The 57,671-nt window shown below is 64.8% G+C and carries 48 protein-coding genes and 2 pseudogenes (2 of these 50 cut by a window edge); 35 read left to right on the top strand and 15 right to left on the bottom strand.

The window, feature by feature from the left end; translation table 11 throughout:
• The 7 genes from RX327_RS37540 to RX327_RS37510 all read left to right on the top strand — a co-directional run.
• Nucleotides 1-74, top strand: partial view of a dienelactone hydrolase family protein gene (locus RX327_RS37540; RefSeq protein WP_244481664.1) — the 3' portion only. It extends 730 nt beyond the left edge of the window; only the last 74 of its 804 coding nucleotides appear in the window; its start codon lies off the left edge, out of view; the stop codon is at nucleotides 72-74.
• A gap of 66 nt (nucleotides 75-140) precedes the next feature.
• Nucleotides 141-1,061: a hypothetical protein gene (locus RX327_RS37535; RefSeq protein ID WP_317248899.1), complete on the top strand. Its 921-nt coding sequence runs from the start codon at nucleotides 141-143 to the stop codon at nucleotides 1,059-1,061.
• A gap of 209 nt (nucleotides 1,062-1,270) precedes the next feature.
• Nucleotides 1,271-2,935, top strand: coding sequence for a thiamine pyrophosphate-binding protein (locus tag RX327_RS37530; protein ID WP_317248898.1), 1,665 nt, complete (start codon nucleotides 1,271-1,273; stop codon nucleotides 2,933-2,935).
• Nucleotides 2,936-3,056: 121 nt separating this feature from the next.
• Nucleotides 3,057-3,827, top strand: coding sequence for an SDR family NAD(P)-dependent oxidoreductase (locus RX327_RS37525; protein WP_050382473.1), 771 nt, complete (start codon nucleotides 3,057-3,059; stop codon nucleotides 3,825-3,827).
• Nucleotides 3,828-4,305: 478 nt separating this feature from the next.
• Nucleotides 4,306-4,572, top strand: a complete 267-nt coding sequence (locus tag RX327_RS37520; RefSeq protein WP_152977378.1) for a hypothetical protein — start codon at nucleotides 4,306-4,308, stop codon at nucleotides 4,570-4,572.
• 198 nt (nucleotides 4,573-4,770) lie between these two features.
• Entirely contained in the window at nucleotides 4,771-5,688 is a 918-nt protein-coding gene (locus RX327_RS37515) for a DMT family transporter (protein ID WP_317248897.1), read from the top strand.
• Between the two features lie 106 nt (nucleotides 5,689-5,794).
• Nucleotides 5,795-7,366, top strand: coding sequence for a serine hydrolase domain-containing protein (locus RX327_RS37510; RefSeq protein ID WP_050382481.1), 1,572 nt, complete (start codon nucleotides 5,795-5,797; stop codon nucleotides 7,364-7,366).
• Nucleotides 7,367-8,267: 901 nt separating this feature from the next.
• Here the strand turns inward: RX327_RS37510 and RX327_RS37505 are convergent.
• A complete protein-coding gene (locus tag RX327_RS37505; RefSeq protein ID WP_167350362.1) occupies nucleotides 8,268-8,444 on the bottom strand; it encodes a hypothetical protein in 177 nt (58 codons plus the stop codon).
• 385 nt (nucleotides 8,445-8,829) lie between these two features.
• Between RX327_RS37505 and RX327_RS37500 the strand changes: the two genes are divergently transcribed.
• Nucleotides 8,830-8,958 (top strand): hypothetical protein, encoded by a 129-nt coding sequence (locus RX327_RS37500; protein WP_016847287.1) that lies wholly within the window; start codon nucleotides 8,830-8,832, stop codon nucleotides 8,956-8,958.
• Here the strand turns inward: RX327_RS37500 and RX327_RS37495 are convergent.
• The 4 genes from RX327_RS37495 to RX327_RS37480 are packed head-to-tail and all read right to left on the bottom strand — an operon-like array spanning nucleotide 8,955 to nucleotide 12,563.
• Entirely contained in the window at nucleotides 8,955-9,710 is a 756-nt protein-coding gene (locus tag RX327_RS37495) for a GntR family transcriptional regulator (protein WP_050382482.1), read from the bottom strand. The genes RX327_RS37500 and RX327_RS37495 overlap by 4 nt on opposite strands.
• A 6-nt stretch (nucleotides 9,711-9,716) precedes the next feature.
• Entirely contained in the window at nucleotides 9,717-10,697 is a 981-nt protein-coding gene (locus RX327_RS37490; RefSeq protein ID WP_050382483.1) for a Gfo/Idh/MocA family protein, read from the bottom strand.
• Nucleotides 10,694-11,581: an NAD(P)-dependent oxidoreductase gene (locus RX327_RS37485; protein WP_063779873.1), complete on the bottom strand. Its 888-nt coding sequence runs from the start codon at nucleotides 11,579-11,581 to the stop codon at nucleotides 10,694-10,696. The genes RX327_RS37490 and RX327_RS37485 overlap by 4 nt, the downstream gene beginning before the upstream one ends.
• Nucleotides 11,582-11,600: 19 nt before the next feature.
• Nucleotides 11,601-12,563 (bottom strand): Bug family tripartite tricarboxylate transporter substrate binding protein, encoded by a 963-nt coding sequence (locus tag RX327_RS37480; RefSeq protein WP_050382489.1) that lies wholly within the window; start codon nucleotides 12,561-12,563, stop codon nucleotides 11,601-11,603.
• Nucleotides 12,564-12,700: 137 nt separating this feature from the next.
• On the opposite strand from RX327_RS37480, the gene RX327_RS37475 reads away from it, so the two are divergent.
• The 3 genes from RX327_RS37475 (at nucleotide 12,701) to RX327_RS37465 (ending at nucleotide 15,883) form a co-directional block, all read left to right on the top strand.
• A complete protein-coding gene (locus tag RX327_RS37475; protein ID WP_050382491.1) occupies nucleotides 12,701-13,090 on the top strand; it encodes a carboxymuconolactone decarboxylase family protein in 390 nt (129 codons plus the stop codon).
• Between the two features lie 60 nt (nucleotides 13,091-13,150).
• Complete coding sequence (locus RX327_RS37470; protein WP_317248896.1) at nucleotides 13,151-14,512, top strand: adenylosuccinate lyase family protein; 1,362 nt, start codon at nucleotides 13,151-13,153, stop codon at nucleotides 14,510-14,512.
• Between the two features lie 114 nt (nucleotides 14,513-14,626).
• A complete protein-coding gene (locus tag RX327_RS37465; RefSeq protein WP_317248895.1) occupies nucleotides 14,627-15,883 on the top strand; it encodes an aminopeptidase in 1,257 nt (418 codons plus the stop codon).
• 209 nt (nucleotides 15,884-16,092) lie between these two features.
• Here RX327_RS37465 and RX327_RS37460 read toward each other — a convergent pair whose 3' ends face one another.
• From RX327_RS37460 to RX327_RS37450, 3 genes are all read right to left on the bottom strand, one after another.
• Nucleotides 16,093-17,022 (bottom strand): GNAT family N-acetyltransferase, encoded by a 930-nt coding sequence (locus RX327_RS37460; protein ID WP_317248894.1) that lies wholly within the window; start codon nucleotides 17,020-17,022, stop codon nucleotides 16,093-16,095.
• 11 nt (nucleotides 17,023-17,033) lie between these two features.
• Complete coding sequence (locus RX327_RS37455) at nucleotides 17,034-18,080, bottom strand: amidohydrolase family protein (protein ID WP_317248893.1); 1,047 nt, start codon at nucleotides 18,078-18,080, stop codon at nucleotides 17,034-17,036.
• A gap of 145 nt (nucleotides 18,081-18,225) precedes the next feature.
• On the bottom strand, nucleotides 18,226-19,170 hold the full coding sequence (locus RX327_RS37450; protein ID WP_050382501.1) for an EamA family transporter: 945 nt from the start codon (nucleotides 19,168-19,170) through the stop codon (nucleotides 18,226-18,228).
• Between the two features lie 90 nt (nucleotides 19,171-19,260).
• Here RX327_RS37450 and RX327_RS37445 point away from each other — a divergent pair, with 90 nt between their 5' ends.
• Nucleotides 19,261-19,884 carry a CGNR zinc finger domain-containing protein gene (locus RX327_RS37445; protein WP_050382503.1) on the top strand — a complete coding sequence of 208 codons (624 nt, stop codon included), beginning with the start codon at nucleotides 19,261-19,263 and terminating at the stop codon, nucleotides 19,882-19,884.
• Between the two features lie 12 nt (nucleotides 19,885-19,896).
• Here RX327_RS37445 and RX327_RS37440 read toward each other — a convergent pair whose 3' ends face one another.
• Entirely contained in the window at nucleotides 19,897-20,736 is an 840-nt protein-coding gene (locus tag RX327_RS37440) for an MBL fold metallo-hydrolase (protein ID WP_317248892.1), read from the bottom strand.
• 174 nt (nucleotides 20,737-20,910) lie between these two features.
• On the opposite strand from RX327_RS37440, the gene RX327_RS37435 reads away from it, so the two are divergent.
• On the top strand, nucleotides 20,911-21,858 hold the full coding sequence (locus RX327_RS37435) for an alpha/beta fold hydrolase (protein ID WP_050382505.1): 948 nt from the start codon (nucleotides 20,911-20,913) through the stop codon (nucleotides 21,856-21,858).
• Nucleotides 21,859-21,945: 87 nt separating this feature from the next.
• On the opposite strand, the gene RX327_RS37430 is transcribed toward RX327_RS37435, so the two are convergent.
• Nucleotides 21,946-23,463 (bottom strand): permease, encoded by a 1,518-nt coding sequence (locus RX327_RS37430; protein WP_317248891.1) that lies wholly within the window; start codon nucleotides 23,461-23,463, stop codon nucleotides 21,946-21,948.
• The gene (locus RX327_RS37425; RefSeq protein ID WP_317248890.1) at nucleotides 23,460-24,212 is read right to left on the bottom strand and encodes an ABC transporter ATP-binding protein; all 753 of its coding nucleotides are present in this window, start codon (nucleotides 24,210-24,212) and stop codon (nucleotides 23,460-23,462) included. The genes RX327_RS37430 and RX327_RS37425 overlap by 4 nt, the downstream gene beginning before the upstream one ends.
• Before the next feature lie 295 nt (nucleotides 24,213-24,507).
• Here RX327_RS37425 and RX327_RS37420 point away from each other — a divergent pair, with 295 nt between their 5' ends.
• The 6 genes and pseudogenes from RX327_RS37420 to RX327_RS37395 all read left to right on the top strand — a co-directional run bounded on the left by RX327_RS37420 (nucleotide 24,508) and on the right by RX327_RS37395 (nucleotide 31,343).
• A complete protein-coding gene (locus tag RX327_RS37420; protein WP_028179067.1) occupies nucleotides 24,508-25,383 on the top strand; it encodes a branched-chain amino acid ABC transporter permease in 876 nt (291 codons plus the stop codon).
• Nucleotides 25,384-25,388: 5 nt separating this feature from the next.
• Nucleotides 25,389-26,540, top strand: coding sequence for a branched-chain amino acid ABC transporter permease (locus RX327_RS37415; protein WP_317248889.1), 1,152 nt, complete (start codon nucleotides 25,389-25,391; stop codon nucleotides 26,538-26,540).
• On the top strand, nucleotides 26,537-27,295 hold the full coding sequence (locus RX327_RS37410; RefSeq protein ID WP_317248888.1) for an ABC transporter ATP-binding protein: 759 nt from the start codon (nucleotides 26,537-26,539) through the stop codon (nucleotides 27,293-27,295). Before RX327_RS37415 ends, RX327_RS37410 begins: the two co-directional genes overlap by 4 nt.
• A 10-nt stretch (nucleotides 27,296-27,305) precedes the next feature.
• On the top strand, nucleotides 27,306-28,085 hold the full coding sequence (locus RX327_RS37405; protein ID WP_317248887.1) for an ABC transporter ATP-binding protein: 780 nt from the start codon (nucleotides 27,306-27,308) through the stop codon (nucleotides 28,083-28,085).
• A gap of 139 nt (nucleotides 28,086-28,224) precedes the next feature.
• Nucleotides 28,225-30,064: pseudogene (locus tag RX327_RS37400) on the top strand (AMP-dependent synthetase/ligase).
• A 79-nt stretch (nucleotides 30,065-30,143) separates the two neighbouring features.
• Nucleotides 30,144-31,343 carry an ABC transporter substrate-binding protein gene (locus RX327_RS37395; RefSeq protein WP_317248886.1) on the top strand — a complete coding sequence of 400 codons (1,200 nt, stop codon included), beginning with the start codon at nucleotides 30,144-30,146 and terminating at the stop codon, nucleotides 31,341-31,343.
• A 146-nt stretch (nucleotides 31,344-31,489) separates the two neighbouring features.
• Here the strand turns inward: RX327_RS37395 and RX327_RS37390 are convergent, their stop codons facing one another.
• Nucleotides 31,490-32,242, bottom strand: coding sequence for a transglutaminase-like cysteine peptidase (locus tag RX327_RS37390; protein ID WP_050382513.1), 753 nt, complete (start codon nucleotides 32,240-32,242; stop codon nucleotides 31,490-31,492).
• Nucleotides 32,243-32,837: 595 nt separating this feature from the next.
• Here RX327_RS37390 and RX327_RS37385 point away from each other — a divergent pair.
• Nucleotides 32,838-37,001 (top strand): VCBS domain-containing protein, encoded by a 4,164-nt coding sequence (locus RX327_RS37385; RefSeq protein WP_317248885.1) that lies wholly within the window; start codon nucleotides 32,838-32,840, stop codon nucleotides 36,999-37,001.
• A 96-nt stretch (nucleotides 37,002-37,097) separates the two neighbouring features.
• Nucleotides 37,098-39,326 (top strand): adenylate/guanylate cyclase domain-containing protein, encoded by a 2,229-nt coding sequence (locus RX327_RS37380; protein ID WP_317248884.1) that lies wholly within the window; start codon nucleotides 37,098-37,100, stop codon nucleotides 39,324-39,326.
• A 164-nt stretch (nucleotides 39,327-39,490) separates the two neighbouring features.
• On the opposite strand, the gene RX327_RS37375 is transcribed toward RX327_RS37380, so the two are convergent.
• Nucleotides 39,491-41,098, bottom strand: a complete 1,608-nt coding sequence (locus RX327_RS37375) for an ABC transporter substrate-binding protein (RefSeq protein ID WP_317248883.1) — start codon at nucleotides 41,096-41,098, stop codon at nucleotides 39,491-39,493.
• A gap of 209 nt (nucleotides 41,099-41,307) precedes the next feature.
• Here RX327_RS37375 and RX327_RS37370 point away from each other — a divergent pair, with 209 nt between their 5' ends.
• The 7 genes from RX327_RS37370 to RX327_RS37340 all read left to right on the top strand — a co-directional run bounded on the left by RX327_RS37370 (nucleotide 41,308) and on the right by RX327_RS37340 (nucleotide 48,761).
• Nucleotides 41,308-42,960 carry an ABC transporter substrate-binding protein gene (locus tag RX327_RS37370; protein ID WP_410712126.1) on the top strand — a complete coding sequence of 551 codons (1,653 nt, stop codon included), beginning with the start codon at nucleotides 41,308-41,310 and terminating at the stop codon, nucleotides 42,958-42,960.
• A gap of 201 nt (nucleotides 42,961-43,161) precedes the next feature.
• Complete coding sequence (locus RX327_RS37365; protein WP_317248882.1) at nucleotides 43,162-44,115, top strand: ABC transporter permease; 954 nt, start codon at nucleotides 43,162-43,164, stop codon at nucleotides 44,113-44,115.
• A gap of 92 nt (nucleotides 44,116-44,207) precedes the next feature.
• Nucleotides 44,208-45,095, top strand: a complete 888-nt coding sequence (locus RX327_RS37360; protein ID WP_317248881.1) for an ABC transporter permease — start codon at nucleotides 44,208-44,210, stop codon at nucleotides 45,093-45,095.
• A gap of 3 nt (nucleotides 45,096-45,098) precedes the next feature.
• Nucleotides 45,099-46,172: an oligopeptide/dipeptide ABC transporter ATP-binding protein gene (locus tag RX327_RS37355; RefSeq protein ID WP_317248880.1), complete on the top strand. Its 1,074-nt coding sequence runs from the start codon at nucleotides 45,099-45,101 to the stop codon at nucleotides 46,170-46,172.
• A complete protein-coding gene (locus RX327_RS37350) occupies nucleotides 46,169-46,378 on the top strand; it encodes a hypothetical protein (RefSeq protein ID WP_028336598.1) in 210 nt (69 codons plus the stop codon). The genes RX327_RS37355 and RX327_RS37350 overlap by 4 nt, the downstream gene beginning before the upstream one ends.
• Nucleotides 46,375-47,787 (top strand): amidase, encoded by a 1,413-nt coding sequence (locus RX327_RS37345; RefSeq protein WP_317248879.1) that lies wholly within the window; start codon nucleotides 46,375-46,377, stop codon nucleotides 47,785-47,787. The genes RX327_RS37350 and RX327_RS37345 overlap by 4 nt, the downstream gene beginning before the upstream one ends.
• Entirely contained in the window at nucleotides 47,784-48,761 is a 978-nt protein-coding gene (locus RX327_RS37340) for an ABC transporter ATP-binding protein (RefSeq protein WP_317248878.1), read from the top strand. The genes RX327_RS37345 and RX327_RS37340 overlap by 4 nt, the downstream gene beginning before the upstream one ends.
• A gap of 97 nt (nucleotides 48,762-48,858) precedes the next feature.
• Here RX327_RS37340 and RX327_RS37335 read toward each other — a convergent pair whose 3' ends face one another.
• A complete protein-coding gene (locus RX327_RS37335; RefSeq protein WP_050382530.1) occupies nucleotides 48,859-49,767 on the bottom strand; it encodes a LysR substrate-binding domain-containing protein in 909 nt (302 codons plus the stop codon).
• A 110-nt stretch (nucleotides 49,768-49,877) separates the two neighbouring features.
• On the opposite strand from RX327_RS37335, the gene RX327_RS37330 reads away from it, so the two are divergent.
• The 3 genes from RX327_RS37330 (at nucleotide 49,878) to RX327_RS37320 (ending at nucleotide 53,878) form a co-directional block, all read left to right on the top strand.
• Nucleotides 49,878-50,672, top strand: a complete 795-nt coding sequence (locus RX327_RS37330; RefSeq protein WP_050382531.1) for an acyl-CoA thioesterase domain-containing protein — start codon at nucleotides 49,878-49,880, stop codon at nucleotides 50,670-50,672.
• A 150-nt stretch (nucleotides 50,673-50,822) separates the two neighbouring features.
• A complete protein-coding gene (locus tag RX327_RS37325; protein WP_317248877.1) occupies nucleotides 50,823-52,574 on the top strand; it encodes a type I secretion system permease/ATPase in 1,752 nt (583 codons plus the stop codon).
• A complete protein-coding gene (locus RX327_RS37320) occupies nucleotides 52,571-53,878 on the top strand; it encodes an HlyD family type I secretion periplasmic adaptor subunit (RefSeq protein ID WP_317248876.1) in 1,308 nt (435 codons plus the stop codon). The genes RX327_RS37325 and RX327_RS37320 overlap by 4 nt, the downstream gene beginning before the upstream one ends.
• 164 nt (nucleotides 53,879-54,042) lie before the next feature.
• Here RX327_RS37320 and RX327_RS37315 read toward each other — a convergent pair.
• A pseudogene (locus tag RX327_RS37315) lies at nucleotides 54,043-54,523 on the bottom strand (CinA family protein).
• A gap of 173 nt (nucleotides 54,524-54,696) precedes the next feature.
• Between RX327_RS37315 and RX327_RS37310 the strand changes: the two are divergent.
• From RX327_RS37310 to RX327_RS37295, 4 genes are all read left to right on the top strand, one after another.
• Nucleotides 54,697-55,773 (top strand): amidohydrolase family protein, encoded by a 1,077-nt coding sequence (locus tag RX327_RS37310; protein ID WP_317248875.1) that lies wholly within the window; start codon nucleotides 54,697-54,699, stop codon nucleotides 55,771-55,773.
• Nucleotides 55,770-56,879 (top strand): amidohydrolase family protein, encoded by a 1,110-nt coding sequence (locus tag RX327_RS37305; RefSeq protein ID WP_317248874.1) that lies wholly within the window; start codon nucleotides 55,770-55,772, stop codon nucleotides 56,877-56,879. The genes RX327_RS37310 and RX327_RS37305 overlap by 4 nt, the downstream gene beginning before the upstream one ends.
• 1 nt (nucleotide 56,880) lies before the next feature.
• Nucleotides 56,881-57,294 carry a Rieske (2Fe-2S) protein gene (locus tag RX327_RS37300; RefSeq protein ID WP_317248873.1) on the top strand — a complete coding sequence of 138 codons (414 nt, stop codon included), beginning with the start codon at nucleotides 56,881-56,883 and terminating at the stop codon, nucleotides 57,292-57,294.
• 114 nt (nucleotides 57,295-57,408) lie between these two features.
• Nucleotides 57,409-57,671, top strand: the 5' portion of a protein-coding gene (locus tag RX327_RS37295) for a class I SAM-dependent methyltransferase (RefSeq protein ID WP_050382540.1). The gene runs 250 nt beyond the window's last position; only the first 263 of its 513 coding nucleotides appear in the window; the start codon lies at nucleotides 57,409-57,411; its stop codon lies beyond the right edge, outside the window.

Here is a 57,671-nt window from a genome sequence, read left to right as displayed (position 1 = left end):
GATACGACGCCAAGGCCGATCAGGAATCCAAGGCCGAAGCCGCAAAGCTGTTTGCCGCCAACCTCAAGAAATAAGCAAAAGGGCCACCTAAACGGTGGCCCTTTTCTTTGGCTGGTTCGGCCGCGGGACAGGCAAGGCCGGTGTCGCTGCGGCACCTTGCGGAAGCTGCAATCAATCCTCCATTAACGATGGCCGCCGGGAAACTCGACGCAATCGGTTACCGGATCGGCAAGCACTTCCGGCTAGGGTCGGGCATCCGCAGACAGGGTGCCAAGCCGGTGGGCCTCATCTACACGATCGTTGTTCTGAGCCAGCTTCCGTTTTATGGCTTTATCATCGGCTTCGCCTGGGCCGCGAGCGTCGCAGCGCGCAACGGTCGGCGCGGGCGTGCGCTGGTGCTGGCCGTGGTCGCCGCGCTTCCGCTCGTGAGCTACCTTTACGCCTATGTCGAAGCGAGAGTGATGGCGCCGCCGGCACGTCAGGCTGAGGTGGCATCCTGGCCGCGCATAAGCATCACGCGCGAAAATCGGCCCCGGGTTTTCCTCACCACGTGGGGGATCGACGGGTATGTCCCGAAAACGATGGTTGCGCTCGGCCTGTTCGAGAAGGCGTATGGCGTGATCGGTGACGACTGGTACAGCGTCGAGCGCGTGAACAGTGCGGCATGCGTCGACGCCGGCAAGGATGAGCGTGCCATCCGCAACCGAAATCCGAACGAACCCAACCCATGCATGAGGCTCACGAAAATCGAGCGGCGCGACACTCTTCGGCTGAACGCACCGCAAATTGCGGAACCGCATCTGCGCTTGCTTGCCGACCGGGATGCGCCGTCCCACCGCGAAATCGACAGAACGGCTTTCGCGAGCAGCACGCTCGAACTCCGGCTCGTTTCACAACAAGGCAGCGAACTGGTCTCGTTCTGGGAGGCGCCGTATTTCCGGGTTCCGTCTATTCCGCCGCTTTTGGGAAGAGCAGGCTGGTCGCGGGGCTGGTTTGTGGGAGAGCACACTCCTCGACCTGATATCGCGCAATTCGTTCGCGATGCGCTCCACGGCAACTAGGATCAAGGTCGGCGCGTCCCGCGGCTATCGCGATCCACGACAGCGCTTGCCCCAGTGGTTCGACGCCGTGATGCGGCGCGCGGCCGCGCCTTGAAGCCATGCGGAAGACGCAGCCGGCCGCGCGGATGCTGGCCGTCTCGCACGGTTGCCACGGGGCGCTCCCCGGCCGATGATGCGCAAAACGGATCAGAACAATCGAGAGGGAGCGAATGCGCGGGCGTCGTGTGCTGATGGAATCGTTCGTGTCGCACGGCGTGCGTCATATCTTCGGCAATCCCGGCACGACCGAAACGCCGCTGCTCGATAGCCTGCCGGCATTTCCGCAACTCGAATACATCATGGCGCTGCACGAAGGTGTCGCGGTCAGCGCCGCCAGCTTCTACGCGCAGGCGTCGGGGCGTGTCACCGTCGCGAACCTGCACGTCGCTCCCGGCCTCGGCAACGGCATCGGTTCGCTGTACGGCGCGCTGAAGGCGGGTTCGCCCGTGGTCGTGACGGCCGGTCAGCAGGATACCCGAATGCGGCTGAAGAATCCGCTGCTCGGCCATGACCTCGTCGCGATGGCGGCGCCGGTGACCAAGTGGAGCGTGCAGATCGAGCGCGCCGACGAGATCGCGCCGATCATGCGCCGCGCGTTCAAGGTGGCGACCGATGCGCCGCAGGGGCCGGTGTTCGTGTCGCTGCCGATCGACGTCATGGAACAGGAGACCGCGGTCGATGCTCTGGCGCCGGACAATTTGTGGCGCTCGACGCGCCCCGATCCGGCCGGCATCGAAGCGCTTGTCGCGCTGCTTCTGAAGTCGAAGAAGCCGGCCATCATCGCCGGCGACGACGTGGCACGATCGGGCGGCGAGCAGGCGCTGGTGGCGCTCACGGAAGTGATCGGCGCCACCGTGCGGTTCGAGGGGCTCCGCCATCACGCGCCGTTCCCGACCAGCCATCCGAACTATCGTCAGTCGCTTCCGGGCGACGCCCGGCAGGTGCGCAAGGCGCTCGGCGATACCGATCTCGTGCTGCTGATCGGCGGTCCGTTCTTTGAGGACATCTGGTTTGCGCCCGATGGCCACATTCCCGACGGCGCCTCCGTGCTGCAGATCGAAGCTTCGGCCGAGCGCCTCGCGCTCAACAACCGGCTCGATGCCGGCATCGTCGGCGACATCGCCGTCAGCGTCAGTGCATTGTCGGAAGCGGTGCATGCGAAGGCCAGCGCGGACTTCAGGCAGGCCGCGCAGAACCGCAATGCCGCGCTGGCCGAATTGCAGGCGAAGGAGAAGGAGGCCTATCGCGCGCGCGTCGAGAAAAGCTGGGACCGGCAGCCGACCGCGATGCCGCGTGTCACCGCGGAGCTTCGTCGCGGCCTGCCCGATGATGTCGTCATCGTCGATGAAAGCATCACCGCGAGCCTTGATCTCGCGCGCGCCTTCGACTATCGCGGGTTCGGCGATTATTTCGGCGGCCGTGGCGGCGGCATCGGCCAGGGCCTCGCCGGCGCGATCGGCGTCAAGGTCGCGATGCCGGATCGTCCGGTGGTTGCGATCTCCGGCAACGGCTCGGCGATGTACGCGATCCAGGCGCTGTGGACCGCCGCGCACCACAAGCTTGCGATCGTGTTCGTGGTGCTGGCCAACCGCGAGTACCGCATCCTCAAGCACAATGTGGATGTCTGGCGGCAGAACTTCGAAGCCGGCACCCAGCATCCCTACCAGAACATGGATATCACTGGCCCCGCGCTCGACTTCGTGCATCTCGCGGCCGGCATGGGCGTCGAGGCGGTCAGGGTCGAGAAGGCCGACGACATTGCCGGTGCAGTCGCAAAGGCTGTCGCAGCGCAGCGGCCGTACCTCGTCGAGATCGCAATCGAAGGCAAGCGCTAAAGCATGATCCGGATAAGTGCGCAGCGGCTTTCCGACAAGAACATGCTTAAACAAAGAGCTTATGCGCATTAATGATTCAGCCCAATTTCATCGCACTCTCACCGCGCTCGAGGAGTTTCTCATGGCAGGCATTCTGGACGGCAAGGCCGCATTGGTGACGGGCGGCGGCTCCGGCATCGGCCGGGCGACGGCAATTGCCATGGCGCGCGAAGGCGCGTGCGTGGCGGTGTCGGACCTCTCGAAGGACGGCATCGAGGAGACCGTCGCGCTGATCAATGCCGCCGGCGGCCAGTCGATCGCGATCCAGGGCGACGTCACCGACGAGGCTGAGGTCGCGAACATGGTGGCCCGCACGGTTTCGGCGTTCGGGCGCATCGATTGTGCGTTCAACAATGCCGGCGTTGCCGGGCGCTCCGTCGGCCCGCCCGGCCAGCGCATTCATGAACTCACGCAAGCCTCGGTGGCCAAGATGTTCTCGGTGAACCTGATGGGCGTGTTCCTGTGCCTGAAATACGAGATCGCGCAAATGCTCAAACAGGGCGGCGGCGGCGCCATCGTCAACACCGCCTCGATCGCAGGCCTGGTCGGCCTCGCGACGTCCGGCCACTATGTCGCGACCAAGCACGGTGTCGTCGGACTGACCAAGTCCGCCGCGATCGAATATGCCCAGGACGGCATCCGCGTGAACTGCGTCAATCCCGGATACATCAAGACACCGATGACCAAGGAGACGATGGACGAGCGTTACGACGAGATCATCGCCAAGGTGCCCGTCCGTCGCCTGGGCGTGCCCGAGGAAATCGCCGAAGCCGTGGTCTGGATGTGCTCGGACAAGGCGTCGTTCATGACCGGCGCATCGCACGTGGTCGACGGCGGCTATAGCGCCGCCTGATCTTCCGAAGGGCCTTTGTTTACGTTAGTGGCCCAGTTGCACAAACATTCGATCATCGCGGCATGATGGGCCGCGTTGATCTTCGTGGCCTCGGTGCTCTTGCTGCGAGTGATGCATCTCAGGCAATATGGCGCTTGGCAACGAAGAACTTCGAGGTTTGGTGTTCAAACTCAATCGCATTGTCGGTTTCATCATTCTAGCAGTGCTCGTCTACGGCGTGCTTCAGGCTTATGGGTTACTTCCTGAGGGCGCACCTCGGCTGTTTCCTCAACGCAGCGGCTCGCCTGCGGCTTTAGATTGATGCTCCACATCCGAACGGCCGCTGCTGGCCCGAAGCGGACGTCGCGGCGGCAAGGCATGATGTTGCCTTTTGACCCATAGCGGGCATCGTTTGCCGCCAGTTTTGGTCGTTCTCCTATGGCAAACGGAACTGAAGCCGGCCCCGCCTGTTTGCTACGATTAGCCAAGGGAGGTCGGAATGCGGATCATTCTGATGACGGCGATTGGCTGGGCGTTGTCGTGTGGATTTGCGATAGCCCAGGCCGATCCCAACAAGGACGTGAACACGGCAACCGGGCGCTCGGCACCGGAAGAAAAAGGTCAACCACAGCCACAAGGTTGGACCGGGCCGCTTGAAACAAAATCAGGTGGTGCGCCGCCGGAAAGCCCGCAAGGTCAAAGCCCGCCGGGAATGCAGGCAGCGCCGGACGGATCGACAAAGACGGTGGTCGAGCCGCGGAAGTAAGTCCCCACTTCTTGTCTGTGAAGGTCAGCTTCGCTTAGGGTGAAACGGCCCGCAAGGTCGCCTTTTAGGCAAAGCGGGCATGGCGGCGGCGCGGAATGAAGTCACAGCTTGGCCCAAGCGGCTCTTGAAGGGCTTGCGCCAACCAGCCGTGCATACCAGTGGGTTGATCCGCCTCGGTAGCTAACGTAGTCGTTCGCGATGAACGAACGTCCGGCCATCGCCAAGGCTGCAGCTCTTCCGGATACGAAAGCCATCCTGCTCGGGGTCGCATGCGGCCTCGGTGCGGCACTGTGCTGGGCGCTCGGCTTCGTGGCGACCCGACACGGCCTGAAGGTCGGGTTCACGCCCGTCGACCTGCTGATGCATCGCTTCCTGTGGTCGGGCATCGTCTTCCTGCCGCTCGTTGTGCGCGCCGGCCTCCGCGATCTCTGCGGCATCGGCTGGAGCAGGGGCCTCGTGCTGATGGTGCTCGGCGGCCCCGTGATGTCGCTGATCTCCTACACCGGCTTCCTGTTCGTACCGCTCGGCCACGGCAGCGTGATCCAGCCCTCTTGCGCGACGCTGGGCGGCTTGTTTCTCGCGGTCGTCTTGCTGAAGGAATCAGTCTCGCTCTCGCGGGCAGCCGGCGCTGTCGTCATCGTCGTCGGCCTCGCCGTGATCGGCAGCGAGTCGATCGGCCATATGGGGCCGAGCGCCGTGATGGGCGATTTGATCTTCGTTGCGACCGGATTGATGTTCGCGGGCTTCGCCACGCTGGTGCGCTACTGGCGTGTCTCGGCCTTCTCCGTGGCCAGTGTCATCAGCGTGCTGTCGCTCTCGCTGTTTCCACTGTACGCCGCCTCGGGTGGGCTCGCTCGCGATGCGGTCATCGGCCTGCATGAAAACACGCTGCAGGCCATCGCCCAGGGCATCCTGGCCGGGCCCGCGGCGATGTATCTGTTCGCGGTGTCGATCCAGCGCCTGGGCGTTGCCCGCGCAGCCGTATTTCCTGCGACCGTGCCGGTGCTGACCTTGCTGTTGGGATGGCTGCTGATCGGCGAGCCACCAACCACGCTGCAGGCAGCCGGATTGGCCGCCGTGTTGGCCGGATTCTATCTCGCGCAGCGGCAGCGCTAGACGGCTTTGCCGACGTCCTGATTGGCGCGCGGTCGCGGCGACGATTGACAAGCACGCGAGGGATCGCGGATGGTGCGGCTCTCCGCCGTGTCGCAATGAGACGCCGATGCAAGTTCAACGTTTGGCGCTGCCGATGCTTGCAGGGCTCGTGCTTGCGGCTTCGGCTTTGTCGGGCGCTGTCCAGGCGCAAGGTGCCGCCGAGCCGGTACGGCAGACCTCACAGTGGCAGACCTGGCAGTGGCAGACCTCGACGCCGGAAGAGCAGGGGATGGATTCCGCCGCGCTGGCGCGGCTCGTCAATGATGGCGCGGCCCACAGTCTCGATAGCCTCCTGATCGCGCGGCACGGCCGGATCGTGCTCGACGCCTACTATGCACCCTACACGCCGGAGATCCCGCATCTGTTCAATTCCGTCACCAAGGCGGTGACCGGCACGCTGGTCGCGATGCTGCTCAGGGATGGCGTGCTCGACAGCCTCGACCATCGCATGGTGGATTTCTTCGGCGATCGCACCATCGCCAATCTCGACGACCGCAAGCGGGCGATCACGGTCCGGTCCATGCTGGACATGACCTCGGGAATGGCCTGGACCGAAGGCGTCGAGGGTGGTCGGCCGGACTCGTTGATCGAGTGGGGCCGCAGCCCTGATGCGATCCAGTTCATCCTCGACCGCCCGATGGCGAAGGCGCCGGGCGAGGCGTTCTATTACAACACCGGCAATGCGCAGCTGTTGGCCGCGATCATCAACAAGCTCACTGGCATGAGCGCGCGGGACTATGCGGTGACGAAACTGTTTCGCCCGCTCGGGATAGCCGCGCCGTACTGGCACAGCATCGGCCCCGGATTGACGCAGGGCGGCGGCGGGCTCCAGCTCGCGCCGCGCGACGCGGCCAGGATCGGCCTGCTCTATCTGCATGACGGTGAATGGGACGGGCAGCGCTTGCTGCCGACCGGCTGGGTCGATCGCATCAGGCACGCGGCGGCGGAGATGCACGCCTCGTTCGACCCATCGTTGCGCTACGCCAATTTCTTCTGGGTCATGCCGCAGCGGCAGGTTGTCATGGCGGTCGGCGACCGCTGTCAGCTCGTCATGCTGTTTCCCGCACTCGACATCGTCACGGTCGTGACCGCGCGCGACTACTGCTCGTTCGGCAAAATGGCCGACGAGATTTCAGGCGCGGTCAAATCCGACACGGCGCTGCCGGTGAACTCCGTCGGCGGCAATCAGCTCGCGAGCGCGTTGCGCGATATCGCAACCGAAAAGCTGTCGACGGTTGGTGCCGTGCCCGAGACGGCCGCCGCCATCTCCGGCAAGACCTGGCGCTTCCCGGCCAATGGCTTCAATTTGCGGGCACTAACGCTGCATCTGACGGATCAGCCCGCGCATTACGAACTGGAAACGGCGACGCCGGATCTGGCGAGGCCGGTGACGACACTGGCGGGACCGATCGGGCTCGACGGTGCGTACCGTCTCGGTCAGCCAACGGCGCTCGGCGTGATGGCGCTGAAAGGAACGTGGCAGGACAACCAGACATTTGCGATCGACCTGCGTCTGGTCGGCGGCGATACCGACCGCCGATGGCTGCTGTCGTTCGATGGTGGCAAGGCCAGGCTCAGCGGCAAGGATCGCTTCGGCGGTGTCGTGCAGGCCGATGCTGACGCGCCGGGCGTGCAATAGCTCAAGCGCGGGCTGCATCTCAATCTTTCGAGTGACGAGAGTGATGGCTGTGTGACTACCCGACGGGCTACTCAACAAAACCTGTCAATGCCTCATTGTAAAAATATTTCGGTTTATCGTAATGACAAATCAATGTATGGTTTGGCCGTCTCACCCGATCGAGGGGGCGCTTCGCGGTCGTCACGAACGTGGGTCGAGATGCGGTGGACGCCGATTGCGCATGAGGCGGACGGCGAAATCGTGCAGGCCTGACGCCCTAGCGGCAGGTGTCCTCTCGCAAGAGGCGAAAGCGTCTTTGCGAGGGCGGTGACAACAAAGCCCAGTCTCGCCGGGGAGAGCACGTATAAGCCGTAAGCCATCGCGCGGGGAAAGCCGGGTTGTGTCCGGTTACACCTGTGGTCCTAACCCCGTGCTTTCAACCCTTGCACGGGGCCCATGGGTGCGATCGGCGCCCGGCTTTCCCTGCGCCCGCTGTTCAAGGGAGGGCGGAATGAAGAGCAAAAGCTCGGGCAAATCATGTCGCGAGAACGCGGAAGTTTGACTCACTGACCGTGCAACATTCTCGGTGTCGTCCCGGCGAAGGCCGGGACCCATTACCCCAAATGCCAATGAACGCGCTACGCTGGGGCGACAGCCTTCTTCAACTACTCGACCCTGTGGTTATGGGTCCCGGCCTTCGCCGGGACGACGCCAAGGAAGCTGTCTGCCCGCATTCCTCTCCGGGATCATCATCCGCGCATCCCGGCAGAAGGCGTCGTCTCCGCGCAGCGACCTTGGCGGCATGATCGAAGGAAATCACGACCGGCGTACGGCAACACGCATACCAGCCATGGCAGACGCCCGCGCGAATCGACAGTGTTACGGAAACTATCCGCCCGAGGCTCTCGGCGCGGCGGCGACCTTATTGGTCCACCTTCGGCGTCTTGCCCGCAATATCGAGGCCGAACCGGAGCGCGCGCTCCTGGCGCTCTTCCGTCAGCAGCTTCAATTCCCGTTCCAGCGACCGTGCGACCTCGTGCTGGGTTTCCTTGGAGCGGCGACGGGAGTCGCCTTGCGGTTTGGCCGGTTCGGCAGTCACGGGAGAAACCCTTGTCATCACAGTGTCACAGGCCCTGATCGCACGGCGGGAGTCGGGGCGACAATCAAAAAGAATTCAGTGGGCGCATCTTTGGAAGGTTTGCTGTGTGTCTGACTCAAATTTGGGCAGAAAATTCTCTTAAGTGTTGCCTCGAATGGAGCCGGACCCCTTCGGCCCGCCGTCTCATCAATTCGGATGAGAGAGCCCGGTTCCGACGAAATCATTTCCGGATTCGCACGAAGGCGTCCTGAAACCGACAAGGTCTAACCTTAGTAGCGTTGTGAAGGACGGCTGCCTGGTGAGACGCTGAGGACCGCGGTGTGAGATTCACGACCTGGTCGCAAGGTCAGTCGGTCCTGCTGAGACGTTGGGGATGATCCCGGAAATGAAGAAGTTGAATGCTGTGCCTTATGTCTGGGCGGCCGCGCTGATTGCGGTCGCGATCTGGGGCGTGAGCGGCACCCCGCAGACGGCACATACCTCTGCTAGCACCCATCTGGCCCGGGTGCGCTAGAGCTTCGGCCGCAGCGAGCGCTGCATGTCCATCGTGTAGGTGTAGCGCCCCTCGGGGTGCGTGGTGATGGTGACCTCGAACAGTTCCTCGCGCTGGCCGTAGTAGCGGCGTACCACGGTGAGTGCCGGCGAGCCGGTCTTGACGCCGAGCTCCCTGGCGATCGGCGCCGGCATGCCGCGCACGAAGATTTCCATCTGCGCGCGCTCGGTGACCTGGCCGTACATCCTGGCGATCTGCTCATGCACCGGGGTGCGGCCGTGATCGGGCCGGGTCACGACATCGGCGAACCGGCGCAGCACGTAGATCTCGGCCCAGCCGAGCGGCGCGGCGAACTGGTCGGAGCGGCGCACCGCCTCGATCAGGAACCAGCTCTTGCCGGGCTCGCATTTCAGCAGGCCAGCCAGCTTGCGGTCGGCCACGATGTCGCTGCTGGCCACGACCTCGCGGTAGGTCTCGTTGGAATAGCGCAGCCACTCGCCGAGCGACTTGACGCTGTGGGTGAACAGCACCGGCGGCTCGGATGCGATCACCACCGAGCCGAGGCCGGCGCGGCGCACGATCAGGCCCTGGTCGATCAGGATGCGCAGCGCCTCGCGCACGGTCTGCCGGCTGGCCTGATAGCTCGCCATCAGCTCGGTCTCGGTCGGCAGCAGATTGCCGACCGCGTAGGTGCCGAGCCGGATGTCCTTCTGCAGCCCGGTGGCGATGTCGCGGTAGCGGGACGATCGCGCTCGGTCCGGTTGTTCAGACATGGCGGATCACTGGTATGCCGTATGGCAGACGACCGGATGTCCCGATTGCATCGACTGCAGCGCAGCCTCGAACGCGGCGAGCGTCGCCAGCACGTCCGCTTCAGGCACCGGGAACGGCTGCCTGCCTTCGACGGCGTCGGCAAAGGCCGATAATTCCGCGGTGAGCGTGTCGATCGCCGGATAGCGCATGGTCGCAGGCGCCTCGCCGGATTTCCGCAGCACCATCGTCTGTTCGTCGAGCACCTCGGCGGATCCCTTCGTTCCGAACACATGCACGCGCCAATAGAACGGTGTTGCGCGAATTGTCGCAAGGGTTGCGCTCACGCCATTCACAAATTCAATCGCCAAGGTTGCAGTGTCGAGCGGCGGCGGTCCCGCCTCGCGCGCACTCAACCGGGCATAGACCTGTCGGGCAGGACCAAAGAGGCTGACGAAGCCGTCGAGCACATGCAGCCCCGCGCCGGTCAGCCCGCCGCCCGGCGATTCCTCGGGCGACAGCCGCCAGTCCTGCGTGATGCTCTGCGAGTTCTCGTTGCTGTTGTGACCCTCGACATGCAGGATGGTGCCGAGCTCGCCGCTGGCTGTGATCGCGCGTAGCGCCTGCATCGACGGCCAGAACCGGCGGTTATGCCCGACCGCGAGCACCACGCCGGCGCTGCGGCACGCCGCGAACATCTCTGCGGCATCGGCGCGCCGAAGCGCTAGCGGCTTCTCGCAAAACACCTGCTTACCGGCGCCGGCTGCCGCGATCACCTGGCTCTTGTGCAGCGAATGCGGCGTCGCCAGCAGCACGGCATCGATGCGAGGGTCGACGAGGACATCGTCCAGGCTCGCCGCGACGGAGAGGCCGTGCGCCTCGCAAAAGCCGGCGGCGCCGTTGGCGTCGGGTTCCACCGCGCGGACGATCCTGAGCCGCGGCTCGTTGCGCGCGGCCCCGACCAGTGCGCGGCCCCATCGACCGAGGCCCGCGATCGCGCAGTTGATCATGACTGTCCCTCCCTGTGGCCGCGGCCGGCCCGGATCGCCTCGATGACCGCGGCGCTGTCGCTGTCCGGGCCTTCAAGCGCGATCGCCGCGCGCAGCAACCCGGCCTGCACCGAGGTCAGCGGCAAGGGCAGGCCGCGCCGACCGGCCTCCTGCAGGATCAGTTCGGCATCCTTCAAGGTCTGCGCGATATGCGATTGCGGCAAGAAATCCCGCGCCAGCATCTTCGGCCCCTTGCTGTCCATCACCTTGGAATATGCTGCCGATTGCCGCGCGGTCGCAAGGAACGTCGCGCCGTCGAGGCCGAGGCTTTCCGCAAAGGCGATGCCCTCGGCCAGCGCGGCGCGGTTGTTCTGCAGGATCAGGTTGATGGCGAGCTTGGTGCGGCCGGCATTGCCGATCGCGCCGACATTGACCCGCTGCGGGCAGAGGATATCGAGCGTCGCCGCGGCGGCGTCGATGATGTCGGCATCGCCGGCGACCAGCGCGGTGGCCGTGCCCGCCCGGACCTCGGCGCTGGTCCCCGAGATCGGCGCTTCGATGAAGCCGAGGCGCGAGCGGGAGGCGAATTCGGCGATTGCCACGATCTCGCCCGGCGCGCAGGTGGTGGTGCAGATGACGCGCGGCGGCACTGTCGCGTTGGCGAGCTCCGGCAGCAATCCCTTGACCTGGGCTGCGTCATACACCGCGACGACGATGGTCCGGCAGCGCGCCGCGACGTCGGCGGCAAAAGCCGCGAACTCGGCGCCGCTGGCTCTCAGGCCATCCGTCTTCGCCGCGTCGATGTCGAAGCCGATCACCCCGATGCCGGCGTCGATCAGCCGCGCGGAGAGCGCCGATCCCATCAGCCCGAGGCCAATCATGCCGACAGGTGTCTCGTGAGCCATGATGCGACGCCGACTCGCTTTATTGCGGCTGGATGCCGGCCGCCTTGACCTCCGCCGACCAGCGCGCGACCTCGCTCCTGACGAAGGTGCCGAACTCGGCGGGCGCGAGCGGCGCCACCATCACGCCGACATCGGCGAGCTTCTTCCTCGTCTCCGGCATCGCGAGGTATTTCGCGCACTCGGCGTAGAGCTTGCTGACCATGGGTTCCGGCGTGCCGGCCGGCGCGAACAGCCCGTACCAGATCGTGGCCTCGAAGCCCGGCATCGCTTCCGCGAGCGCGGGCAGGCCGGGCGTCAGATCGTTGCGGGTCGCCGACGTCACGGCGATGCCGCGCAAGGTGCCGCCCTGCATCTGCGGGATCGCGACCGAGAAGTCGCCGAAGGTCAGATCGATCACCCCCGCCATCACGTCGGTCATCGCCTGCGGCACGCCGCGATACGACGCCGCGACCAGCGACAGGCCGCCGCGCGATTGCAGCTGGGCGATCGAGATCTGCGATGCGCCGGAGCCGTAGCCCGCGGTCAGGTTGGGATTGGCCTTGGCGTAGCTGAGGAACTGCGGCAGGTCCCTGGCCGCGAGCTTCGGATTGACCAGCAGCACCATCGCCGTGGTGGTGGTGCGGATGACAGGTGCGAAATCCTTCACCGGGTCGTAGGGCAGGCTCTTCAGCGTCGCGACATTGCTGGCATGGGTGGTGTTGGTGCCCATCAACAGCGTGTAGCCGTCGGGTGCGCTGCGGGCGACCTCCTGAGCGCCGATGCTGCCGAGCGCGCCGGCGCGGTTCTCGATCAGCACGGTCTGGCCGAACGCGTCCTGCAGATGCTGGCCGACCAGCCGCGCGACGTTGTCGGGACCGGCGCCGGCCGGGAACGGCACGATGATCTTGAGCGGGCGTTGCGGGAAATCGTCGGCCGCGGCGAAAGCCGGCAGGACCGGAAGCGTAGCAAGCAGCACGACGAGCAGCCCCAGCCGTAACTTCATTCCGGTCCCCTCCTGTGTCTGCTTTTTGTGAATTTATACGGACAAATACGTCAGAAAGGCAAGCATCTCGGCTGCGGGATTATTGAGGCGTCTCATATTTGTCCGTATAAATGGTCCATTCAGGGAGCCCGACGACGATGGTGGACATCAGCGATCTCCATGCGCGCGGACTGCGCCGGCGCCAGAAGATGTTCGGCGAGGGCGATGTCGCCAAGCGGATGGCCGCCGCCGGCGATTTCGGCACGCCGCTGCAAAACATCATCAACGCCTATGTCTATGGCGACGTCTGGGAGCGCAGCGGGCTGTCCGACCAGATCCGCAGCCTCGTGATGCTCGGCATCACCGCGGCGAGCAGCAAGCCCGCCGAGTTCCGCGTACATGCCAAGGGTGCGTTGGCCAATGGCTGCACCGCCGCGCAGGTGCAGGACGTGCTGCTGCTGGTCGCGATGTATTGCGGCATTCCGGCGGCGATCGAGACCAGCAAGATCGCGGCCGAGGTGTTCGGCGAGGTGCCCCCGGAGGGGTAGGGCACCGGCCCGCTCCGTGATAGGGACGTTGCCGACCGCGACCGGCAACAGGATCTGCCCATGTCCGCCTTCCCGACCTCGACCACCGTGCTCGATTCCGTATTGTTTCGCGATGCCTTCGGCACGCGCGCGATGCGCGAGGTGTTTTCCGACCTGCGGCTGATCGAGCGCTACGCCGAGGTCGAGGTCGCACTGGCAAAGGCCGAGGCGCGCTGCGGCGTGATTCCTGCTGAAGCCGCCGTGGAGATCGCAAAACGGACCGATGTGACCGCGCTCGATTTCGATCTGCTCAGGCAGGAGACCGATGTCGTCGGCTATCCGATCCTGCCTTTGGTGCATCAGATGGTGAAGCAATGCGGCGAGGCCGGCCGCTACGTGCATTGGGGCGCCACCACGCAGGACATCATGGACACCGCCGTGGTGCTGCAGCTGCGCGACGGCCTGAAGATCATCGGGGACGACATCGCTGCGCTGCGCGGCATCCTCGCCGATCTCTCGAAAAAATACCGCGACACGGCGATGGCGGGTCGAACCCATCTCCAGCAGGCGCTGCCGGTGACCTTCGGCTACAAGACCGCGGTCTGGCTCGCGATGTTCGATCGCCATGCCGAGCGTCTGGCACAGCTGAAGCCGCGCGTTCTGGTCGGCCAGTTCGCCGGCGCTGCCGGCACGCTGGCCTCGCTCGGCGACAAGGGATTCGAGGTGCAGCAGGCGCTGTGCGAGGAACTCGGCCTCGGCGTGCCCGTCTCGACCTGGCATATCGCGCGCGACGGGCTGGCGGAGGCGGTGAACTTCCTCGCTCTCGTCACCGGCTCGCTCGGCAAGATCGCGCTCGACATCATGATCATGGCCTCGACCGAGTTCGCCGAGGTCTACGAGCCCTTCGTCAAGGGGCGCGGCGCCTCCTCGACCATGCCGCAGAAGCGCAACCCGATCTCCTCCGAACTGATGCTTGCGGCGTCCAAGGCGGTGCGCCAGCACGCGGGCCTGATGCTCGACGCCATGGTGCAGGATTTCGAGCGCGCCACCGGGCCCTGGCACGCCGAATGGATGGCGATCCCCGAAAGCTTCGTGCTGACCGCCGGCGCGCTGCACCAGGCGAAGTTCGCGCTCGCAGGCCTTATCGTGGACGAGCAGCGGATGGCCCACAATCTCGACATCAGCCGGGGCTTGATCGTCGCCGAGGCCGTGATGATGGGACTCGCGCCTTCGATCGGCCGGCAGGAGGCGCATGACGTGGTCTATGACGCCTGCCGCCTCGCCAACGACAAGGGCCTGACGCTGGCCGAGGCGCTGGCGGCGGATGATCGCGTCGCCAGCCGGATCGATCGGGCGACGATCGACCGCCTCACCGCGCCGAAAAACTATCTCGGCCTCGCGCCGCAGATGGTCGACCGGGTGCTGGCCTCGGTGAAGCGGTAAGATTCGAGGCAATTGCTCGCCGTCGCGTGATCGCGTGCGGCGGGCAGGAACCTTGCGAATGCGGATCGAATTGGACTACGAATCCCGAGAGTTCCTCAAACGACACGGCGCTTCATGACCGCACATCAACGCAACCTTTCCGCCTCGATCGATCCCGTCAAGCTCGATCGGCTCGCCGAAGTCGCGATCAAGGTCGGCCTGCAGTTGCAGCCGGGGCAGGATCTCCTGCTGACCGCGCCTGCCGCGGCGATGCCGCTGGTGCGGCGGGTGGCGGAGCATGCCTACAAGGCCGGTGCTGGTCTCGTGACCCCGTTCTTCTCGGACGAAGAGATGACGCTGGCGCGCTACCGCCATGGCCACGACGCCAGTTTCGATCGTGCCGCCGGCTGGCTCTACGAGGGCATGGCCAAGGCCTTCTCGGACAACACCGCACGGCTCGCCATCGTCGGCGACAACCCGATGCTGCTGTCGGGCGAGGATCCCTCCAAGGTGGCGCGCGCGAGCAAGGCGAATTCGATGGCCTATCAGCCCGCGCTGGAGAAGATCGTCAATTTCGACACCAACTGGAACATCATCGCCTATCCGAGCCCGTCCTGGGCGAAGCTGGTGTTCCCGGATGATCCCGAGGACGTCGCGGTCGGCAAGCTCGCGGACGCGATCTTCTCCGCCTCCCGGGTCGATCAGGATGGCGCCGTCGCCGCCTGGGCACAGCACAATGCGAAGCTCCGCGAGCGCACCGAATGGTTGAACGGCCAGCGCTTCCACGCGCTGAAATATTCCGGACCCGGCATGGACCTCACGATCGGCCTCGCCGACGGCCACGAATGGGAAGGCGGCGCCTCGCTCTCCAAGAACGGCATCAGCTGCAACGCCAATATCCCGACCGAAGAGGTCTTCACCACGCCGCATTGCCGTCGCGTCTACGGCCATGTCGTGAGTTCGAAGCCGCTGTCCTATCAGGGCACGCTGATCGACAACATCGCCGTGCGCTTCGAGGACGGCAAGATCGTCGACGCAAAAGCCTCGCGCGGCGCGGAGGTGCTGAACAAGGTGCTCGACACCGACGAGGGCGCGCGGCGCCTCGGCGAAGTGGCGCTGGTGCCGCATTCCTCGCCGATCTCGCAGAGCGGCCTGTTGTTCTACAACACCTTGTTCGACGAGAACGCAGCGTCTCACATTGCGCTCGGCCAGTGCTATTCGAAATGCTTCGTCAACGGCGCCCAGCTCACGCCGCAGCAGATCGCGGCGCAAGGCGGCAACCAGAGCCTGATCCATATCGACTGGATGATCGGCTCGGCCGAGACCGACATCGACGGCATTCTGGCCGACGGCAGCAAGGTGCCCGTGTTCCGCAAGGGCGAATGGGCTTAAAGGCCGCCCGCGAATTCTGCTTCACCTCGCCCCGCGTGCGGGGAGAGGTCGGAACACATCGCCAGATGCGTTCCGGGTGAGGGGAGTCTCCGCAAACACAGATATCATCGAATGCGCGAAGGCGGCCCCTCACCGCATCCCTTTAAGAGCAAGCTTCGCTTGTCCCGACCTCGTAAGAAACGGGGCGAGGGAGCGCAGTTCGCGCTCTACTAAAACCTCCGCCCCCGCGCGGCGAGCAGGTCGCCGCGCGGCGCGCTGAAGCGGCAGGTCTCGTACTGCGGCCGGAAGCCGAGCCGGCGATAGATCTTCAGCGCGGGAGCGTTGCGGCTCGAGACGTTGAGCCAGCACGGGTGCTCGACCGAGACGTCGTGTGCGGCCAGCACGCGATAAACCAGCAGCTGGCCGAGCCCACGTCCCTGCCGCACCGGATCGACGGCGACCGACTCGATCCACATCGAGTTCCGTTCCGGCTCGGTCAGGCAGAAGCCCGACATCTGTCCATCCTCCGACGCGATCCAGACCTCGCTCTCGGTCAGGACCTGCGCCATCTCCTCCGGCGAATACAGGCGGAAGGCGGCGTCCGAGGCATAGGCGGCATTGTGGATGCGCGCGACTTCGCCCGCGCAGGCGGTGACGTCGCTGACCTGCTCGATGGTGGCGCGCGCGGCCGCGAGCGTGCGCGCCGGCTGCAGCGGCTCGACGCACTTCATCCCGATCTCGGACTCGACATGAACAAAACCGAAGGCCGCGACGAAGGCCATTCCCGCCGGCCAGTCGCTACTCACCAGCGTCTGAACGGTGAGATCGGCATCGGCGTCGATCGCAAGCACCTCGTCGAACAGCGCGAGGCCAATCCGGCGGCGGCGCATCTCGGGCGCCACGACGATCTTGAGAAATCGGGTGTGATGCGCGCCCTGGTCGCGCAACGAGGACTCGGCGAGGCCGACGAGTACGCCATCGCGCTCGGCAACACGAAAGCCGCGCCCGCCGCGGTTCTGCGGCAGCTTCAGGAACTGGTCCCATTGCGGCAGCGTCACAGGGCCTAGCCGCGGTTCCACCGCGGCTGCCTTTGCGTAAAGTTCGACCACCGCTTCCGCATCAGCCTCTCGAAGCGGCCGGATGGTGATGCCGTCATCCATGAGTCGAGAGTTTACCCGATATCGAGCCGATAGACATCCTTTGCCGTCTTCAAGAACAACGCCGTCTTTTCGGCTTCGCTATATTGTGATGCAAGCCGTTTAAAGGTGTTGAAGATGACCTGGTAGCTGCATTGCCCCTTATCAGGTGGGAAGTTGCTCTCGAACATGCAACGGTCCGGACCGAACGCCTCGATGCAGGTCTCGACATAAGGCCGCCAGGCGGCAGCAAGTTCCTCCGACGAGGGCGGCCTGGGGCGGAGATGGAAGTCGTAGCCGAGCAGGCACATTGCGAGCCCGCCGAGCTTCACCACCACGTTCTGGCATTTGGCGATCTCCTGGATCGACGCCTGCCAGACCGGAAAGGTCTCCGCGCGCTTGCCGGCGAAGCGTCCGGTGCCGACCGGGCCGCCGCAATGATCGAGCACGATCCTGGTATCGGGGAAGGCGCGCACCAGGTCGGTCAGTTCGCCGATCTGCGGATGGAACAGCCAGGCATCGAAGCTGAGGTCGAGCGGTGCCAGGCAGGCGAACCCCCTACGAAAGGTGGAGTCCAGCAGAATGCCCTTCGGCCGGTTCGCGTACATATGCGCGACGTTGGGATCCTCGTCCCAGGCCGAGGAGTGGCGGATGCCGCGGAACCGGCCGTTGCCGGCGGCAATCTGCGCCTCCAGCACCGCCTTGGCCTGATCGCCGATCAGAAGGTTAACGTGGCTGACGATGCCGGCGCAGATCGCCGCCTTGCCGTAGCCGCCGCTCGCCGCCATCGCCGCGACGCCGTTGGCGAACTCGACTTCGCCGACCGGCCGGAATGCCTCGGGTCCGTGCGCGCGATACATCGAGCGGCAATCGACATAGACGGTGGCGATGATGTTGTGGCCGGACGCGATGTCGGCGGCCATCTCCTCGATCAGATAGCGGTGGCCGCGATTCCAGAGATGGTGATGGGGATCGACGATCGGCCGGGCCGGATCGATGATCTCCTCGGTGTATTGGGCGAGCCAGTCTTCGCGCGGATTGGCATAGAGCCCGCTGGCGGAGGCGGGCAGAGTGCTGGCCATGGATAATACTCCCTGTTCTTGCTCTTGTCGGCCGCCGATACGATGTCGGCTTTGGGGAGGATAACGAGCCGCGCAGGAGCGCGTCAAACCCGGGCCTCTGCCTGACCTCTACCTGAGGAGGCATGCGTACGTCTGCGCGTGCCGGTCAACCCGACCGTATTGCCGGTCGCGACCACGTCATCGACTGAGCTTGCCTCGCCGACGCCGGCGATGCCTGCTCGGTGCGCCAGGTGATGATGACCGAGGCGATGACAAGAAGCGCTCCAAACAACATCGTGACGGAAAACGGCTCGCCCAGAATCAGCGTGCCGAGCAGCACGGCGATGATCGGGTTGACGAAGATGTAGGTCGAGACCATGAACGTCGACACATTGTCGAGCAGCCAGCGAAATGCCGTGAAGCCGATGACGCTGCCGGCGATGGCGAGATAGATCACGGCCGCGAGCGAAGGCGCCGAAACGTCGCGCGGCGAGAAGCCTTCCAGTTCACCGGACGCAAGACTGATTGCAAACAGGACCGCGCCGCCGATCGACAGTTGCATGCCTGACGACAATGTTGGCGAACCATGATCCGAAGTCCGACGCGACAGCACCGTGCCCACCGCCCAGGAGAACGCCGCAGCGAGCAGCAGCAGAATGGGAAGGATACTGAAATGGCCCTGTTCGGCCGATTGCCAGCCCACGATTGCAACACCAGCAAGGCCGGGCAGCAATGCGGCCAGCGTCATGGTCGCAGGACGCCGGGTTTGCGGATACAGGAAATCGATGAGCAACACCCAGAACGGGATCGTAGCCAGCATGATCGCGGCGATGCCGGACGGGACCGATTGCTGGGCATAAGCGAGAACACCATGGCAGCCGACGAAGAACAGCACGCCGCAGAGTGCTGCGGTCAGCCAGTTCCACCGCGAAACGCGCGTGACGTCCGCCCCGTTCAGCGCGACAAGGATCAGGCCGCCGCCGAGCGAGCGAAGGCCCATCAGCAGGAACGGCGGGATCGTCTTCAGGCCGAGCGCGATCGCGAAATAGGTGGAACCCCAAAGCAGGTAGATGGCGGCGAACGCGCCGACAATCAAAACGCGCTTGGACATGCGAGGCTCCCGAGCTAGATTCTAACTCCTTAATGGGTTATCAAATCCAACCCATTAAGGGGTTATGCGTTCCAGAGGAGTTGCTGGACCATGCCGCGCGTTCCTTCGCCTGAGGCGTCGTCCCGGGAAGAGCTCAGCATCAAGTTCGTCAATACCGTCGCATGGCGTCTCCGCGACCTGGTTGAGGATCGGATCGCGACCTCGGATTCCATCCTGAAATGGCTGGTCGATGCCGAACTGGCGGATCGCCGGATCGCCGCGCAGCTCAAGGCGCGATGGAAAGCCTCACCGCACGAGGCCGATGCCTTTCTGAATGCGGCGCATGGTCTGCGCGAGGCGCTCTACAGGATCTTTATCGCCCGCATCGGAGGCGGCCGGATCGATCGGACGGCGCTGGCCGATATCAACCGATACCTCGAAGCAGCGTTGGGCGGTGTTGCGCTCGGACCTGTCGGCGACACCCTGCGGTGGCTGCCGACAGCCGGGAAAGTTGCGCCCGAGACGCTGCTCAAGCCGATCGCATGGTCGGCGGTGAGCCTTCTGACCGGGCCCCGTGCGCTGAGGGTGAAGCAGTGCCAGGATGAGCGGGGTTGCGGTTGGTTGTTCGTTGACGAGAGCCGTACCCAGAACCGGCGGTGGTGCTCGATGGGCGATTGCGGCAATCTTGCCAAATCGCGGCGGTACTACCGGCGCAGCCAGGCGGCGGAGGAATGAGTGCGTTGAGCCTCACACCCCATCCAGGATGATCACCGTCGGCGTCGCCGGCAGCGTGTCGCGCGAAATCCGCAAGGTGCGCTCGCCACCGCGCCGGTCGATCTCGAATTGCTGGCCGATCCGGCGCATGAAGTCGTCGAGCGGGGTGGCAAAGCGGTGCATCGGCAGCACCACCGAGGCGCGAAGCCGCTTGGTGATCTCGGAGATGCCGTCCAGCGACATGGTGTAGGTGCCGTCGATCGGCACCATCACGATGTCCAGTCGCCCGATCTGGGCAAAATGGCTGTCGTCGAGCTTGTGGTGAAGGTGGCCGAGATGGCCGATGCAGAGCCCGGCCGCCTCGAAGATGAAGATGGAATTGCCGTCGTTGATCATCTCGCCGCCGGAGTCTTCGCCCCAGTAGCGGCGGATGTCGGTGGTGACATTGCGGATATAGACGTCGCCGATGCGCTCGGCGTAATGCGCGGCCTGCCCGTTCTCGCCCCAGCCATGCAGCACGTGGGGAATCTTGGGGTCGGGAAACAGCGTGTAATGGGTCGCGTGGGCCCGGTTCATGGTCGCGACGTCTGGCAGCCGCCCGGTCCGATAGACGCCGCTATAGTCGGTCGCGATGCGCAAGCCGGCGGGCGTGTCGATGAAATAGGTGGAATGGCCGGCATAGGTGATTGCGACTTCGTCGGACTTGGTCGCGGTCTTGTCCGCGGTCTTGGCCGCGACGCGGCGGTAGCTCACGGGAACGGCGCGCGGCGGCGCATTTGCCATCGCCAGGCATTCGCTGCGCTGGGCGTCCTGCGCGAAGGCATGACCGGTCAATGGTCCCAGCAAGACAAGCGCGGCGAGCAATCTCAGCATGACCTGTTCCGTCTGCGGCGGCATCCGCGGACGGAAGAGTAGCGCGCAATTGGCGTGCCGTCATGATGAGGCCCGTGCATCGCTCCATGGCGCGGGCTGCAACACGAGCCGGGCGATTATTGCGTCGGGACACGCTAGGATGCCGCGCAAACGATCGAGATCAGGGAGTTCTGCGTGACTGATACCGTCTCTTCGCAGCGCGCGCCTTCGACCAAACGGCTCGAGCCATTGCGCCATGTCGACGCCGGTGTGCTCAACATCGCCTATTACGAAGCGGGCCCCTCCGATGGGCCGGCCGTGCTGCTGATGCATGGCTTCCCCTACGACATCCACTCGTATGTGGACGTCGCGCCCGTGCTGGCGGCGCAAGGCTGTCGGGTCATCGTGCCCTATCTGCGCGGCTACGGACCGACGGCGTTCCGCGACAAGGCGACGCCACGCTCGGGCGAGCAGGCGGCAATCGGCGCCGACATGATGGCGCTGATGGACGCGCTTGGCATCGAGCGCGCGGTGTTCGCCGGCTATGACTGGGGCGGCCGCGCCGCATCGATCGGTGCGGCGCTGTGGCCGGAAAGATGCATCGGACTCGTCTGCACCAACGGCTACATGATCCAGGACATCGCACATGCGATGGTGCCGGCGCAGCCGGATCGCGAGGTCGCGCTGTGGTACCAGTACTATTTCCAGCTCGAGCGGGGGCGGGCGGGGCTCGCCGCCAACCGGCGCGGCATCGCCAAAATCCTGTGGTCGCAATGGTCGCCGAGCTGGGCGTTCGACGACGCCTGCTTCGAGCGGACTGCGGTCGCGTTCGACAATCCTGATTATGTCGACGTCGTGATCCACAGTTATCGGCACCGCTACGGCGTTGTCGATGGGGATCCGCAATATGCGGATTTGCAGCGGCGGCTCGACACATTGCCTGTCATCAGGGTCCCCGCCATCTCGCTGGACGGCGCCGACGACGGCGTGACGTTCGCGACCGACGGCAGTCGCACCGCGGCAAAGTACACCCGCCGCCTGGCCCATCGCCTGATTCCGCATGCCGGGCACGACCTGCCGCAGGAAGCGCCGGAGGCGTTCGCCGCGGCGGTGATCGAGGTGGTGAAGGCTAAAGCGCGATGAGATTAAGTTGAATCGTCATCGCGCCTTAGCTCTTTGTTTGAGCACGATCTTTTCGGAAAACCGCTTCGCACTTTTCCGGATCATGCTTTAGCGCCGCGGGCTGATCTTCCAGGCGATGGCAAGCGTCAGCAGCGTCAGAATGCCGCTGACCAGCGCAGCCGTCGGGATTGTCAGGGCCAACGCCGCGGTTGCGGCCCAGCCGATCGAGGAGAAGGCTTCCGCGAAGGTGGCGATGCGGGAGGAGGTTTGGCGCCGGCGGAACTGGCTGCGCTTGGCCTGCGCGCGGAACCAGAGCTGGACCGCGGCGGCGGATGCGGTCGCGATGAGGATTGCGATCGCCGTGACCGCGGCCTGCCCTGGCGAGGCAAACGCCAGCGCGGCCACCAGCGGGGCGAAGATTACGGCGATTGCGATCAGGACCACCTCGACCTTGGCGCGGGTCACGCGTGACGGCGGCAGCGGCGCGGTCGCCACCAGATCGGGCGCGTCCTCGCCGGAGATGGTCAGCCATGCGAGCCCGCCGGCGAGCTGGCCTGCGGCCATCACGATGACCGGCGTAATCAGCACGATCGCGGTCGACGTACCGGAGAAGCTGCGCCAGAGCAGGAGTGCCGGCGGCACCAGATAGAGCAGCTGCATCAAAGTCTGCGAGATCAGCCAGGGATCGCGCCACAGGAGCATGAATTCCTTGCGCCGCAGCGCCTGTTGGCGCGATCCGCCGCGGAACGCGCGGGCGCGTCCCCGCGTCACCGCAGCCGGATTGGCGGCGACGCTGGCGACCGTATCGGCGAACCGCGGTGCGAATAGCGCCATCACGCCGCCGAGCATCACCAGCGCCGCGGCGAGCAGCAGCATCATGATTTCGAGGTCGCCGAGCGATGCACGGGCCGGCCACCACAGCAGGCTGTCGGCAGCGGGGGCAATTCGCGCCGCGGTTTCCGAGGTCAGAAAAGCAAAGCGCGACAGCGTGCCGTAGGACATGATCGCCGCGACCTGCAGCGCGATCACGAAGCCCGCGCCGATGACGGCGGAGACGACCTGCGCCACCAGCCGCGTCCGGCTCGGCCCGATCACGCGGAACAGGAACGCGGTGACGGCGATCGCGGCGGCGGCCGCCGACAGCCCGATCGCAAGGACGACGCCGAAGCCGGCGAGCCAGCGCGGGCCGCCGAGATAGACCAGCACGTCGATGAACGGCGTCGACAGCAGGAGCGCCATACTGCTCACCGTCAGCGCGATCGCGGCGATGCGGACCGAGAACAGATTGGTCAGCGTCGCCGGCGAGGACATGATCAGGTCGAGATCGGCGCGGGCGTAGAATACCCGCGTCACTGACTCGATCGCCTGCGACAGCATCAGCGCCCAGGCCAGGAAGATCGTCGCGGTCAGCACGATCAGCGACGACGGGTCGAGCGGAAACCGCAGGTCGGCATAGCGGTTGACCACGGCATAAGCCGGCAGATGCAGGATCGCCGCGAAGATCAGAAGGCCGATCACGGCGCGATTGCGCCGGCGCCGGCCGCCGGTCATCATCGCCAGCCATTCGCGCCACGCCAGGCGGAATTCGTGGCGGGCGAACCAGGTGAGGTGGGCGACCGAGCTCACGCGGCCGCCGCTTCGGTATCGACCAGCGCGATGAACATGTCCTCGAGGGTGGTGTCGTTGCGGCCGTTCTGCGCGCGCAGCTCCGCCAGCGTGCCTTCGGCGACCAGGCGCCCGGACGCGATCACGCCGATGCGGTCGGCCATACGCTCGGCGACCTCGAGAATATGCGTGGTCATGATGACGGTGCAGCCGGCGCGGACGCGCTCCTGCAGCAGTCCCTTGACGTGACGCGCCGACAGCGCGTCGAGCCCCGTCAGCGGCTCATCGAGGATGATGAGGCGGGGATCGTGCACCAGTGCCCCTGCGAGAGCGACCTTCTGGCGCATGCCCTTGGAAAAGCCCTCGCAGCGCTCGTTGAGATGCGGCTCGAGCCCGAGCGACACCAGGAGATCGCGCGCCGAGCTCTCCGACGTGCGCGGATCGATGCCCCAGAGGCCGGCGACGAATTCGAGGTACTCGAGCGGGGTCAGCTTGTCGTAGATCATGGGCTCGTCGGAGACCCATGCCATCACCTGCTTGGCGGCGACCGGATCGGCGAGCGCGTCGATGCCAAGGATCGACACCGAGCCGGCATCGGGCCGCAATAGCCCGGCCACCATGCGCAGCGTCGTGGTCTTGCCAGCGCCGTTCGGCCCGAGCAGCGCATAGAACTCGCCGACACGGATCGTGAGATCGAGCGCATCGACCGCCGGGCGGTCAAAACGCTTGGTTAACCCTCGCACGGCGAGTGCGGACAGTTCAGGTGTCATGGCGTGGTGGCGATCCGGAATTTCGCTCGTCGGTTGCGCAAAGCTTGGACAAAAACCGTTTCGGTGCAGTGAATCGCACGAGGCAAATCAAAGGTGATATCCGTATTAGTCCGTGCTGCGGCAAATCTCCGCAAATGTGATGATACAGCGACAACAGCGGTTTGTTGACAGGGATCGGGCCTTTTGGCTCAATCAGGGCGGACATAGGCGGCTTTCGGCGCTCCAGACACAAGGGCGTGAAGGCGGGATGCAACGAGCGATCGGATAAGAATCGCCGGGCATCGGGGAGGGAACGATGCTGGATTTTGTTCAGCAGCTGGTCAGCGGTGTTGCGCTCGGCTGCGTTTACGGCCTGATCGCGCTCGGGTTCGTGCTCGTCTACAAGGCTACCGAGGTCGTCAACTTCGCCCAGGGCGATCTGATGATGCTGGGCGGCTTCTTCGCCTTCACCTTCATCGGCATGATGGGCCTGAACTACTGGATCGGCTTTGCCGGCGCGGTGGCCGCGATGGCGCTGTTCGGCATGGTGGCGGAGCGCGTCGTGGTGCGGCCGATCCTCGGCTATCCCCAGTTCTCGATCATCATGGCGACGATCGGGCTGGGCTATTTCCTGCGCTCGGTCGCCGGCATGATCTGGGGCACCGACGACCTGAAGATCGAGACGCCGTTCAGCCAGGGCGTGCTGCGCATGGGCTCGCTGGTGCTCGCCTATGACAAGCTCTCGGTGATCGCGGCGACGATGATCCTGTGCGCGCTGCTCTGGCTGTTCTTCAACAAGACCATGCTCGGCACTGCCATGCGCGCCAGTTCCGAGAACATGCTGGCAGCCTACTATATGGGCATTCCGGTCAAGCGCGTGGTGTCGGTCGTCTGGGCGATCAGCGCGGCGGTCGCGACCTGCGCCGGCGTGCTGCTGGCGCCGATCACCTTCATCCACTCCAATGTCGGCCTCGTGCTCGGCCTGAAGGCATTTCCCGCCGCCGTGCTCGGCGGCTTCGGCTCTATCCCGGGCGCGGTGGTCGGCGGCGTCCTGATCGGGGTGATCGAGAGCATGGCCGGCTTCTACCTGCCGGAGGGCTGGAAGGACGTCGCGCCCTATGTCGTGCTGCTGACGGTGCTGCTCCTGAAGCCCGAAGGCCTGTTCGGCCTCCACGTCCGCAAGAAGGTCTGAACGCCATGCGCTTCATGTTCAAGACCGATTATGAAGACGACATCAGGCTGTTTCCGCATTCGGGCTACGTCGTCACCTACGGCGTCCTGCTCGCCCTGCTGCTGATCGCACCGCATGTGCTGTCCAGCTATCTAATGAGCCAGCTCGTCTTCGTCTGCATCTATGCAATCGTCGGCGTGGCGCTCTTGATCCTGACCGGCTTCACCGGCCAGGCTTCGCTCGGGCACGCCGCGTTCCTCGCGATCGGGGCCTACACTGCGGCCTATTTGCAGACATACAATGTGCCGTTCCCGGTCTACTTCCTCGCCGCCGGGCTCTTGACCGGCATCATCGGCGCGATGGTCGGCTTTCCTGCCCTGCGGCTCACCGGCATCTACCTCGTCATCGCCACCATCTCCTTTGCCTTGATCGTCGAGGAGATCCTGGCGCGCTGGGAGAGCGTCACCCACGGCAACGAGGGCATGCGGGTCAAGACGCTGTCGCTGCTCGGCGTCGCTGTGCCGCGCGACAGCCCGACCTTCTATTACCTCTGTCTTGCCGTGCTGGTGCTGACCATCGTCGGCACGCTCAATCTGCTGCGCTCGCCGACCGGCCGCGCCTTCGTCGCGATCCGCGACAGCGAGACGGCGGCGCGCAGCATGGGCGTCAATGTCGCGCTCTACAAGGTGAAGTCCTTTGCCATCTCGGCGGCGATCACCGGCTTTGCCGGCGTTCTGTTCGCGCACAAGCTCTCCTTCATCTCGCCGGAGATGTTCACGCTCCAGCTCTCGATCGAGTTCATCATCGTGATCCTGATCGGCGGCACTTTCAGCCTGCACGGGGCGGTGCTGGGGGCGATCTTCATCGTGATGATCGATCCGTTCCTGACTTATCTCAAGGACGACATGCCCGGCATCATCGCCGGCATCGCTGCGACCCTCGGCGCCGGCACCGAGCGCGCGGGCCATATCCAGGACGCGGTCGCGGCCTTCGCCTCGCTCAACGGCCTGAAGGGTGCGATCTACGGCATCATCATCGTGCTGTTCGTGCTGTTCGAGCCGCTCGGGCTCTACGGCCGCTGGCTGAAGATCAAGCTCTTCTTCCAGCTGTTCCCGCTCTACAAGCGCGCCACCTTCAAGCGGCAGAAGATCTACGTGAAGTCGGAGCGCAATCGATGAGCTATTTCCGTGCCGAGAACCTGTCGCTGCATTTCGGCGGCCTCAAGGCCGTCGATGCGGTCTCGTTCGCGGTCGAGAAAGGTGAGATCCTCTCGATCATCGGCCCCAACGGCGCCGGCAAGAGCTCGATCTTCAACCTGATCTCGCGGATCTACCGGCCGACCTCGGGCCGCATCTTCTTCGAAGACCAGGACATCACCGAGGAGCCGCCCTACGACATCGCCAGGCTCGGCATCGCCCGCACCTTCCAGAACATCGAGTTGTTCGAGAATGCGACCGTGTTGTCGAATCTCCTGGTCGGCCGCCACCGGCACTCGACCACGCAGCTCTGGCAGGAGCTGCTGTTCCTGCCGAGCGTGCGGGCCAACGAGAAGGTGCACCGCCGCCGGGTCGAGCAGGTCATCGAATTCCTCGATCTCGAGCCCTATCGCGACAAGCTGATCTCGGGGCTGCCTTACGGCGTGCGCAAGGTGATCGAGCTGGCGCGCGCCCTGTGCTCGGAGCCGAAGCTGATCCTGCTCGACGAACCGTCCTCCGGCCTCAATGTCGAGGAGACCGGCGACATGTCGTTCTGGATCCGCGACCTGAAGAGCGAGCTCGGCGTCACCGTGCTGATGGTCGAACACGACATGTCGCTGGTCAATCGCGTCTCCGATCGGGTCATCGCGCTGAACTACGGCCGGGTGCTGGCGATGGGCTCGCCCGCGGAGGTGCAGCAGCACCCCGACGTCGTCGCCGCGTATCTGGGCGCATGAGGATGATGCCATGAGCACAGCGGACACCATCCTGAAGCTCTCCAACGTCGAGAGCTATTACGGGCCGATCATGGCGATCCGGGGCATCTCGCTGGAAGTGCCGCGCGGCCGAATCGTGACGCTGCTCGGGGCGAACGGGGCCGGCAAGACCACGGTGCTGAAGACCATCTCGGGCATCCTCGATCCGCAGAAGGGAACGATCGAGTTTCTGGGCAGGCCGATCCAGCGCATGGAGGCCGACCGGATCGTGCGGCTTGGTCTCAGTCATGTGCCGGAAGGGCGCGAGGTGTTCCCGTTCCTCTCCGTGCGCGAGAACCTGATGATGGGCGCCTATCCGCGCAAGGACCGGGACGGCGTTGCGGAGGATCTGGAGCGTGTCTACGGCTATTTCCCGCGGCTGAAGGAGCGCATCAACCAGCCGGCCGGACAGCTCTCCGGCGGTGAGCAGCAGATGCTCGCGATCGGGCGCGCCCTGATGAACCGGCCGACGCTGCTGCTGCTCGACGAGCCCTCGCTCGGTCTGTCGCCGCTGCTGGTGAAGGAGATCTTCACCATCATCCGCAGGGTCAACGAGGAGCAGGGCATGTCGATCCTATTGGTCGAGCAGAACGCCAAGGTGGCGCTGGAGACGGCACATTACGGCTATGTGCTGGAGATCGGCCGTATCGTGATGAACGACAGCTGCGACCGCTTGATGCATTCCCAGGACATTCAGGAGTTCTACCTTGGGGCCAAGGAAGCGGGCGCACGAGGCGAGCGGCGCTGGAAAAAGAAGAAGACGTGGCGGTGAGAATGACTGGGCGCTGGCAATGGCGCCGAGGAAGGTTTGGCACTGAAAGAGAGTTGGAGCTAGATTTCAGGCCCGTTTCGCCAACAAGACCGGCACGAAGGGCCGGCGGGTGAGACGGGCGGCAGAGGAGGGAGCGCGCATGGCCCGACCGGCGGTGCTGACGGTCGCTGATACGATCGCGAAGAGCTTCCTGCGCGCCGCCGAGACGCGGGGCGACAGGCCGGCCATCCGCGAGAAGAAGTTCGGCATCTGGCAGCCGACGAGCTGGCGCGAATGGCTGGAGATCTCGAAGGAGATCGCCTACGGCCTGCATGCCACAGGCTTCCGTCCCGGCGACGTCGCCTCCATCGTCGCCAACGCCGTTCCGGAATGGGTCCATGCCGACATGGGTATCCTGTGCGCCGGCGGCGTCTCCTCCGGAATCTATCCGACCGATTCCTCGTCCCAGGTCGAGTATCTCGTCAACGATTCCCGCACCAGGGTGATCTTCGCCGAGGACGAGGAGCAGCTCGACAAGATTCTCACCTGCCGCGCACGCTGTCCGTCCCTGCAGAAGATCATCGTGTTCGACATGGAGGGCCTCAGCGGCTTCTGCGATGACATGGTGCTGTCGCTCGCGGAATTCACGTCGCTCGGCCGCAATCATGCCTGGGGCAATCCGGCGCTGTGGCAGGAGATGATCGACAGCCGCAGCGCCGGCGATCTCGCCATCCTCGTCTACACGTCCGGCACGACCGGTCCGCCCAAGGGCGCGATGCATGCCAACCGCAGCGTCACGCACCAGATGCGGCACGCCAACGATCTCTACCCCTCGACTGACAGCGAGGACCGGCTGATCTTCCTGCCGCTCTGCCATGTTGCCGAGCGCATCGGCGGCTACTACATCTCGGTCGCGCTCGGCTCGGTGATGAATTTCGCCGAGAGCCCGGAAACCGTGCCGGACAATCTGCGCGAGGTGCAGCCGACCGTCTTCCTCGCGGTGCCGCGCATCTGGGAAAAGTTCTATTCCGCCATCACCATCGCGCTGAAGGATGCGACGCCGTTCCAGAACTGGATGTATGCCCGCGCGCTCGCGATCGGCAACCGGATGACCGAGTGCCGGCTGCAGGGCGAGACGCCGCCCTTGTCGCTGCGGCTCGCCAACCGCGCGGCCTACTGGCTGGTGTTCCGCAACATTCGCCGCATGATCGGGCTCGATCGTTGCCGCATCGCGTTCACCGGCGCGGCACCCATCGCACCGGAGCTGATCCGCTGGTATCTGGCGCTCGGCATCGACATGCACGAGGTCTACGGCCAGACCGAGAATTGCGGGGTCGCCACCATGATGCCGGCGGAAAGGATCAAGCTCGGCTCGGTCGGCACCGCGGTGCCCTGGGGCGAGGTCGCGCTGTCGCCCGAAGGGCGAGATCCTGATCAAGGGCGACTTCCTATTCATGGGCTATCTGAACCAGCCGGAGAAGACGGCCGAAACCATCGATCCGCGCGGGTGGCTGCACACTGGCGACGTCGGCACCATCGACAATGAAGGCTTCGTCCGCATCACCGATCGGATGAAGGACATCATCATCACCTCCGGCGGCAAGAACATCACGCCGTCCGAGATCGAGAACCAGCTCAAGTTCTCGCCCTACATTTCCGATGCCGTGGTGATCGGCGACAAGCGGCCGTATCTCACCTGTCTCGTGATGATCGACCAGGAGAACGTCGAGAAGTTCGCCCAGGATCACGACATCCCCTTCACCAACTACGCCAGCCTGTGCCGGGCGAGCGAAATCCAGGACCTGATCTGGCGCGAGATCGAGGCGGTCAACGTGAAGTTCGCCCGCGTCGAGACCATCAAGAGGTTTTATCTGATCGAACGCCAGCTCACCCCGGAGGACGAGGAGCTGACGCCGACCATGAAGTTGAAGCGCGGCTTCGTGAACAAGCGCTACGCCGCCGAGATCGAGGCGATGTATCGCGAGCGTGCAGTGGCATAGCCGAGGAGAAGGAAATTGGCGAGGGAGCGAGCCGGCCCGACCCTTCGCTCAACATGGGCCATGTAAGGAGGAGACTGCAATGTCGAAATCGCTGAAGGCGCTGGGCCTTGCGGTGAGCGCGCTGGCGCTCACCTGTCTGCCAGCCGCGGCGCAAACCAAGGTCACCAACGAAGGCATCTCGGCGACCGAGATCGTCATCGGCACCCATCAGGACCTGTCGGGTCCGATCAAGGGCTGGGGCGTCCCCGTCTCCAACGGCATGAAGATGGCGGTCGAGGAGGTCAACGCCGCCGGCGGCATCAACGGCCGCAAGATCCGCCTGGTGGTCGAAGACAGCGGCTACGATCCGAAGAAGGCCGTGCTGGCTTCGCAGAAATTGATCGAGCGCGACAAGATCTTCGCGATGGTGGGGCCGATGGGATCGCCGACCGTGCTTGCTGCGCAGGATATCTTGCTCGACGCCGGCGTGCTGCAGCTCTTTCCGCTGACGGCGGCCGAGTTCACCTTCAAGTTCGATCCGGCCAAGCCGCAGGAGCGGCTGAAGTTCAACAACCTCCTGCCCTATGTCGAGAGCACGCGGGCCGCGCTCAAATACATGATTGAGGCAAAGAATTTCAAGAAGCCCTGCATCATGCATCAGGACGACGAGTACGGGAAGAACGTGCTCGATGGTTTTAACCAGCAGCTCGCTGCCATGAAGGTGCAGCCGGCCTCGATCACGAGCTACAAGCGCGGCGCCTCCGACTTCTCGGCGCAGGTCGCCAAGATGAAGTCCGACGGCTGCGACCTCGTCGTGCTCGGCGCGGTCCTCCGTGAGCCGATCGGCACGATGAGTGAAGCGAAGAAGCTCGGATGGGACGTCACCTTCCTCGGCGCCACGCCCGTTAACGTGCTCGAAGTGCCGGCGCTCGGCAAGGAAGCCGTCGAAGGGCTCTATGCGGCGTCGGGCTTCGAGATCCCCTACGAGGACACGGCCAAGGGCAAGGTGAAGGACTGGCTGGTGAACTACAAGAAGATGTTCAACACCGACGCCAATACCCAGGCGATCATCGGCTACAACGCGGTGATGACCTTCGCCTTCTACGCGCAGAAGGCGGGCAAGGATCTCTCCGGCCAGAAGATGCTCGACGCACTGGAGTCCGGCGACAAGTTCCAGGACATCTTCAATTCGCCGCCGACGGTGTTCTCGAAGACCAACCATCTCGCCACCACCATCACACAGGTCCAGCAGGTCAAGAACGGCCGCTGGGTGCTGGTGAAGGACAATCTGATGTTCTGATCGGCATTTCTCGGGATCGTCATTCCGAGATGGTGCGTGAGCGCTAGACCGCAGGTGCGCAGTTGCGCACCGGGAAGCCTTGAGATTCCCCAATTCGCAATTGCGAATTGGGGTTCGATGCTTCGCATCGTCCCGGAATGACGCGATCAGTTCGTCCGCGCCGCCGGCCGCCACGCGGCCTCGGCGACGAGCGGGGCATCGACATAGCGGCTGACGCCGTGCTGGTCGATCACGAAGGTCGGCCGAAAGCTCCTGATGTCGCTGTCCTCGATCATCGCCATGCGGCGGTTGTCGAGCGTCAGCCAGCGGCCGTCGAGCCGCGCCGCGACCACCGCATGGTCTTCGCCGCCGACGAGGTCATGCAGGACGACGATCCGCAGATCTTCCGGCGCCACGCCGGCCTTGCGCAGCGCCACGAGTTTCGCGATCGCATAGTCCTCGCAGTCGCCGCTGCCGCGGGCGAAGGTGGCGAGCGGCGGCGCCCAGACGTCGGGCTCGCCATAGGCCGCAAGATCGCTGCCCGGACGGATCGCAAGGTTGATCGCGCGGTTGATCTCGCCGAGCCGGGCGCGACCCTGACGCGCCCGTCCGGCATCGACGATCGCCAGGAATCGCAGCGCCGCCGGCGACGCGCAACCGCCGCGGTCGCTCTCGCAGGCTGCCAGTTGCTCCAATTCGTCGGCGAGCTGGCGTTGCACGCCGAGCCATTTGTCGTGCAGGCCGCCGTCGGCAAGCAGGCTGGTGGTCAGGCCGAACGGCTCGGTCGACTTTCTGATCAGCGTCGCCGGGCCGGGCGAAAGCAGCGAAGCGGCATTGAGCTCGGCAACCGGCGCGGCCAGCGCCAGGCCGAAGCCCAGCATGACGGCGCGCAGCGCCAGCGGGCGAAGCGAGAATCTCATCTGACACCCCCTGTCCGCTCATCGGCGGGTGGACATTGCACCGCGCACGCGACCGGATCGTTTCATGCCGGGCAGCATGGCGAACGATCCCTTCGAATCGACTTAAGATGTGGGGAATCAGGGGAAGAGGCTAAAGGGCGCCTGCTTGGGGTCCCGAAAACTTTACCGGTTTGTGAAAGGAAGCGGCGAACCTTTTTCCACTGCTTTGCAACTCATCCTTGCCTTCTGGTTAACCCGGCCGGTCCGCGCACGGGACTGCTGTGATTTGTAAGCTAAGTCACAGCTTTGGCCGGGAAATTGGGGTCAAATGCCCGCTCTGGGCTAAGGGGAAATAGAGGCAAGTACAGAAATGCCAATCAATACCACGAATACGTGGCTCAGTACGTATCTTGGCTTAAATACCACCTTATGATACCGTCAAGCGAATCCGAACTACACGGCTCTTCACAGCGTGAGCCAAGTCACATCCAGTCAAACCGCACTACAGGACCACCTTGCGCAAGCACAGAGTGGTTTCGCCAAGCTTTATCCGATGATATGCAGGCATAATCATTCGGATATTTTAACAATATTAACTCTCGTGCGGTGATCCGCAGTGAACTTTGTCGAGAAATTCGACGGCCTGTTGCCGAACACGGACGCTTATGCCCGTGGATACGTGCACGTCGACAGTGTTTCCACGCATGCTCCGCCCGGCGCGATCATCGTCGACGACGGGCAATTGCTGTTCACCGGCGACTTCAAGCGGACCGGGCTCGATCTCGTCATCGCGAAGGAAGATCGGGAACTCGTCCTGCACGACTACTTCAAGGGCGAAAAGCGCGCGCCGCTGGCGTCGCCTGACGGCGCGCATCTCACCGGCGATCTCGTCAACGCACTCACCGGCTATGCCCAATATGCCCAGGCCGGCGGCGCGGCGGAGCCGGCCAAGGTCATCGGCCATGTCACCAAGCTGACCGGGAACGCGACGGCCATCCGCAACGGCGTCGCGATCGTCCTGAACCAGGGCGATAACGTCAACAAGGGTGACGTGGTGCAGTCCGGAGGCGACTCGACGCTCGGCATCACCTTCATCGACGGCACCGTGTTCGGTCTCGGACCGAACGCCAAGATGGTGCTGAACGAGATGGTCTACGACCCCAACGGGTCGAGCAACTCCTCGCTGCTCAGCCTGGTTGCGGGCACCATCACCTTCGTCGCCGGCGAGACCGCCAAGCATGGCGACATGAAGGTCGACACGCCGGTCGCCACCATGGGCATCCGCGGCACGGCGGTGCTGGTCGAGATCGATTTCGACGTGCAGGGCACCGGCGGCGTGCCGCCGGCCAAATTCCAGGTGCTGGTCGAGCCGAACGGCACGACCGGCTCCTACATCCTGTTCGACAAGACGACGCTCAATCCGATCGCGACCGTCGATCAGGCCGGCACCCAGACCATCGTCAACGGCCAGGGCAGCGTCAGCTTCGTCTCGTCGGCGCAACTGTCGACCGATGCGCAGAAGCTGATCACGGACGTGTTCTCGCTGAAGTTCACCGACAACAACACCAACACCAAGCTGACCACGAACTTCACCGACAGTGTCGTCCCGGTCTCGAGCAGCTTCAAGCTCACCAGCAGCGACGGTGGCGCGCCGATCATCATTCTGCTGACCTTCGTCAACACGACCGGCCCTCAGGCCGGCGGCGTTCCCAACAGCAGGATCGACCACATCCCGGGGCCGCCGCAGGTCGTGACCCAGGACGCGGCGTTTACCGAGCGGCCGGGGCTGACCCAAAGCGGGCTGTTCGACACTGCGACGGGCCAGATCAAATGGCTGGACCTCAATGTCGGCGACATACCGAGTGCGAAGGTCGGCTATTCCGCGTTCAGCTACCGGGACGCCAACGGCAGCGACGTGACCTCATCGCTGACGGCAGCGCAGCTTGCGGCCATCAAGACCGTCGAGATCCCGTTGCTGCTCGAGCCCGATCCGAACAACAAGAATGCCGGTTCGGCGACCTGGACCTACAACCTTGCCGACAGCGCCTTCGACTTCCTGGCTGCCGGGGAAACGCTGACGCTGACCTATGTCGCGCGCGTCGATAACAATTTCGCGCCGAACAACGAGACTACGTTCAAGACCTTCACGATCACGATCACCGGCACCAACGACACGCCGGTGGTGACGTCCTCGGCGCAGGCCGGTTCGATCACCGAACTCGCAGCAACGACGAATTCCGCCCAGCCTGATACGGCGCACGGCACGCTGACGTTTACCGATGCGGATCTGACCGACACGCATACGGTCACCATCACCGGCGTCACCGAGACCGGCGTCACCACCGGACTTGCCGGCCATGCCACCGTGCTGACCTGGCTTTCGCTGGGCGCGCTGACCGATTCGACCGATGGCGTGACGGGATCGCGCTCCTGGACGTTCTCGGCCGCCGACAGGAGCTTCGACTATCTCGCCACCGGCGAGACGCTGACGCTGACCTACACGGTCGAGATCGACGACCATCAGGGCGGCGTCGTCACGCTGCCGGTCACCATCACGATCGTCGGCACCGACGACAGGCCGGTGATCACCTCGCCGACCCAGGCGGCCGCCATCACCGAAGCCGAGGAGACGACCGGTTCGGTCGTGCCGGATACCGCATCCGGTACCGTGACCTTCGTCGATGTCGATCTCAGCGACACCCACAGCGTCACCGTGGCCGGCGTCACCGAAACTGGCGTGACCACGGGGCTTCCCGATCAGGCGACGATACTGGGCTGGATGTCGCTCGGCACGCTGACGGATTCGACCGGCGGCGTAACCGGATCGCGCGCCTGGACCTTCTCGGCCGCCGACAGGAATTTCGACTATCTCGCTGTCGGCGAGACGTTGACGCTGACTTACCTGATCCAGGTCGACGACCATCACGGCGGCGTCGTCACCCAGCCCGTCACCATCACCATCACGGGCACCAACGACGCGCCGACGTTCACGTCGGAGCCGCCGACCGCCACGGTCCCCGAGATGATCGGCGAGACCGGATCGATCAAGCTCGACATGGCCCAGGGCGCGGTGACATTTGCCGACGTCGATCTCAGCGACACCCATATCGTGTCCATCACCGGCGTCGCGGAATCCGGAACGACCACAGGCCTGCCTGAGGACGAGTCCATCATCCTGAACTGGCTCTCGCTGGGGATGCTGACCGATTCGACCGGCGGGATCGCCGGATCCCAGGCCTGGACCTTCTCGGCCGCCGACCGCAATTTCGATTATCTTGCCGACGGTGAGACACTGACGCTGACCTATACGGTCGAGGTCAATGACCATCATGGCGGCGTGATCAGCCAACCGGTCACGATCACGATTACCGGCAGCAATGACGCGCCGATCGTCACGTCGGTGCCTCAGGCGGCCATCATCCCCGAACAACCCGATACGACCGGTTCATCGACGCTGGACAACGCATCCGGCACCGTGACGTTCACCGATGTGGATCTCAGCGACACCCACACCATGACCATCACCGGCGTCGCCGAATCCGGGGCGACCACGGGCCTGCCCGACGAGTCCACGATCCTGAACTGGCTGTCGCTGGGGACGTTGACAGACGCGACTGGCGGTTCAATCGGATCGTCGACCTGGACGTTCTCGGCCGCGGACCAGAATTTCGACTATCTCGCCCTCGGCGAGACGCTGACGCTGACCTACACGATCCAGATCGACGACCACCATGGCGGCGTCGTCAACGAGCCCGTGACGATCACGATCAACGGCGCCAACGACGCGCCGACACTCGCCGACTTCAGTGCCGGCACGCTCACCGATACCGCTGATAACGACACATTCGGCACGCTGACCGGCACGCTCCATGGCAACGACGTCGACCATGGCGAAACCGCAACGCTGACTTATGCCGCGCTCAATTCGGATCACGCCGCGGTCACGCAGACCGCAGGCCTCTACGGCTCGCTGACCGTCAACCCGGACGGCACCTACAGCTATGTTCCCGATGCCGCCGCGATCAACGCGCTCGGCAAGGGCACCTATGCCGACACGTTCGATGTGGAAACGATCGACGCGCATGGCGCCATCGGGACTGCGAAGCTGACGATCGACGTGATCGGCGCCAACGACGCGCCCGTGATCCACACCGACAACGTCAGTATCACCGAACATCCCAACGGGACCGAGACGATCTCCGGCCTGACCGTGACGGACGCCGATGCGACGTCCGACGAGACCTTCTCCATGGCCGCGGTGACGACGCCCGGTGCGGGCAGCAGCGTTGCGCCTTCGTCGCAGGAGGGGCTTCTCTCCGGCATCAACACCGCGCTTGGATCGCCGGGCCTCGTTTACAACCCCGGCCAGACAGCTCCAGCGACCGACAAGATCGCGCTCTCGGTGACCGATGGCCATGGCGCAACCGATACGGTCAATTTGATCTTCAACGTCCAGCAGGACCCGCCGCAGCCGGTGACACTGACGGGGACCAGCGACAAGGACGTGTTCTTCGGGTCAGGTTATCAGGACAAGTTCGTGTTTGCGCCGAACTTCAACCACGACACGATCCTGAACTTCACGCCAGGCGAGGACCAGATCGACCTGTCCACGGTCGTCTCGGCAAGCACCTTCAGTACCTGGTTCGATCAGCATGTTGCGACATCGCCGACGAATTCGGCGGATACGCTGATCACGGTTGACGGCGCAGACACGATCACATTGCACAATGTTGCGAAGGCGAGCCTGTCCCAGAACGACTTCATCATTCATTTTACGTGACGGACGCGCGGCCGTGCCCGCGGGTCTGGTCCGGCTGATTGTGCACTGCGTGCTTGCTCGATTGGAACAATTCTGCGCGCGTGATATCCAGATGGCATGAAACGGCTGAAGGCGATACGCAGGTGGTTCGCACGGCGCTTCGGCTACGCGCGGCTGGTCTGCGTGGCGCTGTTGATCGGCATTGCTGCGCTGCGGATCGTGGATCCGGCTCCGGTTCAGGAGCTTCGCGTCAGGACGTTTGACACATTCCAGGCGCTGCAACCGCGCCACAAGACGGCGCGGCCGGTCACCATCGTCGACATCGACGACAAGAGCCTCGCCAGGCTCGGCCAGTGGCCGTGGCCGCGGACGCGGATCGCCGATATCGTCACCAATCTCACCCGGCTCGGCGCCGTGGTGATCGCGTTCGACGCGGTGTTCTCCGAGCCGGATCGTCTCAACCCCGATATCGCCGCCGATACCTTCAACAGCCTCGATGAGGAGATGCGCGCCAGGCTGCGGCAGCTGCCGAGCAACGACAGCATCATGGCCGAAGCCATCAAGAACTCGCGCGTGGTGCTCGGCGAATCCGGCGGACCCAACGTGCGCGCCGACCTCAACGAAAAGCTTCCGGTCACCGGACTTGCGATGCTCGGCGAGGAGCCGCAGCCTTTCATGTTCATGTTCCCGGGGTTGCTGCGCAACGTACCGGTGCTCGAGGAGGCGGCCGCCGGGCGCGGCCTGTTCACGATCAGGCCGGAGCGCGACGGCATCGTCAGGCGCGTGCCGATGATCATGGTGGCGCAGGGCATCACCATGCCGTCGCTGAGCTTCGAGATGCTGCGGGTGGCGAGCGGCTCGGGCACGATCCTGATCAAGGCCGACAAGGCCGGTATCAAGAGCCTCGGCCTCAAGGGCTTTGCGATCCCGACCGATCTCCACGGCCAACTCTGGATCCACTACGCCCGCCGCGATCCCTCGATCTATGTCTCGGCGGTCGATGTGCTGGACGGGCGCGTCTCGCCGGACCGAATTGCCGGCAAGCTGATCGTGATCGGCACCTCAGCGACCGGGCTGAACGACATCAAGACGACGCCGGTGACGCCGGCGATGCCCGGTGTCGAGGTTCACGCCCAGGTGCTGGAGAGCGCGCTGACCGGCGACGTCGTTTCGCAGCCGAATTACGGCATCGGCATCGAGTTCTTCGCCGCGTTGATTATGGGGCTCCTGGTGATCGCTTTCGCGCCGAAATTCGGTCCGATCACGCTGGTCGCCGTCGGCGGGATGTTCGCCTCGGTGCTGATCGGCACGTCCTGGTATTTCTATTCCCAGCACCGGCTGCTGATCGACTTCACCTATCCGCTGCTCTCGACCACGGCGATCTATCTGACGCTGATCTTCGCCAGCTTCGTGCGCGAGCAGCGCCAGCGCCGGCAGATTAGGTCGCAATTCGTGCAGTACATGTCGCCCGCGCTGGTCGAGCAACTGGCGCAGTCGCCGGAGCGGCTGGTCCTCGGCGGCGAGGAACGCGAGATGACCATCATGTTCTCGGACATGCGCGGCTTCACCTCGATCTCGGAAACCTACAAGAGCAATCCGCAGGGCCTCACGGCGCTGATGAACCGTTTCCTCACCCCGCTTTCCAACGCGATTCTCGCCCGCAAGGGTAACATCGACAAATACATGGGCGACGCCATCATGGCGTTCTGGAACGCGCCGCTCGATGACAAGCAGCACCAGCTCAACGCCTGCGATGCGGCGCTCGACATGCTGGAGCGCGTCGATGACCTCAACCGTGAGCGCGAGCAGGAGGCGAAGGATGGCGGCCACGTCTATGTGCCGCTCAACATCGGTGTCGGTCTCAACACCGGCTCCTGCGTGGTCGGCAATATGGGCTCCGATGTGCGCTTCGACTATTCGGTGCTGGGCGACAGCGTGAACCTGGCCTCGCGCCTGGAAGGGCAGACCAAGGAATACGGCTTTCCGATCATCGTCGGATCCAGGACAGCGCTCGCGGCCAAGGAGAAGTTCGCGATCATCGAGCTCGACTTCATCATGGTCAAGGGCAAGACCGAGCCGGAGGTGATCTACGCCATCGCGGGCCGTGAGGATGTCGCGAACTCCGGCCGCTTCCAGCGGCTGCGCAACCTGACCATCGAGATGCTCGCCTGCTACCGCGGCCGCGATTGGGACGGCGCGCTCGCCGCGATCGAACGCGGCCGCAAGACCGACGAGGCGCAGACGCTGCAATATCTCTACCGCCTCTACGAGGCGCGCATCCACGCCTTCCAGAAGGAGCCGCCGCCCGACGACTGGAACGGCGCATTCGCGTTGACGACGAAATAGCCGACGCAAACCCGATGTCGTCCCGGCCTAGTGCGCAATTGCGCACGGGGGGCCGGGACCCGTAACCACGAATGGCCGTTGACGGAAGATCGTCTCGCCGCGTGCCCATTGCGGCGGCGGCGGCGTATGGGTCCCGTCTTTCGCCGGGACGACGATAGGAAGATTTACTCCATCCCGATCGTCGTCAGATCCTGGAACCAGTGCTGCGCCTGCACGAACTGCTTGATCTTCGGCGACAGCGCGTGCGGGTTGGTGTCGTGGACCACCCAGACCAGCGTGGCATCGTCCACGATCAGCGCATGCGCCTGGGCCAGCAATGCGTCCTGCTTGGCGCTGTCGAAGGTCTGCTTGGCCTCGTCGATCAGCGCGTCGACCTTCGGGTTCTTGTAGCCGCCCCAGTTGACGCCGACAGGCGCGATCTGCCCGGAATGGAAGAAGCGGACGATGGCGTAGAGCGGGTCGGAGGTGACATAGGCGATGTTGTTGGCGGTGATGCCGGCGTTCATCTCGTCGGCCGCGCCCTTGCGCCAATGCGTATAGAGCGTCTCGAGCTCGACCACCTTGAAATCGATGTCGATGCCGATCTCCTTGAAGCTCTGCTGCAGGAATTCGTTCATCGGCAGCGACAGCATCTGGCCGGTGCCGCCTTGCGCAATGATGAAGGTGGTCTTGAGCGGCTTCGCCTTGGAGTAGCCGGCTTCCTCGACCAGCTTCTTGGCTGCTGCGAGATCATATTTCAGCTCGAAAGTGGGCTTCCCGAACCAGGGGCTTGACGGATCGACCTGGCCCTTGGCTGGCTTGGCCAGCCCGTTCATCAGGCCGACCACCGCCTCGCGATCGATCGCAAGGTTGAGCGCCTTGCGCAGGCGGATGTCGGTCCAGGGCGAGCCGGGCAGCACGCTGAGATGATAGTTCCAGACATGCGGCGTGACGTTGTCGACGAGCTTCATGCCGGCCGCTTTCAGCTGCGGCACGGCATCCGGCGCCGGCGTCTCGATCAGGTCGACTTGTCCCGCAAGCAGCGCATTGGTGCGCGTCAGCGCTTCCGGCATCGGCACCAGCACGATCTTGTCAGCCTTCGGAATCCGCTTCTTGTTCCAGTAGTCGGGGTTCTTGGTCAGCTCGGCGAGTTCGCGCGGCACCAGCTTGGTCAATTTGAACGGGCCGGTGCCCGAGGGCTGGCTGGCGAACTTGTCCCAATCCTTGCCGAGCTTTTCATACTGCGCCGGGCTCGACACCAGGAACCACAGCATCTGATACGGGAAGAAGGAATCGACCGTCTTGGTGGTGATCTCCACGGTGGAGTCGTCGATCTTGGCGTAGCTGGCGACGGAGGGCAGGCGGGTCTTCACCTGCGCGCTCTGCCGCTTGTCGAATTGCGGCGCCTTGTCGTTGAGCACCTTGTCCAGATTCCAGATCACCGCATCGGCGTTGAACTCGCTGCCGTCGTGAAACTTCACGCCCTTGCGAAGCGTGAAGCGCCACTTGGTCTTGTCGGCATCGTCGACTTTCCATTCGGTGGCGAGGCCCGGCACCAGCTTGCCGGGGCGATCGGCGACGTCCATCTCCCAGGCGACCAAGGGATCGTAGATCGTGTAGGCCGTGAATTGGTAGGCGCCGGCGCCGCGATCGGGCTGGCCCGTCGTCAGCGGGATGTCCGCCATCGAGATGCCGTAACGCACAATGGACTCTGCTTGCGCGGATGTGCCCGGCCAGCCCGCAGTCAAGGCGAGCGTCATTGCCGCCATCAGGATCGAATTGCGCGCACGCATATGAAGGCTCCGTTGGAAAGACGTTGGAGCCAAATCCTGCAAGCATGATGCCAGAATAGGCATCTTCGCTTCGTTCAGGCGCGAGGTGGGAAGAAATGACGCGCCCGGCGGTTATTTGCTGATGAACTATTCCCCTTGGCACAGGCATTGCATACGCTTGCCCAAGAAATAATCACCAAAACGTCACCAGACTCGAAGGGGCTGCTCAGATGCGTAACAGGAAAACCAATGCGACGGCGATCATGCTGGCGCTTGCGATAGCCACGGGCGTGCCGGCGATTGCCGGCGCCGAGACCGTGCTGCGCATCGGCATGACCGCTGCCGATATTCCGCGCACCCTGGGTCAGCCCGATCAGGGCTTTGAAGGCAATCGCTTCACCGGCCTCACCATGTACGACGCGCTGACCGGCTGGGACCTGTCCTCTGCCGACAAGGCGAGCGTGGTGATCCCCGGTCTTGCCACCGAGTGGAAGGTCGACGATGCCGACAAGACCAAGTGGATCTTCAAGCTGCGCCCCGGCGTCACCTTCCATGACGGCTCGCCGTTCAACGCCGATGCCGTCGTGTGGAACGTCGAAAAGGTGCTGAAGCAGGACGCGCCGCAATTCGACGCCAGCCAGGTCGGCGTCACCGCCTCGCGCATGCCGACGCTGGCCTCGGCGAAGAAGATCGACGACATGACGGTCGAGCTCACCACCAAGGAGCCCGACAGCTTCCTGCCGATCAACCTCACCAACCTGTTCATGGCGAGCCCGGCGAAGTGGCAGGCCTTCTACGACAAGGCCGAAGGCGCCGATGCCAAGGCGAAGTCGCAGGCCGCCTGGACCGCGTTCGCCAAGGACGCCTCGGGCACCGGCCCGTGGAAGATGTCGAGCTTCACGCCGCGCGAACGGCTCGAGCTAGTCAAGAACGCGAACTATTGGGACAAGGCGCGCGTGCCCAAGATCGACAAGATGGTGCTCCTGCCGATGCCGGAGGCGAATGCGCGCACCGCAGCGCTGCTCTCGGGCCAGGTTGACTGGGTCGAGGCGCCGGCACCCGACGCGCTGCCCGAGCTCAAGCAGCGCGGCTTCAAGCTCTACGCCAACGAGCAGCCGCACGTCTGGCCCTGGCAATTCTCGCGCGTCGAGGGCTCGCCCTGGAACGACATCCGCGTGCGCAAGGCGGCGAACCTCTGCGTCGATCGCGAAGGCCTCAGGGACGGCCTGCTCGCCGGCCTGATGGTGCCCGCGACCGGTACCTTCGAGCCCGGCCATCCCTGGCGCGGCAAGCCGACCTTCGAGATCAAGTACGACAAGGCGGCAGCGCAAAAGCTGATGCAGGAAGCGGGCTTCGGTCCCAATAAGAAGCTGACGGTCAAGACGCAGACGTCCGCGTCGGGCTCGGGACAGATGCAGCCGCTGGCGATGAACGAATATCTTCAGCAGGCCCTCGCCGAATGCTATTTCGATGTGAAGCTCGACGTCATCGAGTGGAACACGCTGTTCACCAACTGGCGCCGCGGCGCCAAGGACCCCTCGGCCAACGGCTCGAACGCGACCAACGTCACCTATGCGGCGATGGACCCGTTCTTCGCCCTGGTGCGCTTCCTGCAATCGGGCATGGCGCCGCCGGTCTCGAACAATTGGGGCTTCATCAACAACCCCAAATTCGACGAGCTGGTGAAGAAGGCGCGTCAGACTTTCGATCCCGCCGCACGCGATGCCGCGCTCGCCGAACTGCATGCGGCCTCCGTCGACGACGCGGCGTTCCTCTACGTCGCCCACGACGTCGGCCCGCGCGCGATGAGCCCGAAGGTGACGGGCGTCGTGCAGCCGAAGAGCTGGTTCATCGACTTCTCGCCGGTGACGGTCGCGCCGTGAGGCGCTAGTCGCGCAATAGGTGCACCCTCTCCCCTTGTGGGAGAGGGTGGCTTCGCGCAACGCGAAGCCGGGTGAGCGGTTGTCTCCGCGGACTGCCTCCCTGAGATGAAATGATTGTATCCGCGGATCGAAAACCCTCATCCGGCGCGCGTTCGGCGCGCCACCTTCTCCCACAAGGGGAGAAGGAAGAAAAGAGACAACGTGCTCGCCTATATCGCCCGACGCATCGTCTATGTCGTCCCGATCGTCATCAGCGTGGCGCTGGTGTGCTTCCTGCTCGTGCACATCACGCCGGGCGATCCGCTCGTTGCGGTGCTGCCGGCCGATGCCTCGCAGGAGCTCGCGGCGCAGCTTCGCGCCGCTTATGGCTTCGACCGGCCGCTGCCGGTGCAGTTCGGCCTGTGGCTGCTTCGTGCCCTCCATGGCGATCTCGGCAATTCCATCGCGACCGGCCGCCCCGTGCTCGCCGAGGTCATGCGCGCGGTCGGCAACACCGTGATGCTGGCGATCGCGGCCGCGATGATCGGCTTTACGCTCGGCCTGCTGTTCGGCCTGATTGCCGGCTATTTCCGCGACACCTGGGTCGACAAGGTCGCGACCTCGGTTGCGATAGCCGGCGTGTCGCTGCCGCATTATTGGCTCGGCATGGTGCTGGTCATCATCTTCTCAGTTCAGCTGAACTGGCTGCCCGCCGTCGGCGCCGGGCCCAGCGGCTCCAATTCCTGGGCCTGGGACTGGGCGCATCTGAAATATCTCGTGCTGCCGGCGATCACGACATCGGTGATTCCCATGGGCATCGTCACCCGCACGGTGCGTGCCCTCACCGGCGACATCTTGAGCCAGGACTTTGTCGAGGCGTTGCGCGCAAAAGGCCTGCGCGAGACCGAGGTGTTCCGCCACGTCGTCAAGAACGCCGCGCCCACTGCGCTTGCCGTGATGGGTCTTCAGCTCGGTTACATGCTCGGCGGCTCGATCCTGATCGAGACCGTATTCTCCTGGCCGGGATCGGGCTTCCTGCTCAACTCCGCAATCTTCCAGCGCGACCTGCCGCTGCTGCAGGGCACGATCCTGATCCTGGCGCTGTTCTTCGTGTTCCTCAATCTGCTGGTCGACATCGCCCAAGCCGCGATCGACCCGCGCATCAAGCGGAGTTAGAGCATGATCCGGAAAAGTGGGAACCGATTTTCCCTCGCGGCAAACGCGGATCGCGTTTGCGCGGAGATCATGCTCCAACAAGGAGCGAGCGCATGAGTGCGATGTCAGATACCGCATTGCAAGCCGTCCCTGCGACCAAGGCGCGCGGCTATTGGGCGACCGTCGGCCGCCGCATCATGCGCGACAAGGTCAGCATGGCCTGCGCCATCATCCTGGTGCTGATCTTTGCTTCGGCGCTGCTGGCGCCATGGCTGGGTCTCGAAGATCCCTACAAGGGCTCGATGATCCGCCGCCTGCGCCACATCGGCACGGCCGGCTATCCGCTCGGCACCGACGAGCTCGGCCGCGACATGCTGGCGCGGCTGATCTACGGCGGCCGGCTGTCGCTGGTCATCGGCATCCTGCCCGTGATTCTCGCCTTCTGCATCGGCACCTCGCTCGGCATCATCGCCGGCTATGTCGGCGGCAAGCTCAACACCGCGATCATGCGCACGGTCGACGTGTTCTATGCCTTTCCGTCCGTGCTGCTGGCGATCGCGATCTCCGGCGCGCTCGGGGCCGGCATCCTCAATTCCATCGTGTCGTTGACGGTGGTGTTCGTGCCGCAGATCACCCGCGTCGCCGAGAGCGTCACGACGGGCGTGCGCAACATGGATTTCGTCGAGGCCGCGCGCGCCTCCGGCGCCGGGCCCTTCACCATCATGCGCGTGCACATCCTCGGCAACGTGCTCGGCGCGATCTTCGTCTATGCCACGAGCCTGATCTCGGTCTCGATGATCCTGGCGGCTGGTCTCTCCTTCCTCGGTCTCGGCACGAAACCGCCGGAGCCGGAATGGGGCCTGATGCTGAACACGCTGCGGACCGCGATCTACGTCAATCCCTGGGTCGCAGCATTGCCGGGCGCGATGATCTTCGCGGTCTCGATCTGCTTCAACCTGCTCTCGGACGGCCTGCGCAGCGCCATGGACATCAGGAATTAGAGCATGAGCGACGCCAATCTCTCCGTCGATATGCTGGAGCCGGTCGCCGACATCGGCGGCGCCGCGCAGCCGCTGCTGCAGGTCAAGGGACTGACCAAGCATTTTCCGGTGCGCGGCGGGCTTTTCAGTCCGCGCAAGACCGTGCGCGCCGTCGACAACGTCTCGTTCACCGTCGCCAAGGGCGAGACGGTCGGCATCGTCGGCGAGTCCGGCTGCGGCAAGTCCACCACCGCGCGGCTTCTGATGCATCTGATGCCGCGCGACGACGGCGACATCATCTATGACGGCCGACAGGTCGGTCCGTCACTCTCGCTGCGCGAATTGCGGCGCGGCATGCAGATGGTGTTCCAGGACTCCTACGCCTCGCTCAATCCGCGCCTTACCATCGAGGAATCGATCGCCTTCGGCCCCAAGGTGCACGGCATGGCCGACGCCACGGCACGTGCGCTCGCGCGCGAACTGCTCGGCAAGGTCGGCTTGCGTCCGGAAACCTTCGCCAACCGCTATCCGCACGAGATCTCCGGCGGCCAGCGCCAGCGCGTCAACATCGCGCGGGCACTGGCGCTGTCGCCGCGGCTGGTGATCCTGGACGAAGCCGTCTCGGCGCTCGACAAATCGGTCGAGGCGCAGGTGCTCAATCTCCTGGCCGATCTCAAGCGCGAGTTCGGCCTGACCTATCTGTTCATCAGCCACGACCTCAACGTCGTTCGCTACATCTCGGACCGCGTGCTGGTGATGTATCTCGGCGAAGTCGTCGAGCTCGGTCCCGTTGATGCGGTCTGGGATGCACCGGCGCATCCCTATACCCGCGCGCTGCTCGCGGCGATGCCGTCGTCGGATCCCGACCAGCGCACCGAGACGCCGCCGATATCAGGCGATCCGCCCAATCCGATCGATCCGCCCCCGGGCTGCCGCTTCCACACCCGTTGTCCGTTTGCGGAGCCGCTCTGCGCAAACGACACGCCAAAACTCAGCGATCTCGATACAATGGGCCATCAAGCGGCGTGCTACATGGCCATTCCTGGCTCGGGGCACAGCCGCGCGCCGGCAAAAGCAAAAGGAGAAAACGCGGCATGACCAGACCTACTCCCAAGGATGTCAAGGTGATCGCGCACGTCGCCGACGTGCCTGCCGACGACGAAGTCGCCACCCGCATCGCCAATTCGATCGGCCCGGCATTCGACGGCTTCGCGCCGATCTCCGGCACGCTGCCCTTCGATCTCGAACCCGCGAGCTTCCTGCTGGCGCAGATCGCGCAGAAGACTGAGAAGGTGTCGAAATGAGCTCTGATCCGGCCCTGATGACGCTGACCGCGGTCGCCAAGGCGATTGCCGACAAGAAAGTTTCCTCGCATGAGGTGACGCGCGCCGTGCTGCATCGCATTGCGGAATGGCAGCCGCGCCTCAACGCCTATATGGCGATCGAGTCCGAGCAGGCGCTGGCCGCCGCCACGGAGGCCGATACCGCGCTCGCCAGGGGCAATAGTCGCGGTGCGCTGCACGGCGTGCCGCTCGCGCACAAGGATATGTACTACGACGCGGGTCACGTCGCGACCTGTGGCTCGCTGATCCGCCGCGACTTCGTGCCGAAGACGACCGCGACGGCCTTGCAGCGGTTGAAGGACGCCGGCCAGGTCCGCCTCGGCACGTTGCATCTCGCCGAATTCGCCTATGGGCCGACCGGGCACAACGCCCATTACGGACCGGTGCGCAATCCCTGGAATGTCGCCCACATCACCGGCGGGTCGTCATCCGGCTCGGGCTCCGCGGTCGCCGCGCGCCTGACCTATGCGGCGCTCGGCTCGGATACCGGCGGCTCGATCCGCATGCCCGCGCATTTCTGCGGCGTCACCGGTCTCAAGACCACGGTGGGCCGCGTCAGCCGCGCCGGCGCGATGCCGCTGTCGCAATCGCTCGACACGGTCGGCCCGCTGGCGCAGACCGCGGAAGACTGCGCGCTGCTGCTCGGCCTGATGGCCGGCGCCGACCCCGAGGATCTGACGGCGTCGACGCAGCCGGTGCCGGACTATATGGCCGCGACCAAACAGTCGCTGAAGGGCCTGAAGATCGGCGTGCCGACGGCGTTCTATGTCGACGACCTCGATCCCGAGGTGGCGCGTATCCTGGACGAGAGCGTCGCTACCTTGAAGAAAGAGGGCGCCGAGATCGTCAAGGTCGAGCTGCCCGATCAGCGCCAGCTCTCTTCGGCATCGCAACTGGTGCTCGCGGTCGAGGCTGCCGCCTTCCACAAGCGCTGGATGATCGAGCGTCCGCAGGATTATGGCGCACAGGTCCTGATGCGGCTCCAGAACGGCCTCGCCGTTCCCGCCATCACCTATCTCGAGGCCATGCGCTGGCGCGGGCCGGCGCTCGCCGCGCACAACGCAGCCGTCAGCGGCGTCGACGCGGTGATTGCGCCGTCGTCGCCGGTGCCGGCACCCACGATTGCCGAGAGCGATGTCGGCAATGGTCCCGGCGCCGACGCGCTGTTGCAGCGGCTCACGCTGTTCACCCGCCCGGTGAATTTTCTCGGCCTGCCGTCGCTCACAGTGCCCTCCGGCTTCACGAAGACCGGCCTGCCGGTCGGGATGCAGCTGATCGGACGCTCCTTCGAGGAAGCGGTTCTGCTTCGGATCGGCGCCGCGTTCCAGCGCGCGACCGATTTCCACGCCAGGATACCCAAGCTCGCATGACCAACCTCGTCGAGATCAACAACCTCAACATCCGCTTCACCGGCGAGCGCACGGTCTATGCCGTGAACGATCTCAGCCTCTCGCTCGGCAACAGCGAGGTGCTGGGCCTGCTCGGCGAGTCCGGTTCGGGCAAGAGCGTGACACTGCGTGCGCTGATGCGGCTGCTGCCGAAGAAGCGCACGCAGATCACTGGCACGGTCAACGTGCTGGGCCGCGACGTGCTCGCCATGAACGACGAGGAGCTGTCGTCGTTTCGCGGCCAGACCGTGTCGATGATCTTCCAGGAGCCGGCGCTCGCGCTCGATCCGGTCTACACCATCGGCCGCCAGATCGCGGAGACGGTGATGCGCCACGAGGGCAAGAGCGAGCGCGAGGCTACCGCGCGGGCGCTCGAGATGCTCGAGGTCGTGCGCATTCCCTCGGCGAAGCGCCGGCTCGACGCCTATCCGCACGAGATGTCGGGCGGCATGCGTCAGCGCGCGATGATCGCGCTCGCGCTCGCCTGCCGTCCCAAGATCCTGCTGGCGGACGAGCCGACCACCGCGCTCGATGCCACCGTGCAGATCCAGATCCTGTTGCTGCTGCGCGAGCTGCAACGCGAATTCGGCATGTCCGTCATCTTCGTTACCCACGACATCGGCGTCGCCATCGAGATCTGCGACCGCGTCGCGGTGATGTATGCCGGCCAGATCGTGGAGCAGGGCACGCTTCGCGACATCGTCCGCTCGCCGGTGCATCCCTACGCCAAGGGCCTGCTCGCCTCGACCATCCATGGCGCCAAGCGCGGCGCCCGCCTGGAGACCATTCCCGGCACCCCGCCCTCGCTCGATCATGCGCCGGCCAGTTGCTCCTTTGCACCGCGCTGCAGGTTCGCCGAGCAACGTTGCAGCGAGAGCCTGCCGCCGAGTGTGCAGGTCGCTCCCGGCCGCCTGGCACGGTGCATCCTGGCCGAGCCGGCGTCCGTCACGGTCTAAAGCGCGATGAGATTAGGTTGAATCGTCATCGCGCCTTAGCTCTTTGTTTGAGCATGATCTTTTCGGAAAACCGCTTCGCACTTTTCCGGATCATGCTTTAGCTCGCCCGTGCGACCGCGTCGGCAATCCAGCGCCGCACCGCGGCGATGCGGCGGTCCCGCGCCTGCTCGGTGCGGGAGACCAGGTAGATCGTCTCGCTGTATGCGGCCTCGAACGCAAACGGCGCCACCAGCCGCTTGCCGAAGCCCGGGCGCGCCTTGATCAGGGGCGCGATCGCAATCGCGACGCCGAGCCCGTGTTCGGCGGCCTCCAGCATCGCCGGCACGCTGTCGAGCCACAGATGTCCGCGCGGAGCGAGATTCGGCAGCCCGGCCTCCCTCAGCCAGGCTGGCCACGCCCGCGGCTGCGTCGTGACATGGATCAGCACCTCGCGCGACAGGTCCGCAGGGGTCCGAAGACCTGCCCTGACCAGCGCCGGCGTGCAGACCGGCAATCCTTTGACCTGCACCAGCGGCTCGACCTTCAGCCCGGTGGCATGTTCCCGCCCGTAGCGGATCGCGACATCGACGCGCGATCCGTTGAAATCGGCATATTGGTGCGTGGCTTCGATCCGCAGCGTCAGTTGGGGATGGCGCCGCTTGAACTCCGGCAGCGCCGGCAGCAGCACGGCGCTGGTGAAGAACGGCAATGAGCTGATCCAGAGCTCGCCGCTGGCCTCGCCGCGTTGCCGCAGCATGTCACGGCTCGCCTCCTGCAGCGTCGCCAGCGCGGCCGACACTTTTGCAAGGTAGCGCTCGCCGTCGTCGGTCAATCGCACCGAACGTGCGCCGCGGACGAACAGCTTGGTGCCGAACTGCTCTTCCAGCCCGCGGATCTGGTGGCTGATCGCCGACGGGCTCAGCGACAGGTCTCGCGCGGCGCGCCGGAAGCTGAGTTGCGTAGCCGCGCGCTCGAAGGCGAGCAGCGCCGGCAGCGGTGGGATCACTCGCGGATCGGGGGCATCCAATGGGTGAATCCTGCTCACCTGAAGTGATGAATGGCCTTTTGTCATGGCCGCTATTCTTGGATCAGATTGGTCGAACGCTCAATCCTGCTCATCTCAGGGGATCATTCGCCTTGGCCATCTTCGAACCGCTCGCCACGCCCCATCACTGGAAGCCGGCGGCGCTGGCGGCCGGGCCGTTCACAGGCCTTCAGGGCGGGGCGGTCGCAAGCCTGCTGACCGGCGAGGTCGAGGCCATGGCCGGCGCGCGCAATTGGGGCACCGCGATCTCGGCGGCGGCCTGGTTCCTGCGGCCGACACCAATGACGGAACTGCGCACGCAGGTTACCGTGGTGACCGAAGGCGGCCGGGTCAGCGTCGTCGACAACACGCTCTGGCCGGCCGGTGAGGAGCAACCCTGCGCGACGGTGCGCGTGACGCTGTCGCGCGAGCGTGCCGTCGAGGTCCCGGGGTTTTACGGGAGCTCAGCCGATCCGGTGGATCCCACGGCATTTCCGTTGCGCAGCCCACACGCCGTCCATGGCCGCAGCTGGTTCATGGATGCGATGGAAGCCCGTGCCGGCGGCGATACCGCCTGGTTTCGCTTGCATCACGCCGTCATAGCGGGCGCCGGTCCGCTGGCGCGGGTGCTCGGCCCGGCTGACTGGACCCACGGCATCGCGCGGCCGGTCCAGAACGTGGTGGCAGACCCCAATCCGAACCTCGCGGTGCAGCTGTTCCGGTCACCGCGGGGCGCCTGGATCGGCGTTCGCGCCGATGCGCGCTGGCGCCCGGAGGCCGGGCTCGGCGTCGGCAGCGGGGTGTTGCTCGATGTGGATGGCGAGATCGGCCGGGTCTCGATGTCGGTCATTCTCGTGCCGCTTCCGGGAAGCGCGCCCGCGCGAGGCCAGGGTTCCGCCGCCGGTTAACCCTAATTTATTCCGTCAACTGTCGGTGCGATCACAAAATGAGGCCGCGAACCATGCTTTGGTTCACGCGACTTAAAATGGACGGTGGTCGCAAACGTCTATACAACGTGGTGATCACGTAACTCTTTTGTTTTGCAGAGATCAGTTTTTATGGCAGCCGCGCCCGCTGTCCGGCGTTCCGAACTGGCTGAGGCGCTGCGCGCTTGTCGCACGGCGTTCATCGGCGTCGGCTTGATGAGCTGCATGATCAACCTGCTCTATCTGACCGGGTCGATCTTCATGCTGGAGGTCTACGACCGGGTGCTGCCGAGCCGCAGCATCCCGACCCTGGTCGGCCTCGTGGTCATCGCCGCGGTCCTCTACATCGCCCAGGGCGTGCTCGACCTGCTGCGCGGACGGATCCTCGGCCGCGTCGGCACCTCGCTCGACGAAGCGCTCAATGCGCGCGTGTTCGACACCATCGTGCGCCTGCCGCTTCTGGTCGGCAGCCGCAACGAGGGCCTCCAGCCGCTGCGCGATCTCGACAATGTCCGTTCCTTCCTCGGCGGCATGGGCCCGAGCGCGTTCTTCGATCTGCCCTGGCTGCCGTTCTACATGGTGATCTGCTTTGCCTTCCATTGGCTGCTTGGCGTCACGGCGCTGGTCGGCGCGATCATCCTGGTGACGTTGACACTGATCACGGAATACTTGTCGCGCACGCCGGCCAAGGAAGCGATGACGCTCGCGGCGCGGCGCAACGATCTTGCCGCCTCCAGCCGCCGCAACGCCGAGGTGATGGTGTCGATGGGCATGGCCGGACGGATGAACCAGCGCTGGAGCGAGGCCAACGAAAAGTATCTCGCCGGCAATCAGCGTGCGAGCGACGTCGCCGGCGGTCTCGGCGCGATCGCAAAGGTACTGCGCATGATGCTGCAATCGGCCGTGCTCGCGGTCGGCGCCTATCTCGTCATCCACCAGGAGGCGACGGCCGGCATCATCATCGCCGGCTCGATCCTCTCCGCCCGCGCGCTCGCTCCGGTCGATCTCGCCATCGCGCATTGGAAATCCTTCGTCGCCGCACGCCAGAGCTGGCAGCGGCTCAATCGTCTGCTGCAGCAGATTCCGGCGCGGCCCGAGCAGACGCTGTTGCAGACGCCGGAGAAGAAGCTCTCGGTCGAGGCCGTGACCATGGTCGCGCCGGGCGACCAGCGCGCCATCGTGCAGGACGTCACCTTCGCGCTCGCCGCCGGCAACGGCCTCGGCGTGATCGGCCCGAGCGGCTCCGGCAAGTCGTCATTGATCCGCGCGCTGGTCGGGGTCTGGCAGCCGGTGCGCGGCAAGGTACGGCTCGACGGGGCGGCGCTCGATCAATGGTCGTCCGACATGCTCGGCCGCCACATCGGCTATTTGCCGCAGGACGTCGAACTGTTCGGCGGCACGGTCGCGCAGAACATCAGCCGGTTCGATCCCGAGGCGACCTCCGACGCGATCATCGCCGCGGCCAAGGAGGCCGGCGTGCACGACATGATCATCAAGATGCGCGAAGGCTACAACACGCAAGTCGGCGAGCAGGGCGCAGCGCTCTCCGCGGGTCAGGCGCAGCGCGTGGCGCTGGCGCGCGCGCTCTACGACAGGCCGTTCCTGGTCGTGCTCGACGAGCCCAACTCCAACCTCGACACTGAGGGCGACGAGGCGCTGACCCGTGCGGTGCGTGGCGCGCGCGAGCGCGGCGCGATTGTCATTGTGGTTGCGCACCGGCCGATCGGCATCGAGGGCGTCGATCATCTGCTGGTGCTGAAGGACGGACGCATGCAGACCTTCGGGCCGAAGGAGGCAGTGCTCGCGCAGGTGCTGCAGCGTGCCGCGCCGCCGGTGCCGACGCCGATCAAGATCGTCGCGGATGCGGGAGCCGCCAAGTCATGACCGATCAACCGCGCAACGCACATCGCTCGATCCGCAAGCATCTGATCGTCGGTCTCGCCGTGGTTCTGGTTCTCGGCGGGGGCGTCGGCGGCTGGGCCGCAACGGTGCCGATCTCGGGCGCGCTGATCGCGCCGGGGCAGATCGTGGTCGAATCCAACGTCAAGAAGGTGCAGCATCCGACCGGCGGCGTGGTCGGCGAGGTGCGCGCCCGCGACGGCGACCGGGTCAAGGCCGGCGACATCGTGGTGCGGCTCGACGACACCGTCGTGAAGGCCAGCCTTGCGATCGTGGTCAAGACGCTGAACGGTCTTTATGCGCGCGCGGCCCGGCTCGAGGCCGAGCAGCAGGGCCGCGACAAGATCGCCTTCCCGCCGCAGCTGCTCGAGCAGGCCAAGGATCCGGACGTTCGCGACATCATGGCGAGCGAAACCAAGCTGTTCGACGTCCGCGTCAACGGCCGCACCGGGCAGAAGGCGCAGCTGCGCGAGCGCATCACGCAGCTCAACGAGGAAATCTCCGGTCTCAGCGCCCAGGAGAAGGCCAAGGACCAGGAGATCGCGCTGGTGCAGAACGAGCTGGTCGGCGTCCGCCAGCTCTATGAGCAGCATCTGGTGCAGCTGACGCGCCTGACAACGCTCGAGCGCGACGCGGCGCGGCTCTCCGGCGAGCGCGCGCAGTACATCGCATCGCGCGCCCAGGCCAAGGGCAAGATCACCGAGACCGAGCTCCAGATCATCCAGATCGACAAGGACGTGGTCAGCGAGGTCTCCAAGGACCTGCGCGAGACCAACGACAAGATCGGCGAGCTGATCGAGCGCAAGGTCGCTGCCGAAGACCAGCTCCGCCGCATCGACATCCGCGCGCCGCAGGACGGCATGGTGCTGCAATCGACCGTGCATACCGTCGGCGGCGTCGTCACGGCCGGCGATACCTTGATGCTGATCGTGCCGCAGACCGACGATCTCCAGGTCGAGGCCAAGGTCAATCCGGTCGATATCGATAAGCTCCAGATCGGCCAGAAGACGCTGCTGCGCCTCTCCGCGTTCAACCAGCGCACCACGCCGGAGCTCAACGGCGTCGTCAGCCGCGTCTCGCCCGACGTCACCACCGACCAGCGCACAGGCCAAGGCTACTACACCATCCGCGTCTCGATGCCGCCCGAGGAGGTCGCCCGGCTCGGCGACGTCAAGATGATTCCCGGCATGCCGGTGGAAGCCTTCGTCCAGACCGGCGACCGCACCATGCTGTCCTATCTGATGAAGCCGATGAGCGACCAGTTCATGCGCTCGTTCCGAGAGAAGTAGCCGCGCGCTGCTCTTGTAGCCCGGATGAAGCGCAGCGAAATCCTGGAACAGTCGCGCAGCGGATGAAGTCATCCCGGATTGCGCTTCGCTTCATCCGGGCTATGCACCTTCAGTGATTCTCGCCCCGCGTCGTCCCGGCTTTCGCCGGGACGACGCTGTTGGAATTACCGCTCCAGATTCTTCAACAGCAATTCGAGCGCCGCCTTCGCAAATGCCTGCATGTTCGCCTGCCGGTCGCCGCTCGCGGTCTCCAGCGTCATCACCTCCGCGGCGGCCTGCGACCGCCATGCAGCTATGGCCCGCTGCGTCGCCGTAGCGGTTGCCGGTGGGGCCGGCGGCTCCGGTCTCGGACAGGCCCCAGTCGGTCGAGAGGCGTTCGCGAATCTGCCGCGCCAGCAATTGCGCGTAGGGTTCCGATGCCGAGCGGATGCCGCGCATGGCGTCGTCGGGAATGTCCATCAGCGCACGCCGCGCGTCGCGGGTGTAGATCACGCCGCCGCCGAGGAAGTAGGCCGACGCGCCGGGAACCGCGAGCAGCGAAGCGGAGATCAGTCCGCCGCTTGAGGATTCCGCGACCGCAATCGTCTGCTTGTTCGCGATCAGTTTTGCGGCGACCTGTTCGGCGATGGATGTGAGCGCGTTCATCGGCCTTCTTTCTCGTTGCCTGCCATGAAAATCCCGTGGGGCGTTCTGCCTTCCTAGCACACCACGCAGGCTTTTGCCGAGTTGCAGGCCGCGGCATGGCCTGATTGAATGCAAGACAAGAACCAAGCGCCGCCCGACAAGCTTGTGGTGAGAGCGTGCGCGGAGGAAACATCATGACGTCGCCGATTGCGGGCGGCGTGGATTGCGATCTGCATCCCGCCGTGCCTCACCTCACCAGCCTGCTGCCGTACATGAACGACTACTGGCGCGACCAGGTGACGACGCGCGGCATGACCGACCTGATCTCGCAATCCTATCCCACCAATTCGCCGATCTCGTCGCGGCCGAACTGGCGTCCCGCGCAAGGCAAGCCGGGCTCGAGCCTTGCGGACATGCAACGCCAGGCGCTCGACAGGTTCGGCGCGGCCTACGGCATCTGCAATCCGCTGTACGGCGTGCAGATGGTGTTCTCCGAGGACATGCAGGCCGCCTTCTGCCGCGCGCTGAACGACTGGCTGGCGAAGGAATGGCTCGATCGCGACAAGCGGCTGCGTGGCTCGATCGTGATCCCGACGCAAAGCGTCGAGAAGGCCGTCGCCGAGATCGAGCGCTGCGCCCCGGACAAGCGTTTCGTGCAGGTGCTCGTGCTGGTCATGGGCGACGTGCCGCTCGGCAAGCGAGCGCTGTGGCCGATCTATGAGGCCGCGGAGCGGCTGGAACTGCCGGTCGGCATCCATGCCGGTTCCGCCTACCACAATCCGCCGACGGCGGTGGGGTGGGGGTCCTACCACATCGAGGACTATGTCGGGCAGGCCCAGGCGTTCCAGACCCAGCTCACCAGCCTGATCGTCGAAGGCGTGTTCGCCAAATATCCGCGGCTGAAAATGGTGATGCTGGAGTCCGGCGTTTCCTGGATCGCGCCCTATCTCTGGCGCCTGCACAAGTTCTGGCGCGGGGTGCGGATGGAGACCCCATGGGTCGATCGCGCGCCGCTGGAGATTGTGCGCAGCAACATCCGCTTCTCGTTACAGCCATTTGATGCGCCGCCGGAAGCCGAGACATTAATTCGCCTGTTTGATCATATGCAGTCGGACGAATTGGTCCTATTCTCCACGGACTATCCGCACTGGCAGTTCGATGGTGACGAGGTGCTGCCGCGGGGGTTGTCGCAGGATCTGGTGTGCAAGATCATGATCGATAATCCGCATGCGACCTATGGCCGGCTCAAGGTGAAGGAGATGACGCCATGAACATCCAGCTTCGCGAGCGTCCCGAAACCGCATCGCCGACCAGCGTCAAGACCGCGATCGCCGACTGCGACATCCATCCGGCCCGCGCCACCAAGGATGAACTGTATCCTTATCTCGAAAAGCGCTGGCATGCGCATCTCGAGACCTACGGCGTCCATGCCTATCAGGGCATGATGGAAGGTCCGCCCTATCCGAAAGCCCAGCCCAACGCCTCGCGCCGCGATGCCTATCCGCCGGAGGGCGGACCGCAGGGCTCCTCGCTGTCGTGCATGCAGAAGCAGCTGCTCGATCCCAACAACGTGCAGCTGGGGGTACTCAATCCGCTCAACACCGGGCAGGGCATCCGCAATCAGGATCTCGCCGGCGCGATCTGCACGGCGATCAACGATTGGCAGATCGAGAAATGGACCAGCAAGGATTCCCGGCTGAAAGCCTCGATCGTCGTCGGCAACGAGGACGGGTTGTCGGCCGCAGCCGAAATTCGCGAGCGCGCCGGCGACAAGAACTTCGTGCAGGTGCTGCTGCTCAGCCGCAATGTCGAGCCGCTCGGCCAGCGCCGCTATTGGCCGATCTACCAGGCCGCGGAGGAGGCAGGCCTTCCCGTCGGCGTCCACGCCTTCGGCTTCGGCGGCAACCCGATCACGCCCTCGGGCTGGCCGTCCTATTACATCGAGGAGATGGTCGGGCATTCGCAGTGCCAGCAATCGGCGCTGGCGAGCCTCGTGCTGGAAGGCGTGTTCGAGCGCTTCCCGAAATTGAAGATGGTGATGATCGAGGCCGGCTTCGGCTGGGCGCCGTCGCTGGCGTGGCGGCTCGACAAGGTGTTTTCGCGGCTGCATGCCGAGGTGCCGCATGTGAAGCGGCCGCCGTCGGAATATATCCGCGAGCAGGTGTGGTGGACGACGCAGCCGATGGAGGATCCTGAAAGCCGCGAGGATCTGTTCGACGTTATCAAATGGATCGGCTGGGATCGGCTCTTGTTCGCGACCGACTATCCGCATTGGGATTACGATGAGCCCTCGCGCGTCTTGCCGGCGGGCGTCAGCGACGCCAATCGCCAGGCGTTCTATCTCGACAACGCCAGGCAGCTGTACGGTATCACATAAGATGGCCCGGCATGTCATTGCCGCGGTCGACGAGCTTCCGCCGGGCACGCGAAAATTCCTGGAGATCGACGGACGGCCGATCGCGGTCTTCAACATCAAGGGCGAGTATTTCGGCCTGATGAACCGCTGCCCGCATCAGGGCGCGGCGCTGTGCGAGGGCCCGCTGATCGGGCTCGCGCAATCGAACAATCCCGGCGAGATCGAGTACACGAAGCTCGGTGAGATCATCCGCTGCCCCTGGCACGGCTGGGAGTTCGACATCCGCACCGGCCAATCCTACTGCGACCCCCGTCGCTTCCGCGTGAAGGCCTACCCGGCCCACGTCGAGCCGGGCGCGAGCGTGGTGAAAGGGCCGTATGTCGCGGAGACCATCAAGGTCGCGGTGGAGAGCGACTACGTGGTGGTGGATTTGTAGCCGCGAGGGTCCCGAAATCCTGTTCACCGGAGATGGCAATCGGTGAGCGTCATGCAAAGCATCCTCCTGCGTGCGTTTGGCCGTCCTCGGGGTCTCCTGGGGAGGCTCGGCGGCATGATCATGGCGCGCAGCAATGCAGATTGCGGCGCGTGGGTCGCAGATCGTCTCGAGGTCGGACCTGATGACAGCGTGCTCGAAGTCGGGTTTGGTCCCGGCGTCGTCATTCAACGCCTGTCGACCTTGGTGCCGGCGGGACGCGTCGCGGGCATCGATCCGTCGCAGGAGATGGTCGGGCAAGCTCGCGCCCGGAACGCGGCCGCGATCGAGGATGGTCGTGTCGAGCTTCGGCTTGGCTCCGTGGAACGCATGCCATTCGA

The organism is Bradyrhizobium sp. BEA-2-5 (genome assembly GCF_032918025.1).
Lineage (GTDB): Bacteria > Pseudomonadota > Alphaproteobacteria > Rhizobiales > Xanthobacteraceae > Bradyrhizobium > Bradyrhizobium pachyrhizi.
This window is presented reverse-complemented; position numbering and strand designations above follow the sequence as displayed.

Coding starts and splice junctions, on each gene's coding strand:
- RX327_RS37350 (WP_028336598.1), top strand. CDS start 46,169: ATGACCAGACCTACTCCCAAGGATGTCAAGGTGATCGCGCACGTCGCC.
- RX327_RS37425 (WP_317248890.1), bottom strand. CDS start 24,212: ATGACACCTGAACTGTCCGCACTCGCCGTGCGAGGGTTAACCAAGCGT.
- RX327_RS37360 (WP_317248881.1), top strand. CDS start 44,208: ATGAGTGCGATGTCAGATACCGCATTGCAAGCCGTCCCTGCGACCAAG.
- RX327_RS37530 (WP_317248898.1), top strand. CDS start 1,271: ATGCGCGGGCGTCGTGTGCTGATGGAATCGTTCGTGTCGCACGGCGTG.
- RX327_RS37500 (WP_016847287.1), top strand. CDS start 8,830: ATGAAGAAGTTGAATGCTGTGCCTTATGTCTGGGCGGCCGCGCTGATT.
- RX327_RS37460 (WP_317248894.1), bottom strand. CDS start 17,022: ATGGATGACGGCATCACCATCCGGCCGCTTCGAGAGGCTGATGCGGAA.
- RX327_RS37325 (WP_317248877.1), top strand. CDS start 50,823: ATGGCAGCCGCGCCCGCTGTCCGGCGTTCCGAACTGGCTGAGGCGCTG.
- RX327_RS37395 (WP_317248886.1), top strand. CDS start 30,144: ATGTCGAAATCGCTGAAGGCGCTGGGCCTTGCGGTGAGCGCGCTGGCG.
- RX327_RS37465 (WP_317248895.1), top strand. CDS start 14,627: ATGACCGCACATCAACGCAACCTTTCCGCCTCGATCGATCCCGTCAAG.
- RX327_RS37495 (WP_050382482.1), bottom strand. CDS start 9,710: ATGTCTGAACAACCGGACCGAGCGCGATCGTCCCGCTACCGCGACATC.
- RX327_RS37410 (WP_317248888.1), top strand. CDS start 26,537: ATGAGCTATTTCCGTGCCGAGAACCTGTCGCTGCATTTCGGCGGCCTC.
- RX327_RS37440 (WP_317248892.1), bottom strand. CDS start 20,736: ATGCTGAGATTGCTCGCCGCGCTTGTCTTGCTGGGACCATTGACCGGT.
- RX327_RS37405 (WP_317248887.1), top strand. CDS start 27,306: ATGAGCACAGCGGACACCATCCTGAAGCTCTCCAACGTCGAGAGCTAT.
- RX327_RS37340 (WP_317248878.1), top strand. CDS start 47,784: ATGACCAACCTCGTCGAGATCAACAACCTCAACATCCGCTTCACCGGC.
- RX327_RS37475 (WP_050382491.1), top strand. CDS start 12,701: ATGGTGGACATCAGCGATCTCCATGCGCGCGGACTGCGCCGGCGCCAG.
- RX327_RS37300 (WP_317248873.1), top strand. CDS start 56,881: ATGGCCCGGCATGTCATTGCCGCGGTCGACGAGCTTCCGCCGGGCACG.
- RX327_RS37455 (WP_317248893.1), bottom strand. CDS start 18,080: ATGGCCAGCACTCTGCCCGCCTCCGCCAGCGGGCTCTATGCCAATCCG.
- RX327_RS37370 (WP_410712126.1), top strand. CDS start 41,308: ATGCGTAACAGGAAAACCAATGCGACGGCGATCATGCTGGCGCTTGCG.
- RX327_RS37345 (WP_317248879.1), top strand. CDS start 46,375: ATGAGCTCTGATCCGGCCCTGATGACGCTGACCGCGGTCGCCAAGGCG.
- RX327_RS37485 (WP_063779873.1), bottom strand. CDS start 11,581: ATGGCTCACGAGACACCTGTCGGCATGATTGGCCTCGGGCTGATGGGA.
- RX327_RS37480 (WP_050382489.1), bottom strand. CDS start 12,563: ATGAAGTTACGGCTGGGGCTGCTCGTCGTGCTGCTTGCTACGCTTCCG.
- RX327_RS37390 (WP_050382513.1), bottom strand. CDS start 32,242: ATGAGATTCTCGCTTCGCCCGCTGGCGCTGCGCGCCGTCATGCTGGGC.
- RX327_RS37380 (WP_317248884.1), top strand. CDS start 37,098: ATGAAACGGCTGAAGGCGATACGCAGGTGGTTCGCACGGCGCTTCGGC.
- RX327_RS37355 (WP_317248880.1), top strand. CDS start 45,099: ATGAGCGACGCCAATCTCTCCGTCGATATGCTGGAGCCGGTCGCCGAC.
- RX327_RS37310 (WP_317248875.1), top strand. CDS start 54,697: ATGACGTCGCCGATTGCGGGCGGCGTGGATTGCGATCTGCATCCCGCC.
- RX327_RS37375 (WP_317248883.1), bottom strand. CDS start 41,098: ATGCGTGCGCGCAATTCGATCCTGATGGCGGCAATGACGCTCGCCTTG.
- RX327_RS37525 (WP_050382473.1), top strand. CDS start 3,057: ATGGCAGGCATTCTGGACGGCAAGGCCGCATTGGTGACGGGCGGCGGC.
- RX327_RS37510 (WP_050382481.1), top strand. CDS start 5,795: ATGCAAGTTCAACGTTTGGCGCTGCCGATGCTTGCAGGGCTCGTGCTT.
- RX327_RS37320 (WP_317248876.1), top strand. CDS start 52,571: ATGACCGATCAACCGCGCAACGCACATCGCTCGATCCGCAAGCATCTG.
- RX327_RS37445 (WP_050382503.1), top strand. CDS start 19,261: ATGCCGCGCGTTCCTTCGCCTGAGGCGTCGTCCCGGGAAGAGCTCAGC.
- RX327_RS37450 (WP_050382501.1), bottom strand. CDS start 19,170: ATGTCCAAGCGCGTTTTGATTGTCGGCGCGTTCGCCGCCATCTACCTG.
- RX327_RS37490 (WP_050382483.1), bottom strand. CDS start 10,697: ATGATCAACTGCGCGATCGCGGGCCTCGGTCGATGGGGCCGCGCACTG.
- RX327_RS37470 (WP_317248896.1), top strand. CDS start 13,151: ATGTCCGCCTTCCCGACCTCGACCACCGTGCTCGATTCCGTATTGTTT.
- RX327_RS37520 (WP_152977378.1), top strand. CDS start 4,306: ATGCGGATCATTCTGATGACGGCGATTGGCTGGGCGTTGTCGTGTGGA.
- RX327_RS37420 (WP_028179067.1), top strand. CDS start 24,508: ATGCTGGATTTTGTTCAGCAGCTGGTCAGCGGTGTTGCGCTCGGCTGC.
- RX327_RS37305 (WP_317248874.1), top strand. CDS start 55,770: ATGAACATCCAGCTTCGCGAGCGTCCCGAAACCGCATCGCCGACCAGC.
- RX327_RS37515 (WP_317248897.1), top strand. CDS start 4,771: ATGAACGAACGTCCGGCCATCGCCAAGGCTGCAGCTCTTCCGGATACG.
- RX327_RS37415 (WP_317248889.1), top strand. CDS start 25,389: ATGCGCTTCATGTTCAAGACCGATTATGAAGACGACATCAGGCTGTTT.